This window comes from Micromonospora sp. NPDC048935 (assembly GCF_043197875.1).
Classification (GTDB): domain Bacteria; phylum Actinomycetota; class Actinomycetes; order Mycobacteriales; family Micromonosporaceae; genus Micromonospora.
This window is the reverse complement of record NZ_JBICTZ010000010.1, coordinates 230,316-286,572: the sequence shown is the minus strand read 5'-3', so window position 1 is coordinate 286,572 and position 56,257 is coordinate 230,316. Positions and strand designations below refer to the sequence as shown.

54 protein-coding genes (2 of these 54 only partly in view) are annotated in these 56,257 nt (G+C 70.8%); 25 read left to right on the top strand and 29 right to left on the bottom strand.

The genetic code is table 11. The annotated features are described in order from the left end of the window. A protein-coding gene (locus ACGFIW_RS26040; protein ID WP_393320748.1) for a S8 family serine peptidase crosses the window boundary here: on the bottom strand, positions 1-986 show its 5' end (the start). The gene continues 2,368 nt to the left of window position 1, outside the view; 986 of the gene's 3,354 nt are visible here — the first part of the coding sequence; the start codon lies at positions 984-986; its stop codon lies off the left edge, out of view. Positions 987-1,316: 330 nt separating this feature from the next. Here ACGFIW_RS26040 and ACGFIW_RS26035 point away from each other — a divergent pair, with 330 nt between their 5' ends. From ACGFIW_RS26035 to ACGFIW_RS26020, 4 genes are all read left to right on the top strand, one after another. After that, the gene (locus tag ACGFIW_RS26035; RefSeq protein ID WP_393320746.1) at positions 1,317-3,200 is read left to right on the top strand and encodes a Xaa-Pro dipeptidyl-peptidase; all 1,884 of its coding nucleotides are present in this window, start codon (positions 1,317-1,319) and stop codon (positions 3,198-3,200) included. 166 nt (positions 3,201-3,366) lie between these two features. Further along, complete coding sequence (locus ACGFIW_RS26030) at positions 3,367-3,504, top strand: hypothetical protein (protein ID WP_393320743.1); 138 nt, start codon at positions 3,367-3,369, stop codon at positions 3,502-3,504. Between the two features lie 249 nt (positions 3,505-3,753). Then, positions 3,754-4,647: a DUF1996 domain-containing protein gene (locus ACGFIW_RS26025; RefSeq protein ID WP_393320740.1), complete on the top strand. Its 894-nt coding sequence runs from the start codon at positions 3,754-3,756 to the stop codon at positions 4,645-4,647. 60 nt (positions 4,648-4,707) lie between these two features. Then, positions 4,708-5,352 carry a DUF305 domain-containing protein gene (locus ACGFIW_RS26020; protein ID WP_393320738.1) on the top strand — a complete coding sequence of 215 codons (645 nt, stop codon included), beginning with the start codon at positions 4,708-4,710 and terminating at the stop codon, positions 5,350-5,352. 55 nt (positions 5,353-5,407) lie between these two features. On the opposite strand, the gene ACGFIW_RS26015 is transcribed toward ACGFIW_RS26020, so the two are convergent. Continuing rightward, a complete protein-coding gene (locus tag ACGFIW_RS26015) occupies positions 5,408-6,181 on the bottom strand; it encodes an alpha/beta fold hydrolase (RefSeq protein WP_393320735.1) in 774 nt (257 codons plus the stop codon). A gap of 12 nt (positions 6,182-6,193) precedes the next feature. After that, positions 6,194-6,796, bottom strand: coding sequence for a TetR/AcrR family transcriptional regulator (locus tag ACGFIW_RS26010; RefSeq protein ID WP_393320732.1), 603 nt, complete (start codon positions 6,794-6,796; stop codon positions 6,194-6,196). A 142-nt stretch (positions 6,797-6,938) separates the two neighbouring features. Here ACGFIW_RS26010 and ACGFIW_RS26005 point away from each other — a divergent pair, with 142 nt between their 5' ends. Continuing rightward, positions 6,939-8,042 carry an aldo/keto reductase gene (locus tag ACGFIW_RS26005; protein ID WP_393320729.1) on the top strand — a complete coding sequence of 368 codons (1,104 nt, stop codon included), beginning with the start codon at positions 6,939-6,941 and terminating at the stop codon, positions 8,040-8,042. Between the two features lie 70 nt (positions 8,043-8,112). On the opposite strand, the gene araD is transcribed toward ACGFIW_RS26005, so the two are convergent. The 4 genes from araD to ACGFIW_RS25985 all read right to left on the bottom strand — a co-directional run bounded on the left by araD (position 8,113) and on the right by ACGFIW_RS25985 (position 12,837). Next, complete coding sequence (gene araD / locus ACGFIW_RS26000; protein ID WP_393320727.1) at positions 8,113-8,814, bottom strand: L-ribulose-5-phosphate 4-epimerase AraD; 702 nt, start codon at positions 8,812-8,814, stop codon at positions 8,113-8,115. A 260-nt stretch (positions 8,815-9,074) separates the two neighbouring features. Continuing rightward, positions 9,075-10,061, bottom strand: coding sequence for an alpha/beta hydrolase (locus ACGFIW_RS25995; RefSeq protein ID WP_393320724.1), 987 nt, complete (start codon positions 10,059-10,061; stop codon positions 9,075-9,077). A gap of 75 nt (positions 10,062-10,136) precedes the next feature. Continuing rightward, on the bottom strand, positions 10,137-11,033 hold the full coding sequence (locus tag ACGFIW_RS25990; RefSeq protein WP_393320722.1) for an acetyltransferase: 897 nt from the start codon (positions 11,031-11,033) through the stop codon (positions 10,137-10,139). Between the two features lie 229 nt (positions 11,034-11,262). After that, positions 11,263-12,837 carry a flavin-containing monooxygenase gene (locus ACGFIW_RS25985; RefSeq protein WP_393320719.1) on the bottom strand — a complete coding sequence of 525 codons (1,575 nt, stop codon included), beginning with the start codon at positions 12,835-12,837 and terminating at the stop codon, positions 11,263-11,265. A gap of 213 nt (positions 12,838-13,050) precedes the next feature. On the opposite strand from ACGFIW_RS25985, the gene ACGFIW_RS25980 reads away from it, so the two are divergent. The 3 genes from ACGFIW_RS25980 to ACGFIW_RS25970 all read left to right on the top strand — a co-directional run bounded on the left by ACGFIW_RS25980 (position 13,051) and on the right by ACGFIW_RS25970 (position 15,874). Next, entirely contained in the window at positions 13,051-14,004 is a 954-nt protein-coding gene (locus ACGFIW_RS25980; RefSeq protein ID WP_393320716.1) for an AraC family transcriptional regulator, read from the top strand. A 43-nt stretch (positions 14,005-14,047) separates the two neighbouring features. After that, positions 14,048-14,524: a hypothetical protein gene (locus ACGFIW_RS25975; protein WP_393320713.1), complete on the top strand. Its 477-nt coding sequence runs from the start codon at positions 14,048-14,050 to the stop codon at positions 14,522-14,524. Between the two features lie 240 nt (positions 14,525-14,764). Beyond that, complete coding sequence (locus ACGFIW_RS25970; protein ID WP_393320710.1) at positions 14,765-15,874, top strand: glycoside hydrolase family protein; 1,110 nt, start codon at positions 14,765-14,767, stop codon at positions 15,872-15,874. On the opposite strand, the gene ACGFIW_RS25965 is transcribed toward ACGFIW_RS25970, so the two are convergent. Together ACGFIW_RS25965 and ACGFIW_RS25960 are read right to left on the bottom strand one after the other, a co-directional pair. Further along, positions 15,856-16,764, bottom strand: coding sequence for an NAD-dependent epimerase/dehydratase family protein (locus ACGFIW_RS25965; RefSeq protein WP_393320707.1), 909 nt, complete (start codon positions 16,762-16,764; stop codon positions 15,856-15,858). The genes ACGFIW_RS25970 and ACGFIW_RS25965 overlap by 19 nt on opposite strands. Positions 16,765-17,175: 411 nt before the next feature. Beyond that, positions 17,176-18,306, bottom strand: coding sequence for a LacI family DNA-binding transcriptional regulator (locus ACGFIW_RS25960; protein ID WP_393320704.1), 1,131 nt, complete (start codon positions 18,304-18,306; stop codon positions 17,176-17,178). 567 nt (positions 18,307-18,873) lie between these two features. Here ACGFIW_RS25960 and ACGFIW_RS25955 point away from each other — a divergent pair. Further along, the gene (locus ACGFIW_RS25955; RefSeq protein ID WP_393320701.1) at positions 18,874-21,582 is read left to right on the top strand and encodes an RICIN domain-containing protein; all 2,709 of its coding nucleotides are present in this window, start codon (positions 18,874-18,876) and stop codon (positions 21,580-21,582) included. Between the two features lie 19 nt (positions 21,583-21,601). Here the strand turns inward: ACGFIW_RS25955 and ACGFIW_RS25950 are convergent, their stop codons facing one another. Continuing rightward, positions 21,602-21,889 carry a response regulator transcription factor gene (locus tag ACGFIW_RS25950; RefSeq protein WP_393320698.1) on the bottom strand — a complete coding sequence of 96 codons (288 nt, stop codon included), beginning with the start codon at positions 21,887-21,889 and terminating at the stop codon, positions 21,602-21,604. Positions 21,890-22,180: 291 nt separating this feature from the next. Between ACGFIW_RS25950 and ACGFIW_RS25945 the strand changes: the two genes are divergently transcribed. Then, positions 22,181-22,600 (top strand): PPOX class F420-dependent oxidoreductase, encoded by a 420-nt coding sequence (locus tag ACGFIW_RS25945; RefSeq protein WP_393320695.1) that lies wholly within the window; start codon positions 22,181-22,183, stop codon positions 22,598-22,600. 158 nt (positions 22,601-22,758) lie between these two features. After that, the gene (locus ACGFIW_RS25940) at positions 22,759-24,084 is read left to right on the top strand and encodes a glycoside hydrolase family 18 protein (RefSeq protein WP_393320692.1); all 1,326 of its coding nucleotides are present in this window, start codon (positions 22,759-22,761) and stop codon (positions 24,082-24,084) included. A 24-nt stretch (positions 24,085-24,108) separates the two neighbouring features. On the opposite strand, the gene ACGFIW_RS25935 is transcribed toward ACGFIW_RS25940, so the two are convergent. Next, positions 24,109-24,453, bottom strand: a complete 345-nt coding sequence (locus tag ACGFIW_RS25935; RefSeq protein ID WP_393320867.1) for a hypothetical protein — start codon at positions 24,451-24,453, stop codon at positions 24,109-24,111. 174 nt (positions 24,454-24,627) lie between these two features. Between ACGFIW_RS25935 and ACGFIW_RS25930 the strand changes: the two genes are divergently transcribed. Both ACGFIW_RS25930 and ACGFIW_RS25925 read left to right on the top strand, forming a co-directional pair. Then, positions 24,628-25,101: a hypothetical protein gene (locus ACGFIW_RS25930; RefSeq protein WP_393320689.1), complete on the top strand. Its 474-nt coding sequence runs from the start codon at positions 24,628-24,630 to the stop codon at positions 25,099-25,101. A gap of 105 nt (positions 25,102-25,206) precedes the next feature. Then, positions 25,207-25,440, top strand: a complete 234-nt coding sequence (locus ACGFIW_RS25925; RefSeq protein WP_393320686.1) for a hypothetical protein — start codon at positions 25,207-25,209, stop codon at positions 25,438-25,440. Between the two features lie 95 nt (positions 25,441-25,535). Here ACGFIW_RS25925 and ACGFIW_RS25920 read toward each other — a convergent pair whose 3' ends face one another. Beyond that, on the bottom strand, positions 25,536-25,685 hold the full coding sequence (locus ACGFIW_RS25920; RefSeq protein ID WP_393320683.1) for a hypothetical protein: 150 nt from the start codon (positions 25,683-25,685) through the stop codon (positions 25,536-25,538). A 401-nt stretch (positions 25,686-26,086) separates the two neighbouring features. Here ACGFIW_RS25920 and ACGFIW_RS25915 point away from each other — a divergent pair, with 401 nt between their 5' ends. Then, positions 26,087-27,442, top strand: a complete 1,356-nt coding sequence (locus ACGFIW_RS25915) for a PHB depolymerase family esterase (RefSeq protein WP_393320680.1) — start codon at positions 26,087-26,089, stop codon at positions 27,440-27,442. Positions 27,443-27,842: 400 nt separating this feature from the next. On the opposite strand, the gene ACGFIW_RS25910 is transcribed toward ACGFIW_RS25915, so the two are convergent. The 4 genes from ACGFIW_RS25910 to ACGFIW_RS25895 are packed head-to-tail and all read right to left on the bottom strand — an operon-like array spanning position 27,843 to position 32,112. Continuing rightward, entirely contained in the window at positions 27,843-28,880 is a 1,038-nt protein-coding gene (locus ACGFIW_RS25910; RefSeq protein ID WP_393320677.1) for a LacI family DNA-binding transcriptional regulator, read from the bottom strand. A gap of 52 nt (positions 28,881-28,932) precedes the next feature. Then, the gene (locus ACGFIW_RS25905; RefSeq protein ID WP_393320674.1) at positions 28,933-29,769 is read right to left on the bottom strand and encodes a carbohydrate ABC transporter permease; all 837 of its coding nucleotides are present in this window, start codon (positions 29,767-29,769) and stop codon (positions 28,933-28,935) included. Further along, positions 29,766-30,764, bottom strand: a complete 999-nt coding sequence (locus tag ACGFIW_RS25900) for a carbohydrate ABC transporter permease (RefSeq protein ID WP_393320671.1) — start codon at positions 30,762-30,764, stop codon at positions 29,766-29,768. Before ACGFIW_RS25900 ends, ACGFIW_RS25905 begins: the two co-directional genes overlap by 4 nt. Positions 30,765-30,816: 52 nt before the next feature. After that, positions 30,817-32,112: an extracellular solute-binding protein gene (locus ACGFIW_RS25895; protein WP_393320668.1), complete on the bottom strand. Its 1,296-nt coding sequence runs from the start codon at positions 32,110-32,112 to the stop codon at positions 30,817-30,819. A gap of 248 nt (positions 32,113-32,360) precedes the next feature. Here ACGFIW_RS25895 and ACGFIW_RS25890 point away from each other — a divergent pair, with 248 nt between their 5' ends. After that, positions 32,361-33,986 (top strand): glycoside hydrolase family 43 protein, encoded by a 1,626-nt coding sequence (locus ACGFIW_RS25890; RefSeq protein WP_393320665.1) that lies wholly within the window; start codon positions 32,361-32,363, stop codon positions 33,984-33,986. Between the two features lie 32 nt (positions 33,987-34,018). On the opposite strand, the gene ACGFIW_RS25885 is transcribed toward ACGFIW_RS25890, so the two are convergent. Further along, complete coding sequence (locus ACGFIW_RS25885; RefSeq protein WP_393320663.1) at positions 34,019-34,897, bottom strand: dihydrodipicolinate synthase family protein; 879 nt, start codon at positions 34,895-34,897, stop codon at positions 34,019-34,021. A gap of 71 nt (positions 34,898-34,968) precedes the next feature. Between ACGFIW_RS25885 and ACGFIW_RS25880 the strand changes: the two genes are divergently transcribed. The 3 genes from ACGFIW_RS25880 to ACGFIW_RS25870 all read left to right on the top strand — a co-directional run bounded on the left by ACGFIW_RS25880 (position 34,969) and on the right by ACGFIW_RS25870 (position 38,057). Beyond that, complete coding sequence (locus ACGFIW_RS25880; protein WP_393320660.1) at positions 34,969-35,883, top strand: LysR family transcriptional regulator; 915 nt, start codon at positions 34,969-34,971, stop codon at positions 35,881-35,883. Positions 35,884-36,010: 127 nt separating this feature from the next. Beyond that, positions 36,011-37,222, top strand: coding sequence for a chitosanase (locus ACGFIW_RS25875; protein WP_393320658.1), 1,212 nt, complete (start codon positions 36,011-36,013; stop codon positions 37,220-37,222). Positions 37,223-37,310: 88 nt separating this feature from the next. Continuing rightward, complete coding sequence (locus ACGFIW_RS25870) at positions 37,311-38,057, top strand: MBL fold metallo-hydrolase (RefSeq protein ID WP_393320655.1); 747 nt, start codon at positions 37,311-37,313, stop codon at positions 38,055-38,057. Positions 38,058-38,154: 97 nt separating this feature from the next. Here ACGFIW_RS25870 and ACGFIW_RS25865 read toward each other — a convergent pair whose 3' ends face one another. Then, positions 38,155-38,625, bottom strand: a complete 471-nt coding sequence (locus ACGFIW_RS25865; protein WP_393320652.1) for a cold-shock protein — start codon at positions 38,623-38,625, stop codon at positions 38,155-38,157. Positions 38,626-38,770: 145 nt separating this feature from the next. Between ACGFIW_RS25865 and ACGFIW_RS25860 the strand changes: the two genes are divergently transcribed. Genes ACGFIW_RS25860 through ACGFIW_RS25850 form a run of 3 tightly spaced genes read left to right on the top strand, consistent with a single transcriptional unit; the run spans position 38,771 to position 41,549 of the window. Then, entirely contained in the window at positions 38,771-39,355 is a 585-nt protein-coding gene (locus tag ACGFIW_RS25860) for a nitroreductase/quinone reductase family protein (protein WP_393320649.1), read from the top strand. Between the two features lie 32 nt (positions 39,356-39,387). After that, on the top strand, positions 39,388-39,642 hold the full coding sequence (locus ACGFIW_RS25855; RefSeq protein WP_393320646.1) for a hypothetical protein: 255 nt from the start codon (positions 39,388-39,390) through the stop codon (positions 39,640-39,642). Then, positions 39,639-41,549, top strand: coding sequence for an ABC transporter ATP-binding protein (locus ACGFIW_RS25850; protein ID WP_393320643.1), 1,911 nt, complete (start codon positions 39,639-39,641; stop codon positions 41,547-41,549). Before ACGFIW_RS25855 ends, ACGFIW_RS25850 begins: the two co-directional genes overlap by 4 nt. Before the next feature lie 84 nt (positions 41,550-41,633). On the opposite strand, the gene ACGFIW_RS25845 is transcribed toward ACGFIW_RS25850, so the two are convergent. Continuing rightward, positions 41,634-42,158 (bottom strand): PepSY domain-containing protein, encoded by a 525-nt coding sequence (locus ACGFIW_RS25845; protein ID WP_393320640.1) that lies wholly within the window; start codon positions 42,156-42,158, stop codon positions 41,634-41,636. 151 nt (positions 42,159-42,309) lie between these two features. Continuing rightward, entirely contained in the window at positions 42,310-42,789 is a 480-nt protein-coding gene (locus tag ACGFIW_RS25840; RefSeq protein ID WP_393320637.1) for a GNAT family N-acetyltransferase, read from the bottom strand. Between the two features lie 70 nt (positions 42,790-42,859). Here ACGFIW_RS25840 and ACGFIW_RS25835 point away from each other — a divergent pair, with 70 nt between their 5' ends. Then, positions 42,860-43,750: a LysR substrate-binding domain-containing protein gene (locus tag ACGFIW_RS25835; protein ID WP_393320634.1), complete on the top strand. Its 891-nt coding sequence runs from the start codon at positions 42,860-42,862 to the stop codon at positions 43,748-43,750. On the opposite strand, the gene ACGFIW_RS25830 is transcribed toward ACGFIW_RS25835, so the two are convergent. From ACGFIW_RS25830 to ACGFIW_RS25820, 3 genes are read right to left on the bottom strand one after another with little or no spacing between them, the layout of a single operon-like run. Next, positions 43,734-44,288 (bottom strand): DUF5872 domain-containing protein, encoded by a 555-nt coding sequence (locus ACGFIW_RS25830; protein WP_393320631.1) that lies wholly within the window; start codon positions 44,286-44,288, stop codon positions 43,734-43,736. The genes ACGFIW_RS25835 and ACGFIW_RS25830 overlap by 17 nt on opposite strands. A gap of 28 nt (positions 44,289-44,316) precedes the next feature. Then, positions 44,317-45,606: an ATP-binding protein gene (locus ACGFIW_RS25825; RefSeq protein ID WP_393320628.1), complete on the bottom strand. Its 1,290-nt coding sequence runs from the start codon at positions 45,604-45,606 to the stop codon at positions 44,317-44,319. Continuing rightward, a complete protein-coding gene (locus ACGFIW_RS25820) occupies positions 45,603-46,298 on the bottom strand; it encodes a response regulator transcription factor (RefSeq protein WP_393320625.1) in 696 nt (231 codons plus the stop codon). Before ACGFIW_RS25820 ends, ACGFIW_RS25825 begins: the two co-directional genes overlap by 4 nt. A 102-nt stretch (positions 46,299-46,400) precedes the next feature. Between ACGFIW_RS25820 and ACGFIW_RS25815 the strand changes: the two genes are divergently transcribed. Beyond that, positions 46,401-46,865: a septum formation initiator gene (locus tag ACGFIW_RS25815; RefSeq protein ID WP_393320622.1), complete on the top strand. Its 465-nt coding sequence runs from the start codon at positions 46,401-46,403 to the stop codon at positions 46,863-46,865. A 261-nt stretch (positions 46,866-47,126) separates the two neighbouring features. Here ACGFIW_RS25815 and ACGFIW_RS25810 read toward each other — a convergent pair whose 3' ends face one another. The 4 genes from ACGFIW_RS25810 to rpsD form a co-directional block, all read right to left on the bottom strand. Further along, positions 47,127-47,519 carry a hypothetical protein gene (locus ACGFIW_RS25810; RefSeq protein ID WP_393320619.1) on the bottom strand — a complete coding sequence of 131 codons (393 nt, stop codon included), beginning with the start codon at positions 47,517-47,519 and terminating at the stop codon, positions 47,127-47,129. 125 nt (positions 47,520-47,644) lie between these two features. After that, positions 47,645-47,836 carry a hypothetical protein gene (locus ACGFIW_RS25805; RefSeq protein WP_393320616.1) on the bottom strand — a complete coding sequence of 64 codons (192 nt, stop codon included), beginning with the start codon at positions 47,834-47,836 and terminating at the stop codon, positions 47,645-47,647. 831 nt (positions 47,837-48,667) lie between these two features. Then, positions 48,668-52,591 (bottom strand): ThuA domain-containing protein, encoded by a 3,924-nt coding sequence (locus tag ACGFIW_RS25800; RefSeq protein WP_393320614.1) that lies wholly within the window; start codon positions 52,589-52,591, stop codon positions 48,668-48,670. 239 nt (positions 52,592-52,830) lie between these two features. Further along, the gene (rpsD, locus tag ACGFIW_RS25795) at positions 52,831-53,439 is read right to left on the bottom strand and encodes a 30S ribosomal protein S4 (RefSeq protein WP_393320611.1); all 609 of its coding nucleotides are present in this window, start codon (positions 53,437-53,439) and stop codon (positions 52,831-52,833) included. 53 nt (positions 53,440-53,492) lie between these two features. Between rpsD and ACGFIW_RS25790 the strand changes: the two genes are divergently transcribed. After that, positions 53,493-54,209: a DUF2470 domain-containing protein gene (locus ACGFIW_RS25790; protein ID WP_393320608.1), complete on the top strand. Its 717-nt coding sequence runs from the start codon at positions 53,493-53,495 to the stop codon at positions 54,207-54,209. 137 nt (positions 54,210-54,346) lie between these two features. Then, the gene (locus ACGFIW_RS25785; protein ID WP_393320605.1) at positions 54,347-54,637 is read left to right on the top strand and encodes a DUF1540 domain-containing protein; all 291 of its coding nucleotides are present in this window, start codon (positions 54,347-54,349) and stop codon (positions 54,635-54,637) included. Between the two features lie 40 nt (positions 54,638-54,677). On the opposite strand, the gene ACGFIW_RS25780 is transcribed toward ACGFIW_RS25785, so the two are convergent. Next, positions 54,678-56,138, bottom strand: coding sequence for a hypothetical protein (locus tag ACGFIW_RS25780; protein ID WP_393320603.1), 1,461 nt, complete (start codon positions 56,136-56,138; stop codon positions 54,678-54,680). Further along, positions 56,135-56,257, bottom strand: partial view of a dynamin family protein gene (locus tag ACGFIW_RS25775; protein WP_393320865.1) — the end only. The gene runs 1,731 nt beyond the window's last position; only the last 123 of its 1,854 coding nucleotides appear in the window; the start codon falls outside the window, past its right edge — the gene reads right to left on this strand; the stop codon is at positions 56,135-56,137. The genes ACGFIW_RS25780 and ACGFIW_RS25775 overlap by 4 nt, the downstream gene beginning before the upstream one ends.

The following is a 56,257-nucleotide window of genomic DNA, read 5'->3' as shown; positions in this document are numbered from 1 at the left end:
CCGCCGAGGCTCATGTTGATGACGTCGGCTCGGGCGGCGGCCCACTCCATGCCGGCGATGATCCCGGAGTCCGCGCCGGAGCCGTGGTCGTCGAGGACCTTGCCGATCACCAGCTTGGCGTCGGGGGCGACACCGCGACGCTGGCCGTGCGCGGCCGCACCGGTGCCGGCGATGGTCGAGGCGACGTGCGTACCGTGGCCGTTGTGGTCGACGGCGTCACCGCCCTCGGCGGTGAAGTCGGACCGGTCGGCGACCCGGCCGACCAGGTCCGGGTGGGTGAAGTCGGCACCGGTGTCGAGCACCGCGACCCGGACGCCGGCACCGGTGTAGCCGGACTTCCAGGCCTGCGGTGCGGCGATCTGGCTGAGGTTGCGGTCGAGGTCACCGCGCGGTCCGCCGCCGGTCAGCGCGGTGGCGCGGACCTTGCGGTCGAGCCAGACCCTCTTCGCGCCGGCGGTCAGCGAGTTGGTCGCCAGCTTCGCGGTGGCCGGGCTCTTCTTGGGTACGCGGCCGGCCACCGCGCCGATGCTGGGCAACGGCAGGACGTCACCGAGTGCGGCGACCCGGGCGGACGCGGTGGCGGGCTGCACGATGAGCGGCAGCTCGGCGGACGTGTCGTCGTCGTACCCGTCGGCGATCAACGTGGTGACGTCGAAGAGGTCGGGGTCGAGGACCGAGCCGATCTGGGACGCGACGCGGGCGGGGATGACGTGCAGGTGGCCGTCGGGGCCACAGGTCTGGCGGATCACCGCGTTCTCGTCGGCCGGCCGGACCACGGCCTGCGGGCAGCCCGAGCCGGTGCCGCGTACGGTCACCACGTCGCCGGTCAGCAGGGTGACGGTGTGCGTCTTGCCGTCGGCCGAGGTCGCGGGTGTGCCGGTCCGGCCGATGCCGCTGGGTCCAGCGGCGGCAGTGCCGCCCGGTAGGGCGGTCAGTGTCGTGGCCGTGACGGCGACGGCCAACAGCCACCGTGTTTTCCTGAGCATGATGCTCCTCGTCTAATGTGGACGAAAGCGCCTCTTCGGGCGGCTTCCCGCAAGATCATATGCACGGATACGTGATCTTCGGAGGTCTTCGACGACAGGTTTTTCCGCTGGTGTGGCCCGGATTTCCGCAGCGTGTCACCGCCCGACCCGGTTCGATGACGTTTCGATTGCCGCTCGCCTCGCCCAGAACATCACATTGCCAACAAAGGGCACATCCCTGCCCGAAGGCATCGACGGGGCCCGAGCCCCGCCCTAGCATGGCCACGAATGGATCTTCGAGATTGGCCCCTGCCGAGACCCGGCGACCAGCCCAACCGAAGGGAGACGCGCGTGCGTCGACCCCGCCATCTGGCACTACTGACCGTCGGTGTGTCCGGCGCCCTGGTCCTGAGCGCTGCCCCAGCAGCGACCGCGGCCCCGCCCACGACCACGACGCCCACCGGCATCGTGGTCAGTGACGGTATGACCCAACCGGTGTTCTCGCTCGCCGACGCGATCGAGGAGCGGGTGTTCGTCCAGACCCCGGTCGACACCGATCACGACGGTCGACCCGACCGGGTGGCGATCGACATCTCCCGCCCCCGGGAGACCGCCACGCAGGGCTTCAAGGTGCCCGTCATCTTCGAGCACAGCCCGTACCGCAAGGGCACCTGGGGTGACGTGCCATACCCGAGCGTCCTGGTCGACGACCTGCCGCAGAACGGCCGGACCGACCGGGCCGGGCGCCTGGGGCTCGACGCGGGCGCCCAGCGGGCCCAGGGGAAGGCCAACCTGCCCGGCTCACTTGACGACTACTACGTGCCGCGCGGGTACGCGGTGGTGCTCGGTCAGAGCGTCGGCACCGGCGACTCGGACGGCTGCCCGACCAGCGGTGACCAGGCCGAGACGCTCGGCACCAAGGCGGTCATCGACTGGCTCAACGGCCGGGCGAAGGGGTACGACGCGAACGGCGCCCCGGTCACCGCCGGCTGGACCACCGGCGCGGTGGGCATGACAGGTGTCTCCTACAACGGGACGCTGCCCAACCAGGTGGCCACCACCGGGGTCAAGGGACTCAAGACCATCGTGCCGGTCTCCGCGATCAGCAGCTGGTACGACTACTACCGGGCCAACGGCCTGGTGGTGGCCCCCGGCACGTTCCAGGGCGAGGATCTCGACATCCTGGCCCAGTACACCGCCGGGCAGGCACGCGCCGAGGGGCAGTGCGCCGACGAGCTCGCCGAGATCACCGCGGAGCAGGACCGGGTCACCGGCGACTACTCGACGTTCTGGCAGGACCGCGACTACCTCGACGCCCGCGACGTCAGGGCCAGCGTCTTCGTCGTGCACGGCCTCAACGACTGGAACGTCAAGACCGAGCACTTCGCCGGCTGGTGGGACCAACTCGCCAAACGCGACGTCCCCCGCAAGATCTGGCTGCACCAGGGCGGCCACGGTGGCCCGGGCAGCAGCGCGGCGGTGACCCTGCCGGACGGCCGGACGTGGACCTACAAGCAGACCGAGAACCGCTGGTTCGACTTCTGGCTGTGGAACGTCCGCAACGGCATCATGGACGAGCCGACCGCGGTGCTCCAGCGCGAGGACCGCGCCTACACCACGTACGCCAACTGGCCCGACCCGGCGGCACGGGAGGTCGGCCTGCGCTTCGCGACCACCGACGCCACCGCACCCGGCGCGCTCACCACGGGCAAGCCACCGAAGGCCACTGTCGAGCAGAGCTTCGTCGACGAGGGCCGGACCATCCACCCGGACACCCTGGTCGCCAACCCGGACACCGCGAGCGCCAACCGACTCGCCTACCGCTCCCCCGAGCTGACGCAGAGCGTGCGCATCTCCGGGCGGCCGGAGATGCGGCTGCGGATGGCGATCGACAACAAGCCGGACGCGAACCTCACCGCGTACCTGGTCGACTACGGGCCCACCGGGTCGACCGCCGCGCCGACCGTGGTGACGCGGGGCTGGATGGACCCGCAGAACCGCAGGAGCGCCGCACGTACCGAGCCGGTCAGGCAGGGCAAAATGTACGACTACCGGTGGACCATGGAGCCGAAGGACTACGTGTTCCCCACCGGGCACCGGATCGGCGTGGTCGTCTTCTCCAGCGACCAGGAGTACACCCTGCTGCCGTTGGGCGGCACCACGCTGCGGGTCGCACCGAACGACAGTGAGCTGCGACTTCCGGTGGTCGGCGGGCGGGGCGTCCTCGGCTTCTAGGTCCGCCGCTGGTGCCCGGGTGGGGCGGCCGGATCCGCCGGACCGCCCCACCCGCACCGTTCACGCCCGGTAGGGTGCCCCGTCACGATGCGCCCAACCACGGGCTCGTGATCGACTCGGTTTCCTTGATGTCGGGGCATCCCCGGCACTGGGACACCGCGACTTCATGAAATCGGAGTTGATCAGCCGGCTTGTCTCCGCCTACCACAGCATGGAGATCAGCAAGCCCGACACCGCCTCCTACTGGATCAGCGTCGAGCACCTCGCCGACCGGATCGCCACCCGCAGCTACGCCACCAGCTGACCGCACCCCACACGCACCGAAGGGCCGGACCCCACCACGGGAGCCCGGCCCTTCGGCGTCGTCATTTCTCCACCACCTGCGGCACGTATTGACAAGTTTCGACAAGAGGGCGAGGCTTGGGCAACCGGTGAGAGCGCTCTCTCGCACCGTGCTCCGCCGGTCACCACCAGTCTGGTCAGGGCATTCTCCGCTGTCTTCGGCGGGGGCACCGGAGCTACCCCTGACCCGTCCCCCGACAGGAGTCACGAGATGGACAGGGCCGCACCCCTCTCCGGCATCCACCGCCGACTGCGCCTCGCCACGGCGATCGGCGCCCTGCTGGTGCTACTCGGCACGTACGTCGTCTCCACCACCGCGCGGGCCGACGCCGCCCCGGTCGCCAACGCCATCCGGGTGGCCGAGTTCCCCGCCGACTGCACCTACAGCCACCGGCTGCCGGACGACCCGATCATCTTCCCCGGGCTGCCCGGGGCCTCGCACATGCACAGCTTCTTCGGCAGCACGGTGACGAACGCCCACACCACACTGCCCGACCTGGTCAACTCCCCCACCACCTGCGACCCTCGGGTGGACGCCTCGTCGTACTGGGTGCCGACCCTCTACCGCGACAACGTGCCGGTGGAGCCGGCGATCTCCACGTTCTACTACCTGGGTGAGGGCGTACGCGCGGACGTGGTCGCGAACACCCAGCCGTTCCCGCTCGGTCTGCGCCTCGTCGCCGGCAACGCGAAGGCCGCCGGGCCGAACGACAGCATCGCCCGCTGGTCGTGCCTGCACGCGGGACAGGTGCCGCCGTCGAAGGACTTCGTCACCTGCCCGGCGGGCACGATGCTCGAGTCGTACCTGGACTTCCCCCAGTGCTGGAATGGCCGGGACCTGGACTCGCCGGACCACAAGAGCCACCTGGCGTACCCGGTGAACCAGGCCTGCCCGAGCACCCACCCGGTGCACGTGCCAAAGTTGCGCCAGGTGCTCCGGTACCCGGTCAACGGCGACCCGTCGCGTTTCCGGCTGGCCTCCGGGCCGGGCTACACCATGCACGGCGACTTCTTCAACGCTTGGCCGGTGACGGAGATGGCCCGGCGGGTCCAGGACTGCATCCGGCCGGTCATCAAGTGCGGTCACGACGGCCGACCGATCTGATTCGTACCCGAGGGCGGGCCCGGTCACCCCGGGCCCGCCACCAGGCGAAAGGCGACTCGGATGCGGATCGCCGGACCGACGGCTCTGCTCGCCGCGATGCTGCTCGCCGCCGGTTGCACCACCGGGCCACGGGAAGCCGCCGGCCCCACCCCGCCCGCGACGACGGTGCCGGCTGCGACGACGGTGCCGACACCCGGGGGTACGACGGGAGCGTTCAGCCCCACCGATATCGCCTGGCTCCAACTGACGGTGGCGATGGCTGATCGCCTGCTGCCCGTACTCGAACTGGTGCCGGCGCGGACCACCGACCCGGCCTGGCGGCGGCTGGCCGCCGAGGTCGGGACCGCCCAGCGCGACACCGCCGACCGGGGCCGCCGGCTGCTGGCGCAGTCCGGTGCGCCGACGACCAACCCGCACGAGGGCCACGACATGCCCGGCATGGTCACCGCCGACGAGGTGAACGTGCTGCGGTCGAGCACCGGGCAGCCGTTCCTCCGGCTGTTCGCCGGGCACCTGCGGGCACACCTGGGGCAGTCGGTCCGGATTGCCAGCGCGGAGCAGCGGGGTGGGGTAGACCCGACGACCACCGCCCTGGCCGGGGCAGTGATCCGGGGCGACACCGCCCGGCTCGCGGCGCTCGATCGACTCGACCGGCCGCCGTCGAATGTCCCGGCGACCCAACGGCCGTCCGGCGCGGCCGACTGACTCAGCCCGGCGTGCGGTGTGCCGACCGGATGGTGTGGTGCTGGCGCTTGGTTGGTCACTCGCCGGGCGACTCCTGCGCGAGGCCACCCTCGCAACCGCCCGCCAGCAGCCGGGCGATTGTCGCCGGCTCCGCCAGGTGCGGGAAGTGACTGCCGGGCAGCACGGTCACCATGATCCCCGGCAGGGCGCCCGTCAACCAGGTCAGGTACCTCGGCGGCGGCTCGGACGAGGTCACCCAGCGGTAGGGGATCCCCCGCTCGCCGATGGCCCGCAGGTCGCGCTGCCGTTCGGCGGCGATCCCCTCGTCGGACCCGCGCAGGATCTCACCCCAGTAGCCCAGCAGCAGGTCCGGGCGGGGATCTGTCGCGGTTCGCACGATCTCGCGCGCCTCGGCCGGCAACCCCTCGATGCCCATTCCGGCCAGCATGCCGTCCCACACCCGCCGCCAGTCCGGGCCGCGCAGGGTGGGCTCGGCCTGGCGTACGGCCACACCGAACGGGCCGGGCAGCAGGATCTGGTCCAGATTCACCACGCCGCGCACGGGGTGGCGGGCCGCGTACGTCGTGGCGACCACCGCGCCGACCGAGTGGCCCACCACGATCGGCTGGTCGACGCCCGCCTCGGTGACCTGCTCGTGCACGACGTCGGCCACCTCGGCCATCCCGTAGGACGCCCGCCGGGGTGCGTCGCCGTGCCCGGGCAGGTCGAGGGTGAGGACCTGCCGGGCGGGATCGATCTTCGCCAGCTCGCGCCGGACCGGGTCCCACTGTCGCCGGTCGAACGTGAGGCCGTGCAGCAGCACCAGGGGTGCGTGGTCGTCGTCCGTCATTGCCTCACCCTCCTACGTCCGGGCGCTCTCCCGCAGGGAGTCGATGGTGAGGTCGAGGACCGCCTCCAGGTGGTCGATCTTTCCGGTGGAGAGCAGCAACAGCACACCGCCCTGGATGCCGGCCAGCAGTGCCGCGGCGGCGCGGTCGGCGTCCACCCGCGCGGCGATGTCCCCGGTCGACTGCATGTGCCGGATGCCCTCGGTGATGGCCGCCTGCCAGCGCCACATGAGCGCGGTGACGATCGCCTGGGCGGCCGGTGCGCGTCGGCCGGTCTGACCGAGCAGACCGTTGAGCGGGCACTTCACGCCCTGGGCGAGGTAGCGCTCGACGAGCCGGTCGCGCCACGCCAACCAGGCCGGCCAGGACGTCAGGTTGCTCAGCATCGGCTCCTGGTCGACGAGCACCTGGTCGGCCTCGTGCTGGGCCACCGCGAGCAGCAGCTCCTCCTTGCCGTCGGGGAAGTAGTGGAAGAGCTGACCCTTGCTGGTGCCGGTGTGGGCCATCACGTCCTCGAGGCGTACCTCGTCGACGCCGCGTTCGCGGATCTCGGCGGCGGCACCGGCGACGATCCGCGCCCGGGTGGCCTCGCCCTTGCGGGTCAACGCCCGTGTCATGCGACCTCCGTCACCGCTGCCTGGCCCGTACCTGCTGCTCCGACCGTAGCGCGGATTTTGGACTTGCAGGTCCAGATTTGGCGAGCAAAGGTCTGCGACGCGGCCCGATCCGGGCCGACACCACGATCGGGAGGGCGCCACCATGAACCACTACTACCTGCTCGGGCGGTCCGGTCTGCGGGTGAGCCGACTGGCGTTGGGCACCATGAACTTCGGCGTCGACGGGTTCCACGCCGCGTACGGAAAGACCGAGGAGGAGGCGGAGCCGATCTTCCGCCAGTACCTGGAGGCGGGCGGGAACTTCGTCGACACGGCGGACTTCTACACCGCCGGGGAGAGCGAGAGGATCCTCGGCCGCCTGATCAGCAGTGCCGGTGTCCGCGAACGGCTCGTGCTCACCAGCAAGTTCACCAACACCGTCGACCCGAGCGACCCGAACGCCAGCGGCAACGGCCGCAAGCACATCGTGCGGGCCGTGGAGGCGTCGCTGAGTCGGCTCGGCACTGACTACATCGACCTGTACCTGCTGCACACCTGGGACCGGATCACCCCGGTCGAGGAGGTCGTGCACACCCTCGACGACCTGGTACGCGCCGGCAAGATCCGCTACGCCGGGCTGTCCGACGTGCCGGCCTGGTACGCGGCCCGCGCGCAGAGCTACGCCGAGGCGCACGGCCTGACCCCGATGATCAACCTACAGCTCCCGTACTCCCTGGTCGGTCGGGGCATCGAGGCGGAGTACGTGTCGATGGCCCAGACCGTGGGCATGGGGCTCACCGCGTGGAGCCCGATCGCCGGTGGCCTGCTCAGCGGAAAGTACCGGCGTACCGGCGACGGCCTGAGCGGGACCGGGCGGTTGACCAACCCCGACGCCGCGGGCCGGGAGATCAGCCCCAGCGACTGGCAGGTCATCGAGGCTCTGGAGGAGGTGGCCGCCGACCTGGGCCGCACCATGGCCCAGGTCGCGATCAACTGGGTGGCCACCCAGCCCGCCGTCGCCTCGGTCATCATCGGGGCGAGCAGCGCCGAGCAGGTCCGCAGCAACTTCGAGGCGCTGCGGTTCGAGATCCCGGCCGACGCGCGTCGCCGGCTTGAGGAGGCCAGCGCACCGAAGCTCGAAGCGCCCTACGTGATGTTCACCCCGCAGTACCAGTCCTGGGTGGTGAGCCCGGGGCTCGGCATCGGCGACAAGCCGGCCGGCTACGCGCCGCCGGTGTTCAACGGTGCCGCCCAACCCACGACGTGAGGCGCCGCCCGCCGGCCAGCGCGGCCAACGACAGCGGCACGGGCTCCGCTCGCGGAGCCCGTGCCGGTGGTCACGGCCGGCTCTGTTCGGGCAGTTGGTTGCCGTAGTAGGCGCCCGCGCCGTGCTTGCGGGTGAAGTGGCGGTCCAGCAACCACTGTGGCGCGGCCGCCGCGGGGTTCAGCGAGAGCGTCTTCATGGCCATCTCCGCGACCGCCTCGCAGACGATCGCGTTCTCCACCGACTTGAGTGGGTTCGCCGCCCAGGTGAACGGGCCGTGGTTGGCGGCGAGAGCGACGGGGTTGGCCAGTGCCTCGGCCTCTCCCCCGATCAGCTCGATGATCGCCAGGGCGGTGTTGAACTCGTAGTCGTGGGCGCACTCCTCGGCCGTCAGGTCCCGGGTGACCCGGATCGGGCCGGCGAAGGTGTCGGCATGCGTGGTGCCGAGCACCGGCACGTCCCGTCCGGCCTGGGCGAAGGCGACGGCGTTCGTCGAGTGGGTGTGGGTCACTCCGCCGATGGAGGGCCACCGCAGGTAGAACGCACGGTGCGTCTCGCTGTCGACGGAGGGCCGCAGGTCACCGGCGACGACCTGCCCGGTCTCCAGGTCCACCGGGACGAGGAGGTCGGCCGTGAGGTCCTGGTATGCCACGCCGGAGGGCTTGATCACATAGATGCCGGCCTCTCGGTCGACCCCGCTCACGTTGCCCCACGTCAGCGCGGCCAGGCCGGCGTCGGCGATGAGGCGGTTCGCGGCGAGGACTGCGGCACGCAAGTCGGTTGATCCGGCCGTACTCATTGCTGGTGTCGCCTTTCGGGGGTGGGATGGGAGCCGTCGCAGCGCGACCCTTCGATGCGGTAGCGCGGCAGGTTAGCGCTAACATTTCGTGCGGTCAATAGCGGGTGCGCCGGGTCGGATGGAGGTGACGCGCCCACACGGGGCACGGCACGGGCGCAGTTTAGACGCCGGCGCGGCAGCGCGCGGCCCACGTCCCGGATGGTCACCGGCGGGGCTGACCGCAGCGACGAGGCTGCTCACTCCTCGACGCGGGCCACCTGGGCCAGCCCGGGCGTCGGTGTCGGTTCTCCCTCGTAGAGCGCCACGTACCGCCGGCGCAGCTCGGCCCCCGCAGCGCCGAGCGCGGCGAGGCTGAGGATGTTGTGGCCGACGCCCCACGTCTCGGGCAGGGTGCAGACCCGCAGGGGGATCGCGTGCGCGTCGGCGATCCGGCGGGGCACGGTCACCGCCGCGGCGCGGTCCACCACGCCGTCGAGCGGGCTGATGGCGACCGCGACGGTCCACAGGCCGGTGCGTCGGGGCGGATTCGGCAGACCACGCGCGATCGTCAGGTACTGGGTGACGGCGGAGAGCGAGTAGCCGCGCGACGTGACACGGTCCGGCAGGATTCGTCGCCCGTACAGCGTGATGAGCGGTCGGACCGCGAAGGCCGGCGCCTGGCGCGGGTCCGGGCCGAAGAACGGCGACAGCAACAGCAGATGGCGGACGACGTCACCGGGCACCTGGGCCAGCCAGGCGGCCAGCACGCCGCCGCCGGAGATCCCCACGACGCCCACCTCGTCGCCGAGGCCCGCCACGACGGCCAACGCCCGTGCGGCGTACGTCGTCAGCTCCTCGGCCTCGACCCGGTGGTGGGCCCGCCCGTCGACGGTCCCGTGCCGGGGAGCCCGTGGGATCCACACGTTGTACCCGCTGTCGAAGAACTCCTCGGCCAGCCCGTCGTACTGCTCGGGCGCGAGGGTGTATCCGTGCAGCAGCAGAACGGCCCGGCCGGTACGGGAGCCGTGGCTCAGCAGGCGGCTGCGCGACTCCGGTCGCAGCGCCGGATCCGCCGCCTCGGCCGCGATGATGGCCTCGGCGGCGCGGGTGGCGGTGTCGAAGTCCAGCGGTTGCCCCGGTGCGACCCGTCGCCCAGGGCGGCGCACCGGCCAGAGATACAGCCCGGCGACAAGCGCCACGACCAGCGCCAACCCACCCACGAGAAGCGTGATGATCTCCGGCATGCTGCGATGCTGACAGGGGCGGGGGCCGGTGCCGGCCGAGGGGGTGCGCCCGGGTGACCGGGCGCACCCGATCAGCTATTCCGCGTGGTGCGGTGGCGCGAAGACGACCCGGGAGCGCAGTTGCCGGAAGCCGGTCCGTTCCAGTTCCGCGAGCACCGCCACCCGGCGGGCGTCCACGTCGGCGACGACCTCGCGGGCACCGCCGGCGGCCAGCACCCGGACCGCCTCGCCCAGCAGCTCGGGCCGGGCCGCCTCGTCGAGGAGGCCGAGATAGGCGAGCAGTGGGTAGCAGGCGTCCCCGAACGTTCCGGCCAGACCGACCGGCTGCCCGCCCTCCAGCGCGACGCGCCATTTCTCGGTGGCGTCTCCCAGCCAGGCCAGCGGGTCGCTGGCCAGGTCCACTCCGCTGACCGCACGCGCGATCTCGGCACCGGTCAGCACGTCCGGCTCGGCGATCCTGGCGACCAGGGCGTTGATCTCCGCCACGTCGGTGGGCGCCCGGAAGTCGTAGCGGCCGGAGGACGCCGGCAGCGGTGTGCCCGTCCAGGAGCACCGGAGCCGCTCCCCCCGCTCGACCAGGCCGGCGAGCCGGGCGGCCTCCATCGGTGCCCGCACCACGGCCAGCACCTCCGGTCGACGCCGCCAGTGCGCCGGCAGGGCCGCGTAGTAGCGGCCGGGGCCGCCCAGCGCCTCGTGGGCGGCGTGCAGCAACTCGGCGCCCGCCTCCGGCTCGGCGTCCAGATCGAACCGGTCGAGCCAGGGAGCGCCGAGAGCGCCCGGTGGGCGGAGCCAGGCCGCCCGGCCGACCACCCGGCCGGCGCGCAGGGCGACCCAGGTGGTCTCGGGCCGGTAGCCGCCGCCGGCGACCCCGTCGGCGTACGCGACCTGGCGCAGTTGGGGCAGCGGATCGGGCATGGAGTCGAACAGGTCTTCCTCGCCCGCGACGAGCGGACGAATGAGCAGATCAGTCATGGTTGTGGTCCTCCGGGTGGCGAACGCCCCGGGTCAGGCCCGCGCGGACGCCGGAGCGCGGAGGGGGCGCAGAACATCGGACATTGTTCTGACCTCCTTCCAGCTCGACGGCGTGCCAACGAACCATACGCGCGGCGGTCGACGACAGGCAACAGGTGCCCGCCGTCGAGTTCGTCCCGGACAACGGCGGGTGCCGGGCGACCATCAGGCAGTCCGGCACCCGCCCGCCTCATCCGGCGACGGGAGAGTCGTCGCGGTCGCGGCGGACACCGCCGCGCCCGGTGCGGACCGCCGCCGCCTCGTCCGTCCCGACCGCGTCGGCGGTACGCCGGATCATGCGTGCCGTCACTCCCCGGTAGGAGCGCGGGTCGACGGGGAGCAGCCACTGCCGGGCCCGGGTCAGCGGGCCGAGGTTGAGGCCCAGTTCGTCGAGCACCTCGTCGATGTTGTGCATCGAGAACGGGATGATGTTCGTGCCCCGGGCGTGCCGCCCGTTGGTGCGCGCCGCCATCCAGGTCAGGCGGGCGCGCACCTCGTCGCGCATCCGCGCCTCGGCGGGCAGGGTGAGCCCACCCCGCAGGTACGCGGCCGTCCACACCGCCGCCATCTCGGCGCTGAGCGGGCTGAAGAACGACGAGTTGTAGCCGGCGAAGGTCAGCCGGGGCACACCGATCGGCAGGATCTGGCGGTAGAGCTGGAAGTTGCCCGCGTCGTCCTGGAGCCGGGCGCGCAGCGCGTCGTCGAAGAACGGCACGTGCTGGCGGAAGCCGGTGCCGCAGATCACCAGGTCGGCGGGGAGCACCGTGCCGTCGGCCAGGCGGGCGGCGGGCCGACCGTCGTCGTCGACGAGCAGTTCGGTGATCACCTGGTCGCGGTGCACGACGATGCGGCCGTCGGCGACGCGCGCGAAGAAGCCCTCGGTGGCGAGGCTGACCGTGCTGCGGGCGATGTCCTCGAAGCTGCCGTTGGGCACCAGACCCAACTCGCGCAGTTTGAGCTGTCTGGTCGCGACCGAGCCGACGCTGTCGACCATCCGTTGGCGCAGGCCGTTGCCCGGACCGTGCAGGAACCGCTCGACGCCCTTCAGGTGGAGGTAGCGGAACAGCGCCTCACCCATCCGACTGAGCAACAGGTACTTGTAGTTGAGCACGCCGCCGAGCTTGCGGGGCATCTTCCAGAGCAGATCCCGGGCCACCACGTGGGTCCGGGCGGCGACCTCGCTCAGCGGGACCGCCACATCGCACGACGACTTGCCGTACCCGACGACGAGGACGTTGCGGCCTCGGGCCGCCTCGATGTCGTGGAACTCCCCCACGGCCAGGACGCGCCCGCCGGCGGCGGCGAAGCCCGCGTGACCGTCGAACGACGGGACGACCGGGTCGCAGAAGATGCCGTTGGCGACGATCAGGTGGTCGTACCGCTGCACCGTCACCGGGTCCTGGGCCCCCGTCGGCCGCGACGCGATCAGCCACCCGGTCTCGTCGTTGACGAGTTCGGCGGAGACGACCTCCGTGCCGAGGCGCAGCACGCCGGCGAGCCCGAACTTCTCCACGTAGGTCTCGAGGTACCGCTGGACCTGCTCACCCGAGGGCCACTGCGGATAGTCGGCGGGCATCGGCAGGTCGGACAGGTGATAGGTGCCCTTGTTGTTCTGGGTGTGCAGGCCGGGATAACGCCGGGTGCGGCTCCACACCCCACCGACGTCGGGCGCCTTCTCGAAGACGGTGACGTCGAACCCGCTCTGCCGCAGCACCTTCGCTGCGCTCAGTCCGGCGAATCCGGCACCGACGATGGCAATCCTCATGGCATCCTCCGAAGTGCGTGGACCACTGCGGCGGCGGTGGTGAGCGCACGCTGGCGAGCGGGGTGCGGCCGTCGCTATCCGTTGCGCGCGAGGTGTGTCCACCCCACGCGGCCGACCGGTCCGTGTCGGGTGCACGGCTTTGTGGCACCGCCCTTCCGGGTCGCGCCTTAGGGTCAGCGCACCAGGGCGACCGGGAGGGGTCGGATGGATGCGGTGACGGTCCGGACGGACGACGTCGACCAGGCCCGCGCCGAGGTCGGCCGGGTCTTCTGTCCGCATCGGCTCATCCCGCAGGCGGGGGTGCGCACCGTCCACCTGCGGATGGCGGCGCGCCGGGTGGGTGGGGTGGGTGTGATCGACCTCGACTACGGGCAGGCGGTGCGCATCCAGCCCCCCGCCCTGGAGAGCTTCTATCTCGTCCAGATCCCCCGGGCCGGCAGCACCGTGGTGCGGCACTCCGGAAACACGGTGACCTCGACACCGGACGTCGCCTCGGTCCTTTCCCCGTACGACTCCTCGGACATGCGGTGGTCCGCGGGGTCACCCCATCGGATCTTCTACGCCGACCGGCACGCCGTCGACCGCGAGCTCGCCCGCCTCCTGGGCCGCCCGGTGGACGACCCGGTCCGGTTGGACGTCGGCATGGCCATGACCACGCCGAGGGCACAGGCGTGGGCACGTGGGGTGGCGTTCCTCGCCGACGAGTTGGCCCAGCCGACGGACGCGTCCCTGTTCGACCATCCGCAGGTGGCCTCCCGATTCGAGCAGGGGCTCATCGGCCAACTGTTGCTGGCCCACCGGCACAGCCACTCCGACCTGCTCGCCGAGCGGGAGCATCAACCCAACCCCGGGCGGCTCGTCCGCCGCGCCTGCACGCTGATCGCCGACCACCACGGCGAGGCACTGACCGTCGGTGACGTCGCCGAGGCGCTGCGGGTGAGCGTACGCACGTTGCAGGACTGCTTCCGCCGGGAGCTGCGGACCACCCCGACCGCGTACCTGCGTGCCTGTCGCCTCGACGCGGCCCACCGATCGCTGCGGGCGGCCGAGCCGGGGGTCTCCGTGACGGCCGTCGCGCTGCGGCACGGGTTCGTGCACCTCGGCCGGTTCGCGACCGACTATCGGAGCCGGTTCGGAGAGTCGCCGTCGGCGACCCTCCGCCGCTGACCGGGACACCCCCGAGGTGGTGCTCTGACGGTACGGTGACACCGTGCCGGAGGTCAGCACCGCTCCTCGACGACCGATGATTCGCCTCAACCGCCACCCGCCCAACGCGCGGATGGCCCGCAACGGCGTCATCCTCGGCCTCTGCTACTACCTCGGCATCGGCGTCCTCAGCGCGATCCCGCTCTACCTGGTCCTCGACGAGCCGGGCAGCGATCTGAGCCATGAATCAACGTTCGCGGCCAGCCTGGTGGGCGTCCTCAGCTGCCTGCTGGTGGTCGTCGCCACCGCGACCGCGCTGCTCGACCACCGCTGGGCCACACCGGGCCTGATCGTGCTCGGCCTCTGCGGGTGGGTGGTCGGCGTGCTCGCCGTCGTCCTCGTTGCCGGTGGCGACGTCGAGCCCGAGACGTTCGGGATGGCCCTCCTTCTCCTCGCCGCACGCCCCCGGCTGCTGCTCAGGAACTACCTCGGCGGGCTCACCATGGCGGGCACCCACCCGGCGAGCCCGACCGCCCGCTGACGCGCCTGCCGGTCACCTCGGACCGTGCGGGTCGCCCAGATCCTGACGCCCGACCGTGGGCTTGCCCGGCCCCCGGCGCGGTCGCGATCCCCGCTCGCCCACGCCGGCCTAAAGGAGTGCGCCGCCGAGAAAATCGTTATTCCGCGGCGGCCGGTGAGTCTCCTCCAGGGGAGGCGATGGTAGCGGTCACGCGCCGCCCTTCGTCGAGCAGCGATGTCACCACACGGAGGAGTCGAGACGATGCGCGCAACCGGCCCGGGCGAGGCGGACACCCCGACGGGTCCCCGGGGTGTCCACGCGGAGCCCCGACGCCTGATGTTCCGTCGCCTCCCGATCGGTGTGTGGCGTCTGCGGTGGCCCCTCGCCGTGGCCGTCGTGGTGGCCGTCCTGGTGACCGGGGTGCTGGTCGTGGTGCGACCGACCGGGCCGACGCCAGTCCCCGCCGCGACGCGGGCGGCCGACGCGCCGCCGTCGACGAGCCCGGAGGTCGGCCCACCCACCGCGAGCACGCCCGCCGCCACGACGGGCCCGACGGCGACGACCCCGACACCGCAGGGCACGCCGACGGCGAAGCCCACGGCCCGGCGTCCGGTCGCCCCGGCGGCGACCGCCGTGACGTCGACGCGCAAGGGCGTCGGGGTGTGGACCTTCGACGGGGTCAGCCAGGCGCTGGCCACCTCCGGGGCGAGTTGGTACTACACCTGGGACGTGGCCCACCCGGGTGTCACCGGCCCGAAGACCGCCGAGTTCGTCCCGATGATCTGGGGGGCGAAGAGCGTCACCGCCGGCAACCTGCAGAAGGCCGCGCAGAACGGCCGCTACCTGCTCGGGTTCAACGAGCCGGACCTGAAGGGTCAGGCGGAGATGACAGTGGAGCAGGCGTTGGGGCTGTGGCCGCAGTTGCAGGCCACCGGCCTTCCGCTGGGCAGCCCGGCGGTGGCCTGGGGCGGTGACCGGCCGGGCGAGTGGCTGGACCGGTTCATGGCCGGGGCGAAACAGCGCGGCTACCGCGTCGACTTCATCGCCCTGCACTGGTACGGCGGCGACTTCACCACCGCGAACGCGGTCAACCAGCTCCGGTCGTACCTCCAGGCGGTGCACGACCGCTACCGGCTGTCGATCTGGCTCACCGAGTTCGCCCTGATCGACTTCGCCAGCGGCGTGCGCTTTCCGACCCAGGCGCAGCAGGCCGCGTTCCTCACGGCGGCGACCCGGATGCTGGGCGGCCTGTCCTGGCTGCACCGGTACGCGTGGTTCGGCCTGCCCGCCACCGACAAGGACCAGTCCGGGCTCTTCCGCACGGGCAGCGAGGCCACCGCCGTGGGCCGCGCCTACCAGGCCGCGCGCTGAACCGGGTTCACGTGGTCGCGCCAGGAGTGCCGTGGCTCGTACCCCAGTACCCGGCGTGCCTTGTCGATGCTGAGCAGCGTCTCGTGCTCGCCCAACTCCCTGCGGACCTCGACACCCGGGTAGACCTCGGCCAGCAGGCTGGCGCTGGACCTGCTCATGACGGTGTCGGCGTTGGCGATGATGAAGACATCGGCACCGGGCCGATCGTGCGCGAGCGCACGCTCGACCGCCTGTGCCCCGTCGCGGGCGTCGACGTAACCCCACAGGTTCCACCGGCGCAGCCGCGGGTCGGCGTCGAACGAGGGGAACGGCGCGTAGTCCTCGACATCCATCACGTTGGAGAAACGCAGGCCCACCATCACCAGCTCCGGGTCCCACCGGCAGAAGTGCCGGGCCATCTCCTCCTCCAGGACCTTGTTCAACGAGTACGTCGACTCCGGCCGCGGCGCGTACTCCTCGTCGACCGGCGCGTACGGCGGCGGGGTGTCGAAGGGCAGCCCGAGCACCGTCTCACTCGACGCCCACACCACCCGTTTGATCCCGGCCGCCCGGGCCGCGGCGAAGACGTTGTACGTGGCGGTGGAGTTGTTCGCGAACGTGGTCGCGTTCGACATCAGCCCCGGGGCCGGGACCGCCGCCAGGTGCACGACCGCGTCGACCCCACCGCCGTGCTCGTCGGCGCCCCCGCTGAACGCCTCCACCACCTGCCCGTAGTCGGTCAGGTCGACCAGAAGGAACTCGCCGTCCACGTCGCGCGGATCACGGCCGCCGGCACGGTCCACGGCCAGCACGTCGACGCCCACGGCGCGCAGGTGGGCGACCACGGCCCGGCCGAGCTTGCCGGTGGCACCGGTGACGACGACACGCCCGGGCAGTGCGGAGTTGCTCATGACCACATCCTCGCCCAAAGCGACCGCAGGCCCGCACGCGGCCCAAGGGCGTGTTCATAAGGGCGGTCGAGCCGAGGCGGAGTCCGGGCGGCGATCCGGCAAGGCGCGGTTTCGTCCGGATACCGGTGTGGTATCCGGACGAAACCGTAACGCCGCCGGTCGTCGTCCGGGCCCGCCGCAGGCCGGCCAGTTCTTATGAAACAGGCCCAAGGCGTGTTTCAGAAGTCGGGTGCCTGCCGCGTCGGTGAAGGGTCGGCCGCCGAAGTGGGACAGACGGCAGGATCAGGGAGTGCTGGGGACGGGGGGGTTCGGGAGAGGTGCGCGTCCGCGCGGGTGCTGCCGCCGCTCGTCGGCGACGGTTGGTGCGGGTCGCGGGTGACGTGCCGCCGTAGGTGGACGGATCGACGCTGATCAGGGCTGGGTGGATGGGACTTCGCTGCCGGCGGGCTGACCGTGCGGGCCACCGTGGGCATGGGGGATCGCTCGGCGGCCACGTCCCGGGATCGGCCGGGGCGGTGGTGGCGCCGTCGAGGCACGGACGACGAGCTCGACCGGTTGGTCGGCCGCCGGTGGAAGCTCGACGTCCGGCTTCTCGATGACCTGTACCAGCAGCGCGAGGCCCTGCCGCGTGACCTCGTCGAACGGCTGCCGCACGGTGGTGAGCGGCGGAGTGACGTAGGCGGCGACCGGGATGTCGTCGAACCCGACGACGCTGATGTCCTCGGGCACGCGGCGTCCGGCCTCGACCTGCGCGCGGATGAGACCGATCGCCATGTCGTCGTTCGCGGCGAACACCGCGGTCACGGTGCTGTCGCCGGCCAGTTCCCGGCCCGCGGCGTAGCCGGATGCGGCCGACCAGTCGCCCTCGACGACCGGCGGCTCGTCCGCGCCGTGGGCTCGCAGCGCCTCGCGCCAGCCGGCGAGACGGTCCCGTGCCGAATACCACCGCTGCGGGCCGGCCAGGTGATGGACGGTCGCGTGCCCCAACTCCAGCAGGTGCTCGGTCGCGGCCCGCGCGAGCCGGCCCGCGCCGACCCTGGCGGTCACCACCTGCGGCGCAATGAAGGTGGGCGGCGCGCCGAGGACCAAAACCGGCACGTCGACGCTGATGAGACCGACGCCCTCGTCGATCGGCTCGGAGATGATGACGCCGTCCACGCCCTGGTCCAGCAGCGACGCCAGGGCGCTCGCGGTGCCGCCCGGGTCGCCCTCGATCGTGGTGGCCACCCGCAGCGTGTAGCCCACCTTCCGGACCGCCCGCTCGATGCCCATGAGCCACGACGCCGGCCCGTACAAGGCGCTGCCGAGCGTCACCACGCCGATCGACCGGGTCCGCCCGGAGGCCAGCGCCCGGGCCGCCTGGTTGCGCCGGTAGCCGAGCTCCTCGGCGGCGTCCAGAACCCGCCGGCGCACGTCGGTCGAGACATACGGCTCGTCGTTGAGGACCCTGGACACCGTCTTCTGGGAGACGCCGGCCAGCCGCGCGACGTCCACGCTGCGCGGCGTCGGAGGGCTTCCATCCGGCCTCGCCAGTCGCGTCACGGCACCTCCCATCGTCGGCCATCGTCCTGTATGATTGCGTAGTCATGTCTACGCAGTCAGACACTCACCGTTAAGAGCCCGCAACCCGCCCGTGACGCTGGCGAAGCACGTTCCTTACCAGCACCCTAACTCCAGTTTCGAACCGAACAAATCAGGCCGGGCCGCCCGCCGACTTCACCGAAGACCACAGTGCTGCTGTCCGCGTCTTCAGCGTGTCACACGGCCGGGCGCCGCAGAGGCGAATCGGTTCGCTATTTGATCGACGCCGCATTGGTGGGGCGGCGACACGGAATGCCTGAGCGCGATGTCCTAGCACTCCGGAGTGGTCGTACTTATCGGCGGCCACTCGAAGCTTGTGAGGCGTCAGGAGCAGGAAGTAACCGTCTCGAAACCTTGACTTCACGCGCGATGCGCCCATTAATACATAGCTATGTATTTGGGTCGCAACCACCCTCCCCGGGTGGTCGGCGACGCCGCCAGATCTGTCGAATCGATTCGATTCTCGGCCTTGAGGCTGTGCCCTGAACCGGTGTCGCGGAGCTGGCGGATGAGTCACAGGAGGTTTCCGTGCATCGTACGAACGTCCGCTGGGGCGGCCGATTGTCGGCGTCGGCCAGAGGGCTGGCCGCGACAGTGGCGCTCGCCCTGCCCCTGACGCTGGGTGGTCTGACCCTGGCGACCCCCGGATCGGCCCTGGGCGCGCCGGTCGCGACGCAGGGTGTCGCGGCCGCCGGACTTGACGGTGTGGCGGCCGGCAACGCCGCGATCACCTCGGTCGACCTGAGCGGGACGTGGAACTTCACGCCCGCGGGTCGGGGGGCGACCACGATCACGGTGCCCGGTGGCGGCTGGTACAAGCAGGGCTTCACCACCGTGAACGAGGCGGTGTACTCGCGCAGCATCACGGTGCCGGACTCGGGGCAGCCGCAGTCGGCCTGGATCGAGTTCGGCGCCGTCAACCACCAGGCGACACTGTCGGTCGACGGCCGGGTGGTCGCCACCCAGACGACGGGGTTCACCCCGTCGAACTTCGACATCAGCGCATACGCGGCACCCGGCACCACCCACACGATCACGGTGAACGTGAAGGGCCGCGGCGCGTTGAAGGCATCCAACGGCCGGTACCTGGTGCCCGACGCCGCCACCTGGTCCGAGGCGGTACCGCAGGGGATCTTCGGGTCCGCGTTCCTGCGGGTGTACCCGGCGGTGTACATCAGCGACACATTCGTGCGTACGTCGGTGGCGAACAAGTCGCTGACCTACGACGTGACGGTGCGGAACACGTCGGGCAGTGCCCGGTCGGTGACGTTGACCGGGTCGCTGTCATCCAAGAACGGAACGGCTTTCAGCTACCCGGATCTGCCCAGCCGTACGGTCACCGTGGCGGCCCGCTCGACCGCGACCGTGACCGTCGGGCCGGTCGCGTGGAACCTCGACAGCACCTCGTACTGGTGGCCCAACGTGCCGTACCGGTCGGGGTACCGGGCGCAGCTGCACGGGCTGGCGGTGCATGCCGTCACCGACGACGGCCGGACGAGCGACGCCGAGTACCGGTTCGGGTTCCGGGAGGCCACCCAGAACGGGGACTACTACTACCTCAACGGCGTGCGCGTGAACTTCCGCGGCGACAACCTCCAGGGTGCCGACTACGACCGGATCAACAACGGCGGCAAGGGCGACGCGTACCACACGCTGCCCGGCTTCCTGCCCCCGTCGTCCGGCAACGGCGGCTGGCCGCAGGCGGTGGACAACTACCAGCGGCTGAACTACAACGTGGTGCGCATCCACCAGGAGCCCGGAAGCCCGTACATGTTGGATGTCGCCGACGAGATGGGCCTGATGATCATCGACGAGGTCGCGATTCGCGGCTCCCAGTCCTCGCAGGAGTGGCAGAACTCCGTCGGGCGCGAAAACATGATCAATCACGCCCGTGCGCTGGTCCTGCGCGACCGCAACCACCCCGCGATCATCCGCTGGAGTCAGAACAACGAGCCGAACCAGAGCGGCCAGGATTCCGAACAGTTCGAGAAGGACCTCTACGCGGCGATGAACGGCGCCGACGGCACCCGGCCGATCATTGTCGAGGTGGGCGTCGGCAACAATGTCAGCCTGTATCCCGGGATGACGTACGCCAACTTCGCGGTGATCCCGCACTACGTCGACGGCTTCGGCAGGTACGGGGAGGGCCTCGTCACCGTGAATGGGCGGCCCGACGGCGAGGGCGAGTTCATCTGGCCGGCATGCAACAACAAGCAGGGCTTCGAGTGGTTCGCCACGGCAACCCTGGCCAAGCGCGGCAAGGGCGCCACCGACCTGCGTCCGTACACGCTGCTGTCCGCCTGGGCCAGCGTCGTGCCCGGCGTGCGGAGCACCGACTTCACCCCGGAGGAGGGTGGTCACCCGATCTACGGAGTGGACAACCTGCCCGACCCGTGGAGCAACGCACAGATCCAGCGCGTGCAGGCGGCGTTCAACCCGGTGGCCGCGGTCGACCTGCCCTACTGGTCCGCCTCCGGCAACTCGGACTCGAACGGCACCTTCCCGCTGCCACAGGCGGTACCCACCTACGCCCGCAACGCCACGATCACCCGCAACATCACCGTGTTCAACGACGACCTCACCAACACCTCGGTGAACTTCACCTGGACCGCCCGACTCGACAGCCCAACCGGCGCGGTCGTCGCGTCCGGCAACAACACCCTGACCATCCCACTCGGCTCACGGGTCACCCAACCGGTGTCCTTCACCGCCCCCGCCACCGGCAGCCGCGTGTACCTCCAACTCTCGACCGCCAAGTCCGGCAGCACCGTCTTCACCGACTCGATCGAATACCTCAACCTCGGCGGAGGCGGCGGAACCGGGCCCGCAGCAGGCACCTACCGCATCGTCAACCGCAACAGCGGCAAGCCCCTCGCCATCGCCGGTAACTCCACCGCCGACGGTGCCAAGGCGGTCCAACAGAGCGGCACCCCCACCTGGACGATCAGCACCACCCAGGACACCTACACCCTGCGCTACACCGCCTCCGGAAAGATGCTCGACGTCAACGCCGGCAGCACCACACAGGGCCTGCAACTACAGCAGTGGTCAGCCAACGGCGGCGCCAACCAGTCGTGGTACCTGCGGCCCACCGGCGACGGCTACTACACAATCGTCAGCCGCAGCAGCGGACTGACAGCCGACGTCTCCGGCGCCTCGACCAGCGACGGAGCACAGGTCGTGCAGTGGACCGCCAACGGCGGGACCAACCAGCAGTGGCAGTTCGTACCCGCCTGACCAGTAACAGAGGTGAGTGTCAAGTTCGGCCGCCGGTAACGGGCTGCCGATTGTCGCGGCCGACTCGGGGGCACGGTTTGTGCGCCCGAGTCGGCCGCGACCGCGTCACGGCGAGGCCGTCCAGGTGCGGCATGCGGATGTCGAGGCGGGCGACGTCGGGTCGGGTCTGCCGGGCGAGCCGCAGCGCCTCCGCGCCGTCCGGCGCCTCCGCGACGACGGTGATGTCACCGTCGCGTTCGAGCAGACCCCGCAGACCGCTGCGGACCAGCGGCTGGTCGTCGGCGAGAAGCACACGCAACACGCTCACCGGTGGGTCACCGCCGCCGACTCCTCGGCCGGGGTGACCGGCAGTCTGGCGCGCACGCCGAAGCCACCGTCGGGTTGCGGTCCGGCGGTCAGGCCAGCCCGGCCCAGAGGCGGCGGCTGACGAGCAGCGGAGCAGGTCTGCCGTGCATGACACGGACCGTACGAACCACCGGGTGCGGCGCACATCCGCTGCACGAGGTACTCCCTGCGGTGTACCTGCCGGTCGGCACGTCCTCGGGGCCCGCGGGTGCGTAACGTGCAGGGGTAAACGCTGACGCGACGAGGAGACTGCATGTCCAAGCCACCGCTTCCCGAGGCCGCGATCGCCATGCTCCGCAAGCCCAACCCGGCCGTCATGACCACGCTTCGCAACGGTGGCCAGCCGGTGTCCGCCGCGACCTGGTACCTGTGGGAGGACGGCCGGATCCTGGTGAACCTGGACGAGAGCCGCCGCCGGTTGGACCACATCCGCAACGACCCACGGGTCTCCCTGACCGTGCTCGACGAGGCCGGCTGGTACACCCACGTCAGCATCGTCGGGCACGTCGCCGAGCTGCGCGCCGACGAGGACCTGGCGGACATCGACCGGTTGTCCCAGCACTACACGGGCAACGCGTACCCGCGGCGGGAGCGCGCCCGGGTCAGTGCCCTGATCGAGATCGACAGGTGGCACGGCTGGGGGTCGATGAAGGACAACGACCAGGTCGGCTGACGCCCACCGGCGGGGCGTGCGGGTGGCGGTGGTTCGGGTGCCGACGGCGACGTGCGGCACCCGGCCCGGCTCTTGACCGAGGACGGCGGTCGGCTTAACTTCATCAATCAGATAAGTGTCTTTACTGATTGTGCGCCACCCGACGTGGGAGTGTGCCGATGCGACAGTTCCGCCACCGCCGTCTCACCGCCGTCGTCGCCCTGGCGACCCTGCTGATCACGGCCACACCGCCCACCGCCGCCAGCGCCGGCGACCACCAGCAGCGCCGCGCCGGCTACCACCGGGTCGGGTACTTCACCCAGTGGGGCATCTACGGCCGCGCCTTCCCGGTCAAGAAGCTCGACACCTCCGGGGCGGCGAGCCGCCTCACCCACGTCAACTACGCCTTCGGCAACGTCAGTGAGGACGGCCGCTGCTACCTCGACGGCGGGCCGGGCGAGGGCGACGCCTGGGCCGACTACCAGCGGCCGGTCCCGGCGGAGGAGAGCGTCGACGGCGTCGCGGACGCCCCGGGTCAGGCGCTCAACGGCAACTTCGGTCAGCTCGCCAAGCTGAAGGCCAAGCACCCCAGGCTCCAGGTGCTGATCTCGCTGGGCGGCTGGAGCTGGTCGACGTACTTCTCCAACGCCGCCCGCACCGACGCCTCCCGCAGGGCGTTCGTCGCGTCCTGCGTCGACCTCTACCTCAGGGGCAACCTGCCGGGGGCCCCGGGTGCCGCCGCCGGCGTCTTCGACGGCATCGACCTCGACTGGGAGTGGCCCAACTGGGAGGGCGAGCCGGGCAACGTCATCCGCCCGGAGGACCGGGAGAACTTCACCAAGCTGCTCGCCGAGTTCCGCCGGCAGCTCGACGCGTACGGGCGCACGACCCGGACGCACCACCCGCTGACCGCGTTCCTACCGGCCAACCCGGCCACCATGGACGCCGGCTACGAGGGCCGCAAGATCTTCACGTACCTGGACTTCGCCACCGTGCAGGGGTACGACTTCCACGGCGGCTGGGACGCGGTGACCAACCAGCAGTCGGCACTGCGCGTACCGGCGGGCTCGCCGGACGACCCGGACTTCTCCGCCGAGGTCGCCATCGACGGGTGGATCGCCCGTGGCGCGCCACGGGACAAGCTCGTCCTCGGCATCCCGTACTACGGTCGCGGCTGGACCGGCGTCACCGGCGGCGGCGACGGCCTGTTCCAGCCGGCCGCCGGGCCCGCGCCGGCGACGTTCGAGGCCGGGTACGAGGACTACAAGTTGCTCAGGACCCTGGCCGGCAACGGCTACACCGTGCACCGCGACCTGCGCGCCGGGCACGCCTGGTTGTTCGACGGTACGACGTTCTGGACGTACGACGATCCGGCGGTCGTGTTGCAGAAGACGCTCTACATCCGCCGTGCCGGCCTGGCCGGCGCGATGATCTGGTCGCTCGATGGCGACGACGACAACGCCACGCTGACCAGGACCATCAACCTGGGCCTCACCACCGGGTAGGCGTATCCCCCGCGGTTCGGTTGATCAGGTGACCGCGCGCACCGCCGCCTCGATGAGCGCGGTCACCTGGTCCATGTCGCGCGCCTGGCGGACGTCCACATCGGCCGTCCACCCGTCGGGCCGGGCGAGCCGCACCGTCACGTCCTCACGGCGGTGGATGAGCCAGCCGGCAATCGCCTGCACCAGCACCATCGCGGCGCCCGCGTCGTCGACCGCCACCCGCAGCGGGTGCGTGCCGTCGGCAGACGTCGCACCGACCGGCGTCGAGGTCACCCCGTCGCGCAGCCGGTCCTCGGCGCGCAGCCAGGACGCCAGCGAGCGCCGCGCATCGGCGGACGGCAGATCCGGATGGACCGAGAGCGTGATCATCTCTGGCACGTGTCCTCCTCCTCGCACGACGACAGGCACGTGCCACCATCCTGCCAGTCCGCGTCCGAACCGGCACGCCATGTAGTCAGCGCTGTCGATCGGAGCTTGACCTCGTGTCGGTCGGTTCATAGGCTCCCGACACATGACCCCATCGATGCGCTCGTCGGTAGCCGGTTGACGAATCAGGTGGCGGCCACCCCTGCCCGACCGGAGCACTCGATCAACCTGCTGGTCAGCGACTGGTTGCTCATCGACGCGACGATGGACAACCACGTCAACTCGGCCATCGACGGCGCGGTGCCAAGCGGCTCGGAGTGGGAGTCGCCCGGGGATGCCCGAGCGGAGACGGGGGCGACGAGACCGCCGGCGGTGGCCCGGTTGGGCATCAGCATTCGCCAGGCGGGTTGGGACCAGATTCCCGGGTGGCCGCACGATGTCGAGGGCTTCCGAACGTGGCCGGCTCCGGGGCAGACGGCGACGGTGACCCTGACCGGCGTCCAGTGGAGGCTGGTCGTCGTCGCGCTGCGGCACTGGGCGGCCGTCGCCGAGAGCCTGTCCGACGCCGAGGTGGCGGCCCGTTCCCGGGCCATCGCCACCGCCCTCGTGCGGCGACTCACCGAACGGGGCCGGTCGCCGGAATCACCATGACACCCAGGCATCATCCACTCGACTTTCTGAAAGTCGGGGTGACTCAGGGCCGCCGACACCGCGACTTCCGGAAAGGCGAGTCGACCTTGCCGAGTCTGCGCGGCAGTGGAGCTGGCCGTTACCCTGGCCCGCGCGTTCCGGGTCCGGGCGGTGGTCGACGACGGCAGTCTCCACCCCGACAGGTGGCGGCTGGTCCGCACCGATGGCAGCAGTGGTCTGGTGCTCACGGACGAGGACGCCGCGGCCGACGGCAGTCTACGGATCGTGCACGCCCTCGAACCGATCGGCGGCGAGCCCGACCTGACCGTGGTGCGACCGTCGGACGGGGCCGACGACTGACGACCGGCAAGCGCCACCGGACGACATCGGCCCCGCGGGCGGCCTGTCATCGACGCACAAGGGTGTCACGGCCGGATCGGGGATCTCCAGACGCGCTACGCGTCCTCGTCGTCGCCCCGGTTACCGCGGCGTCGACGCACCGTGCCGGCGGCCAACAGGGTGACGACCGCGGCGGTCAGTTGGAGTGCGGCACCCAGCAGATCGACCAGGCTGGAGATGGCGTCAGCGTGCGGCACAAGATCCATGAACGGCCTCCGGGTTCGTGCCCACCGTCCGCTTCCTGCGGAAGGCCCTCCCCCGGGCCCGAGCGGTCAGCCGCCTGAGCACCACTGCCATTGTGGCACTCCCGCCCCACCGAAAAACAGCCTGCGACCAATCGACTGACGTCATACGTTACAACTTGACGAACGGCATGTTATCGCTCACAGTCGATGTCGAGGCGAACGGCGTTCGCGGCTCGCGGGAGAGCCCTCGCTGGTCGGCCTCGGCGTCACAGGCGTCCGGCCGGGCATCCGGGCGTCGCATCAGGACTCGACAGTGGCCGCCGACGCGCGGCGGACGACGCGCGTCCGCACCTCGTGCCGCCGCCGAGTTCCCCGACCCCGTACAAGCCGAGTTCCCCGACCCCGTACAAGAGGAAGCGCCGATGAGATCAAGGATCGCACTGCTGGCCGCCGCGCTCGCGACGGCCCTGGCGACGATGACGGCCGTGGTCACGGCCGCCACCCCGGCGTCGGCCGCGACGCTCACCCAGGTGACGAACTTCGGCACCAACCCGACGAACCTCCAGATGCACCTGTACGTGCCGGACCGGGTCGCGGCCCAGCCGGCCCTCCTGCTCGCGTTGCACTACTGCACCGGCAGTGGCCCGGCCGTGCACTCCGGGTTCGGGCTCAGCACCCTCGCCGACCGCTACGGCTTCATCGTGATCTACCCATCGGTGAGCCGCAGCAGCAAGTGTTGGGATGTCTCCTCCCCACAGGCGCTGCGGCGCGACGGCGGCAGTGACCCGATCGGCCTCAAGTCCATGGTCGACTACGTTCGGGGCCGCTACCCGGTCGATTCGAACCGGATCGCCGTGGGTGGTTTCTCCTCCGGGGCCATGATGACGAACGTCATGGTCGGCCTCTACCCGGACCTGTTCAGTGCCGGGTTCAGCTCGTCCGGGGTTCCGTTCGGCTGCTTCGCCACCACCAACGGCGCCGAGTGGAACAGCGAGTGCTCCGGCGGGCGCATCGTCCGGACCCCCCAGCAGTGGGGTGATCTGGTGCGCAACGCCTACCCCGGCTACACCGGCAAACGTCCCCGGGTCCAGATCTGGCACGGCACCACGGACACCACGCTGAGCTACGTCAACTTCGGCGAGCAGATCAAGCAGTGGACCAACGTCCAGGGCGTGTCCCAGACCCCCAGCTACACCGACTCCCCGCAGGCCAGCGCCACCCGTACCCGCTACGGGGGCAGCGGTGGCACGGCGCCCGTCGAGGCCATCAGTTTCCAGGGGTACGGCCACTCCATCCCGTTCGACGCCGCGCAGGCCATCCGGTTCCTCGGCTTCGACACCACGAGCCCCACCACGCCGCCGCCGAACCCGACCACCCCGCCACCGAGCGGCACGGCCGGGCCGCTGCGCAACGCCAACGCCGGTCGTTGCCTGGACGTCCCGTCGCGGTCGCAGACCAACGGCACCCAGGTCGCCTTGTGGGACTGCAACGGCGGCACCAACCAGCAGTGGACGCCGACCGCCGCCAAACAACTCCAGGTGTACGGCACGAAGTGCCTGGACGCCGAGCGCCAGGGCACCACGGCGGGCACCCGGGCCATCATCTGGGACTGCACCGGCGGCACCAACCAGCAGTGGAACGTCAACAGCGACGGCACAATCACCGGCGTGCAGTCCGGCCTGTGCCTCGCGCCGAACGCCGCCGGCACCGCCAACAGCACCCCGGTCGTTCTCGCGACCTGCAACGGTGCGAGCAGCCAGCGGTGGACCCGGAGCTGAGTCCGCACCGGTAGCGGTCGGCTTGCGTCACGCGTGTCCCGGCTCGGGGCGCGCCTGATCGGCACAGACCGGCGTGATCGACTCGGCTTTCATGGTCTCGGGGTGTCCCCTGCACCTGGACACCGCGATTTCCGTGCACCCGAGTCGATCACGCCGGCATGCGGTCGCCGGGTCAGGTCGGCGTTCGACGAAAGCCAGTCCAATGCGCTTGCGCTGCCGAAACCGCACGGTCGAGCGCTGACCGTGAGAACGGTGCCTTCCTGAAGACCGCGCTGGATCTCGGGACCCGGCGCACCTCGGCCGCCGCCCGCCGGCAGACGGCAGACGGCAGACGGCGGACGACGGACGACGGACGACGGACGACGGACGACGATGCCCTGCGGGTCGGCTGAGCGAGGCGTCACGAGCCCGAGGTCGCCGGCCGCCTCGGTGGTGCGGCACTGTCGCGGACGATGAGTTCGGTGGCGAGCTCGACGCGAGGGCTCTCGGTCCTCTCCCCACCGGCGAGGCGCAACACGGTCCGTGCGGCCAGCATGCCCATCTCGGCGAGTGGTTGACGCACGGTGGTCAGCGGCGGAGAGCACCAGCGGACCTCCGGCAGGTCGTCGAAGCCGACCACGCTGATGTCGTCGGGCACCCGCAGGCCACGTTTGCGGACCGCCTCGTAGACGCCGAGTGCCATCTGGTCGCTGGAGGCGAAGATAGCGGTGGGCGGGTCGGGTAGGGCCAGGAGCTGGGTGCCCGCGCTGAAGCCGGCCTCGTGGTAGAAGTTGCCGGGGCGGATGAGGCTGTCGTCGAGGGGGATGTCGGCGGCGCCGAGCGCGGCCCGGTAGCCGTCCATCCGGGCCCGGCTGCACATCAGGTGCGGTGGGCCGGCGATGAAGCCGATGCGGCGGTGCCCGAGGCTGATGAGGTACTGGTTGGCGCTCAGGCTGCCCGCCCAGTTGGTGGCGCCGATGGTGGGTGACTCCTGCGGGTCGACGCCGGCGGGGTCGATGATGACCACCGGCAGGTGCAGTCGGCGCAGTTCGGCCTGCAACGGCGGGTTCACCATCGAGGTCACGAAGATGACGCCCTCGGTCGAGCGGGTGCGCATGTTGTCGAGCCACTGCTTGGCCGAGGAGATGCGCCAGTGGATGGCCGAGACGACGGTGCCGACGCCGCTGGTCTGGCCGACGTCCTCCACCCCACGGATGATCTCCACGGCCCACGGGCTGTCCAGGTCGTTGAAGACCAGGTCGATAAGCGCGGCGTCGGTGCGCCGGGCCGGTGTCCGGCGGCGGTAGCCGTGTCGGTTGAGTAGCGCCTCGACCCGTTCCCGGGTGTCCGGGGCGACGTCGGAGCGTCCGTTGATGACCCGGGAGACCGTGGGCACGGAGACACCGGCCAGTCGCGCGATCATCGCGATGGTGACGTTTCGGCCGGTCTCCGCGCCCACGGTCGCTCCTTCGTCTGCCTGAGGCTTCAGGTCTGCTCGCGGTGGTGCGGTGTCATCCCTTGACGCTGCCGGTGAGGCCGCCGATGAGCTGTCGTTCGGCCACGGCGTAGAAGCCGAGGGCCGGGATCATGGACAGCACGACGTAGGCGAGCACCCGTGCGGTGTCGTCGGCGTACTGGCCCTGGAATGCCTGGACCCCGACGGGGAGCGTCCACCAGCTCTGGTCGCTGAAGACGACGAGCGGCAGCATGAAGTTGTTCCAGCTGGTGACGATCGCCAGCACCGAGACGGTGGCCAGGGCGGGACGGGCCATCGGCAGCAGGACCCGCCAGAAGAACCCGAAGGAGCTGCAACCGTCCAGGACGGCGGCCTCCTCCACCTCGGCCGGGATGGTGCGGAAGAACTGGCGCAGGATGATGATGGTGATCGGCAGCCCGAAGGCGGCCTGGGGCAGGATGACGCCGAGTGGGTTGTCCAGCAGACCCATGGCGCGCAGCAGGACGAACAGCGGCAGGATGGCCACCGCGAACGGGAACATCAGACCGATCGCGAAGAGGGTCACCAGGAACTCGCGGCCCCGGAACGCGTAGCGTGCGAAGACGAACGCGGCCATCGCCGCCGCGCCGACGACGATGACGGTGCTGCTGACGGCGATCAGCACACTGTTGCCGAGCTGCCGCCAGAACACGCTCTCACTGAGGATCTCGACGTAGTTCCACACCCAGGGATCGGGCCAGCCCAGCGGGTTGCTGGAGAGCTGGCCGTTGTCCTTGAAACCGCCGAGCACGCCGAAGTACACCGGCACGACGATAAGCGCGCCGACGGCGATGCAGACGAGGTGCAGCACGACGCTGCGGGTCCGCTGGGCGCGACTCGTCGTGGCGGTCATCGCTGGCCTCCCTGGGTGGTGACCGCGCCGGCGGTGTCGCGACGCAGCACGATGCGTTGGTAGAACAGGGCGAAGACGAGGCTCAGCAGGAACATCACGATGCTGATGGCGCTCGCGTAGCCGACCTCGAAACGTTTGAAGCCGAACTGGTACATCGTCACGGCCAGGGTTTCCGAGGAGTGGATCGGCCCACCACCGGTGAGCACCCAGACCATGTCGAACAACTGGACGGTGCCGATGACGGACAGGAAGATGCTGATCCGGATCGTCGGGCCGAGCAGGGGCAGGGTGACATGCCGGAAGGCCTGCCAGGCGCTGGCGCCGTCGGTGACCGCGGCCTCGGAGAGTTCCTTCGGGATGCCCTGCCGGGCGGCCAGGAAGAGCATCATGTAGAGGCCGAAGTACTTCCAGGACACCACGAGGAAGACGGCGTACAGCACGGTGTCCGGGTCGGCGAAGACGGTGCCCGCGTCGGCGCCCAGCCACTTGGCGACGCCCTCGCCCAACCCTCGGTTCGGTGAGAAGACCAGGGTGAACAGGACGGCCGTGGTGACCTCGGAGAGCACGTACGGGGCGAAGAAGATCAGCCGGTAGACGGCCCGCCCGCGCAGTGGCTGGTTGAGCAGCATGGCCAGGGCCAGCGCGGCCGGCAGCTGCACGACCAGGGACAGCACCACCAGCACGAGGCCGCGCCACAGGTCGCCGCGGAAGGTCGGGTCGCTGAAGGCGCGGGTGTAGTTGTCCAGCCCGATGAAGTTCTCGGGCAGCCCGAAGCCGTTCCACTTGTAGAGGCTGGCGTAGCCGGCCACCACGATGGGGGCGAGGACGAGGAGCACGAACAGCGCCAGGGCAGGCGCCAGGAACACGGCGAGGACGCCGCCCCGGCCCGGCCGGGGCTGGCGGCCACGCTTGCGCGCGGTGCCCGGCCCCGGTGCCGGCGGATCGGTCGCCGAGTCGCCGCGCCTCGTGTCCGACACGGTCGATGGCCTGGTCATGCCTGCTCCACTCGGGTTCTACGGCCGGCTACGGATGGATGACGGGTCACGATCAGACGGTCTTTGCCACCTGCGTGATGTCCTTGACGATCGCCGCCGGGGACTTCTTGCCGGCGATGATCTCCGCGACGCTGTCGTTGATCTGCTGCCCGAGTGCGGGCGCGTACGCCTGGTCGAGGTAGAGCTGGAAGCCGGTGTTCTTGGCCAGGGTCTCCGCGACGACCTTGTTGTTGGGGTCGCTGATCGCCGAGGTGGCGTCCTTCACCGTGGGCAGTACCGCGCCGGTCTGCGCGGACTTTTTCTGGTTGTCGACGCTGAGCAGGAACTTCAGGAAGTCGACGGTGGACGCGGGGGCGTCCTTGCCGATGGCGAAACCGTTGCCGCCGCCGAAGACCTCGGTCGCGGCGCCCTTTCCGCCCTCCACGGCGGGGAACGGGAAGAAGCCGAGCTTGTCGCCGAGGCCCTTCTTGCTGGTGGAGCTGGACGCCTGCACCGCCGGCGCCCACTGCCCCATCAGCTCCATGCCGGCGTTGCCGTTGCCCATGGTGGCGGCCTGCCCGTCGGGCGAGCCGAACTCCGCGCCGAGGAAGCCCTTCTGGAAGGGTTGCAGGTCGACGAGTTCCTTCAGCCGCTCACCCGCGGCGACCAGGTCGGGGGTGTCGAAGTTCTTGCTGTCCACGGCCTTCTGCAGCGCGTCGACACCACCGATGCGCATGGCGAGGTAGGACCAGTAGAAGTGGGCCGGCCACTTGTCCTTGCCAGCGAGGGCGACCGGGGTGATGCCGGCGGCCTTGAGCTTGCGGACCGCGTCGAGCAGGGCGGTCCAGGTGGCCGGCGACTCGGTGATGCCGGCGCGGGTGAAGAGATCCTTGTTGTACCAGAACCCGACCATGCCGATGTCGAACGGGATGCCGTAAATCTTGCCGTCGATCGTGTACGGCCCCATGGCGGCCGGCAGGATGCCGGCGACCAGGTCCTTCACGTCGTCGGTGAGGTCCTTGACCAGGCCCGCGTCGACCTGCTGCTTGAGCACGCCACCGCCCCAGGACTGGAAGAGGTCCGGCGGGTCGCCCGCCTGGGTGGCGGTGGTGAGCTTGGCCTTGAACGCCTCGTTCTCCAGGGGCTGGATGTCGATGGTGACGTTCGAGTGCGCGGTCTTGTACTCGTTGGCCAGCGCCGCCCAGACCGGGAGCATCGGCTCGGTGTTCTGGATGTGCCACCAGTTGATGGTCTGGGGCGCGTTCGGGTCGCTGGACTTGTCGTCACCGCTACAGGCGCTCAACAGGTATGCGCCGGCGCCGGCACCGGCAAGGCCGAGCAGCGTTCGGCGGGAAAGGTGCGCTGTCATGATCCATCCCTTCGGGGACTCACGGGGGTGCTCGGACGCCGGTCGAGCCGGCAGGAGGAACATGGATCTCCGGAACTTTCAATGCTTCGCCGGTATTACCGGTCGATGGCCGGCACGCTACGAGCTGTTGCCGCGACGGTCAAGACCTCTGTCCTATTGCGAAAAGACCGGCTAGCGTAGTCAGGACTTCCAGTGATCCTGGACCGCAAGTTTCCGGAAGTTCCAGACAGTCCCCCAGAGGAGTTCTCGTGTCGACCGACATCGCTGACGTGGTGACCGCTGCCCGGTCGATCCGCAATCCCGTCCTCGCCGGCTTCCATCCGGATCCGTCGATCCTGCGCGTCGATGACGACTACTACCTGGCCACCTCGACCTTCGAGTGGTATCCGGGTGTGCGTGTGCACCATTCGCGTGATCTCGTGAACTGGCGCACGCTGGGCGGGATCATCACCGACCGCCGCCTGCTCGACCTGCGCGGCTGCGGCGACTCCAACGGCGTGTGGGCGCCCGACCTGACGTACCACGACGGTCAGTTCCACCTCGTCTACAGCGACGTGGCCAGCTTCGCCAGCGGCTACTGGGATCCACAGAACTTCCTGGTCACCGCCGAGGACATCGCCGGCCCCTGGTCAGATCCGGTGAAGCTGCACGGGCGCGGTTTCGACGCCGCCCTGTTCCACGACGACGACGGCACCACCTGGCTGCTGAGCATGAGCGCCGACTGGCGACCCGGCCGGGACCGCTTCGGCGGCATCGAGATCCAACAGTACGACCGGGCCGCGCGTCGGCTGGTCGGCAGCCCCCGCATCCTGTTCACCGGCTCGCCGGCCGGGCTCACCGAGGGGCCGCACCTGTACCGCCACGACGGTTGGTACTGGCTCATCACCGCCGAGGGCGGCACCAGCTGGGAGCACCAGGTCACCGTTGCGCGGTCCCGGGAGCTGTTCGGGCCGTACGAGGTCGACCCGGACGGCCCGCTGCTCAGCTCCCTCGGCCGACCCGACCTGCGGTTGCAGAAGGCCGGGCACGGCAGCCTGGTGCGCACCCAGGGCGGCGAGTGGTATTTGGCCCACCTGGTGGCTCGCCCCTACTCCCCGCTGGGCAGTTGCGTGCTGGGCCGGGAGACCGCGATCCAGCGGGTCGAGTGGCCGTCGGACGGCTGGCCCCGCATCTCCGGAGGGGTGCCGGCGGACGAGGTCGTCGCACCGGACCTGCCCCCGCACCCGTGGCCGGCGGAGCCGGACACCGACCACTTCGACGCCCCCGAGCTGGGTCTGTGCTGGTCGACGCTGCGCCGGCCGGCCACCGACGACTGGATCGACCTGCGGTCCCGGCCGTCGCACCTGCGCGTGCACGGCGGGCAGTCACCTGTCGGTCGGCAGGCCCCCAGCCTGGTCGCGCGACGCGTCGAGGCGACGCACTGCTCCCTGGAGACGGTGGTGGAGTTCGACCCGGTCGACCACCGTCAGCTCGCCGGGATCACCGCGTACTACAACACCCTCAACTGGCATCACCTCTACCTGACCCGCGCCGACGACGGGCGGACGGTACTGGAGCTGCTCAGCTCCGACAACGGGCGGCGTACCCCGTACCCCGAGCTGACCGTCGATGCCAGCGGGGTCGCGCCGGTGGGTCTGCGGGTGGTGTTCGACGGGCCGGTGGTGCGCTTCGAGTACGACCTCGGCGCGGGTTGGCAGCGGCTGCCGGTGGACCTGGACGCGACGATCCTGTCCGACGAGCACGCGGCGCTGATCATCGACGGGGAGCCGGCGGCGTGGGGCTTCACCGGGGCGTTCGTCGGCCTGTGGGTGCAGGATCTGGGCGGCGACGGCGTGTACGCGGACTTCGACCGGGCCACCTACCGGGAGCACTGACATGCGGACGCCGCCCGGCGGGTGCCGTCCGGTCACCTCGGCGCGCTCGTCAGCTCGTCCAGGTGCCGGAGTGCCCGCCGCGCGGCGTCCGGCCCGGCGGGCAGCAGCGGCAGCCGTACGGCGGCCGTCGGGATGCGGCCCTGCGCGTGGAGGACCGACTTGATCACTGTCGGGTTGGGTTCGGCGAACAGCGCCGCGGACAGGCCCGCGAGCTGATGGCCGAGCGCCCGCGCACGGACGACGTCACCCGCGTGCCAGTGCGTGACCAACCGGACGAAGTCCGCGGCGGCGACCTGGGCCGAGGCCGCGATGGCACCGTGCGCGCCGAGGGCGAGCAGCGGCGAGATGAGCGGGTCCTCGCCACCGAGCACGGCGAAGCCGGGCCGGATGTCGGCGAGGAAGTCGACGGTGTCGCCGTCGATCCCCCCGGTGGCGTACTTGATGCCGATGACGCCGGGCAGGTCGGCGAGCTGCCGAAGGTCGTCCGGGCTGAGTTGCTGCCCCGTGCGGTACGGGACGTGGTAGACGACAAGCGGCACCGGGCTGGCCTGGGCGAGGTGGGCGAAGTGGGCGAGCACTCCCGCGCCGCCCGGCCGCAGGAACGGGGGCACCAGGCTGAGCGCCGCTGTCACCTCGGGCCGTTCGGACAGGGCGCGCAACGCCTCGACGCTGTTGGCGCCGACGAGCAGGTGCGCGCGGCGCGCACGGCATATCGCGGACAGGGCGTCGAGCACCGAGCCGCGCTCGTCGTCGCTGAGGGCGGCCGGCTCCCCCGTGGTGCCGAGAGCGACCACGCCGGCCGCGCCGGCGTCCAGGGCATCGGTCGCGAGGGTCGTCAGCGCGTCGATGGCGACGCGTCCCGCCGGGTCGAACGGCGTGATCAGCGGGACGTACAGGCCGGTCAGAGTCATGCCTCCCACTCTCGGCCGAGCGAACAGGAAGGTCCAGTTCCGATTGCTCAACCAATACGTAAGCTGAGCTGATGCTTGATGTTCGTCGCCTGATCCTGCTGCGGGATCTGGCCCGCCTCGGCACCATCGCCGCGGTCGCCCAGGCACACTCCTACACGCCGTCTGCCGTCTCGCAGCAACTGGCCGTCCTCCAGCGGGAGGCGGGCACCCGGTTGCTGGAGCGCACCGGCCGGCGGGTTGGTCTCACGTCGACCGCCGACGCGCTCGTGCGGCACACCGAGGTCATCCTCGCCGCGCTGGAGGCCGCCGACGCGACCCTGGCGGCCGCCCGAACCGGGGTGCGCGCAAGCGTACGTATCGGCGCCTTTCCCAGCGCCGTCCGCACCCTGCTCCCCGCGGCCCTGGTCAGCCTGGCCCGCGACCATCCCGCGCTCGACCTGATGATCACCGAGCTGGACCCGGTCGGCATGCCGACCGCCCTGCGGAACCGACGCCTCGACGTCGCGCTGCTGCATGACTACGACATCGCGCCGGTCCCACCCGATCCGGCACTGGACTCGATCGCGCTGCTGGAGGAGACCGTCTTCCTCGCCGTGCCCGGCAACGCCGAGTACGCCCGCCCCGACCCGATCAGTGCGGCACGCGACGCGCAGTGGATCGTCGGCAGCCCCGGCACGCTCTGCCACTCGGTGGCCCTGCACGCCTGCCGGATGGCGGGCTTCGCTCCGGCGGTGCGGCACCACGCCGACGACTTCGCCGCCATGCTCGCGCTTGTCGCCGCCGGTCAGGGCGTCGCCCTCATTCCACAGCTCGCCGTCACGCAGCCCTCGCCGCAGGTCCGGCTCCTGCCGCTGGCCATGCGCCGGCGCACCCGCGTCGCCTACCGCCGGGGTGCGGGCGGCCACCCGGCGGTGGTCGCGTGCGTCGCCGCGCTCCGCAGCGCCACCTCCGCCTTCCTCGGTCGATCCCCCGTCTTTCGCGATTGACGGTTGATCGACGTACCGCTATTTGTTAATAATGTTTCCTGATGCTCGCGGTGCCCGCCGGGGCCGATCGCCGCGCCGGGCACCGACCGGCCGGCGGCACGCCGCCCCTTCCCCGAGGAACACCATGGTGCGCAAGAGAACAGCCGCCTACGTCATGGGCACACTGCTGACCGGCGTCGCGGCGATCGGCTACGGCCTGCCGTCGGCCAGCGCCGCGACCGCCGGCCCGATCACCGGCCTCGGCGGCAAGTGCGTCGACGTCGCCGGGGCCGATACGGCGAACGGCACGCCGATCCAGCTCTACGACTGCAACGGCAGCGCGGCCCAGACGTGGACGGTCGGCAACACCGACACCTCGATCCGCGCGCTCGGCAAGTGCCTGGACGTCACCGCCGCGTCGACCGCCAACGGCGCCAAGGTGCAGCTCTACGACTGCAACAACACCGGCGCGCAGAAGTGGACGGCCAGCAACGGCGCCCTGGTCAACACCGCATCGGGCAAGTGCCTCGACGTGACCGACCGGAGCACCGCCAACGGCGCCCGGTTGCAGATCTGGACCTGCGGGGGCACCACCAACCAGCGGTGGACGCTGCCCGGCGGGGGCACACCCAGCCCGACGCCGACCGCCACCGTCCCGGCCGGCACCAACCTCGACGACCCGGCGAAGAAGGACGTCGCCATGCAACTCGTCTCGGCCGCGGAGAACTCCTCGCTCGACTGGCGCGCGCAGTTCTCCTACATCGAGGACATCGGCGACGGTCGCGGCTACACCGCCGGCATCATCGGCTTCTGCTCCGGCACCGGTGACATGCTCGAACTGGTCGAGGCGTACACGCGCACCAAGCCGGGCAACGTGCTGGCCGGCTACCTGCCGGCGCTGCGCGCCGTCAACGGCACCTCCTCGCACGCGGGCCTGGACCCCAACTTCCCCCGCGACTGGCGGGCCGCGGCCACCGACACCGTGTTCCGCGCCGCGCAGGAGGCCGAGCGGGACCGGGTCTACTTCAACCCGTCGGTACGCGACGGCAAGAACGACCAGGTGCGGGCACTCGGTCAGTTCGCCTACTACGACGCGGCGGTCATGCACGGGTACGAGGGCATGCGCCAGATCCGCAACCGCGCCCTCGCCCGCGCGAAGCCCCCGGCGCAGGGCGGCGACGAGCGGACCTGGCTCAACGCGTTCCTCGACGAGCGGGTCATCGAGATGAAGAAGGAGGAGGCCCACTCGGACACGTCCCGCGTCGACACCGCCCAGCGGGTGTTCCTCAACAACGGCAACTTCACCCTGAACACGCCGCTGGTGTTCGCCGTCTACGGCGAACAGTTCCGCATCGGCTAGCCAGCCGGCACCGGGGCGGTGGCGGGTGCCGGGCACACATCGTTGTCCGGGCCCGCCGCCGTCGCCGTGCGCTGACACACTGACCGCCATGACTGACTGGTTCACGCGGACCGAAGTGGAGACCGACGTCAGCCGGATCTCGGAGCCGCACGTCAACGAACTCCTGTCGGCGAACCTCTGGTGGCTGCGCGGCGACGACCGGGACATCGTGGTCGACGCCGGGCTCGGTGTCGTCGCCCTGCGGGAGGCGATCCCGGCCATGTTCGAGCGTGCTCCGATGGTCCTGCTCACCCACGCGCACCTGGATCATGTCGGTGGCGCAGCCGAGTTCACGGACCGGGCCGCCCATCCCGCCGAGGCGGGGCTCCTGGCGGCGGGCGTACCGGCGAGCCTGTACGGCGCGGAACTCTACGACAAACTCGGCATCGACGCGGCGGGACAAGCCGTCCCGGAGCTGATGATCGACAAGTTGCCCGGTCCCGACTACGACCCGGCCACCTACCGCGTCGAACCCATCACCCTGCACCGCCTGCTCGACGATGGCGACCGCGTCGACCTGGGCGGGCGGACACTGACCGTGCTGCACCTTCCCGGCCACACACCGGGCAGCATCGCACTGCTGGACGAGGTCAGCGGGGCCCTGTATTCCGGCGACGTCGTCTACGAGGGCTATCTGATCGACGACCTGCCGAACTCCGACGTGGCCGCCTACCGACGAAGCATGGAGTTCCTCGCCGACCTCGACGTGTCCGTCGTGCATCCCGGCCACGGGTCCAGCTTCGACCGGACACGCCTTCGCCAGTTGGCCGAGGCGTACCTGCGCAGGAGCGCCTAGGGCGAGTCGCGGACCGGCCCGGGGGCGTTCACCGGCGCGGTGACCCGCGCCGGTGAACCCTACTCCGCGGCGCGCTCCGGCGCGGCGACCAGCGAATTCAGCTCTCGACCCAGCCGTGCGACCGGGCGTGGTCGACCAGAGCCTGCCGGATCGAGGAGACCTGGGCCGCGGTCAGCGTCGGCACCCGCTCGATCAGCATCTCGGTCACCTCGTAGGTGAACTCGCGCGGTGACAGGACGTCGCACATCCCGTCGTCGTCACCGGTCTGGCCGGTACGCGTCGGCGTGGCGTCCGGAACCCGTTCCGGACGGGGGACCGCGACCGGATCGACGACCCGCAGGGACGCCACCTTCAGACCACGGTCCCCGGCCTCCACCTCGTACTCGACACGCATGCCGGGATGCACGAGATGCCGCAGCTCACCGAAATCGTTGGCGTGGACGAAGATGTCCTCCCCGCCCTTCGACGGCGCGATGAAGCCGTAGCCACGCGTCTCGTCGAACCTGATGACCTTACCTGCCGCCCACACAGACACCACCCACTCCACCAACTCAACAACACTGTCCACACATTGCCCGCCAACGGTAGCGGATTCCACCGCCCGATGGGGGGACGGCGGCCGGTCCACCGGCAATCGGCGCAACCGGCACCGGCAGAACTGCTCACACCCGCCCCGGGCAGGCAATCGTGACCCGATCGGAGGTGCCGGATGTATGGACGGCCACTGGTGTGCCCGACACCGTGGCTGGCATCCTGTTCGCACCATCGCCGGGCAGGTGTGGGAGGTCGTCGTGTCGATCGAGGGTCGAGCGGAGAAGCCGAAACTTCCGCCGCGCTGGTTCATCCGGACGGCCTGGTCCCTGCACCGGGGTCTCTATCGGGTCTTCCGCGGCCGAGTCGGGCTCTGGCGGCCCCGCCCGGACCGTTGGGGAACGTTACGGCTGACCACCACGGGTCGCCGCACCGGCCAGGAGCGCGGTGTCATCGTCGCGTATCTGGAGGATGGGCCGAACCTGTTCACGTTGGCGATGAACGGCTGGGGCGAGGGTGAGCCCGCCTGGTGGCTCAACCTACAGGCACATCCGGACGCGACAGTCGACCTGGTGGACGGGCAGCGGCAGATCCGTGGGCGCGCCGCCACCGGCGACGAACGGGCACGCCTGTGGGCCCGCTGGCGCGAGATCGACACGAAGCTGGACGCCTTCGCGGCGCTGCGTCCGTCCGAAACCGCCGTGGTGGTTCTCGAGCCCCGCTCCGGTGCCGAGGGCGTTGCCGGCCACCGGCAGCCCGACGCCTGACGGGGTCCCGCTCCCCCACCGCCGCTCGGCCAATGCGTCAAGCGATCGACCGTGACGGGAAAACTGTCGTACGCCTGTTCCAGTTTGTGGTCATGGTCGAGGAGTTGGCGCAGGCGGACGACGCGGTCGCCGGCTGCGTCGACGACGCCGCCCGGGCCCTCGCCGAGCATGAGCTGATCGCTGCTCTCGACGCCGCGCACCGCGTGGAGCAACGTCTCGCCGCCGGAAGTCACTTGACCTCAAGCTCGGGTGAGGTCCTAACCTCCGGTATCGGAGGTAGGGCATGAGTATGGAATTTACCGCGTGGAGGTCGATGCACCACGCGATGAACGCGCAGAAGGAACGACCGCTGTCCCGCGTCACCCTGAAGCGCATCGCGGGGTTCGCACGGCCGCACCGGGCCCTGATCATCAGGTTCCTGCTGTTGGCTGTGGTGACGGCAATCCTCACGGTGGCGGCACCCGTCCTCGCCGGGCGGGTGGTCGAGGCGATCGTCGACGGCGCCGACAGCGGCGTCGTGATCCGGTTGGCGGTGCTGATCGCCGTGATCGCCCTGGCCGAAGCCGGCCTGGGTCTGGTGACGCGGTTCCTGTCCGCCAGCATCGGTGAGGGGCTCATCGTCCAACTGCGGACGGCCGTCTTCGACCACGTCCAACGCATGCCGGTGGCGTTCTTCACCCGGACGCGCACCGGTGCGCTGGTCAGCCGCCTGAACAACGACGTGATCGGCGCGCAGCGGGCCTTCAGCGACACCCTGTCCGGGGTTGTCGGCAACGCTGTCACCCTGGCGCTGACGCTGGCGGTGATGCTCAGTTTCTCGTGGCAGATCACCGTGCTGGTGCTCGTGCTGCTACCCATCTTCGTCCTCCCGGCGCGTCGGATGGGTGCGAAGCTCGCCCAGTTGCAGCGTGAGGCGGCCGAGCACAACGCGGCCATGAGCACACGGATGACCGAACGTTTCTCCGCGCCCGGCGCGACCCTGGTCAAGCTGTACGGGCGGCCGGCCGAGGAGTCGGCCGAGTTCGCGGCGCGGGCGCGCCGAGTGCGCGACATCGGCATCCGGGCCGCCATGCTCCAGTGGGTCTTCATCACCGCGCTCACCGTCGTCGGCTCGCTGGCGCTGGCCCTGGTCTACGGGCTGGGTGGTCTCTACGCCCTGCGGGGCAGCCTCGACGCCGGGACCGTGGTCGCCCTCGCGCTGCTGCTGTCGCGCCTCTACGCGCCGTTGACCTCGCTGGCCAGTGCTCGGGTGGAGGTGATGAGCGCCCTGGTGAGCTTCGAGCGGGTGTTCGAGATCCTCGACCTCAAGCCGCTGATCGTCGACCGGCCCGACGCGCGCCCGCTTCCCGACGGGCCGGTCGCGGTGGAGTTCGACAGGGTGCGGTTCGGCTACCCCTCGGCGGACAAGGTGTCGCTCGCGTCCCTGGAGGACGTGGTGAAACTCGATGCCCGCGGCGGCGAGGAGGTGCTGCACGGGGTGTCGTTCCGCGCCGAGGCGGGGCAGATGGTCGCCCTCGTCGGCTCCTCCGGGGCGGGCAAGTCGACGATCGCGCAACTCGTCCCCCGCCTGTACGACGTCGAGGACGGCGCGGTGACGCTCGCCGACGTCGACGTACGCGAACTGTCGGCCGAGTCGATCCGGACGGCGCTGGGCGTGGTCACCCAGGACGGGCATCTCTTCCACGAGAGCATCCGCGCCAACCTGGCGTTCGCCCAGCCGGACGCCACGGAGGACGAGATGTGGGAGGTGCTCCGGCGGGCCCGCCTGGACGACCTGATCCGCTCCCTTCCCGACGGGCTCGACACCGTCGTCGGTGAACGCGGGTACCGGCTGTCGGGCGGGGAACGGCAACGGCTCACCATCGCGCGGCTGCTGCTGGCCCGTCCGCGTGTGGTCATCCTTGACGAGGCCACCGCGCACCTCGACTCCACCTCCGAGGCCGCGGTCCAGGAGGCTCTCGCCGAAGCCCTGACCGGCCGGACGAGTGTGGTCATCGCGCACCGGCTCTCCACCATCCGTGCGGCAGACCAGATCCTCGTCGTCGAAGACGGCCGGATCGTCGAGCGTGGGCGACACGGTGACCTGCTCGCCGCCGGTGGAAGGTATCAGGAGTTGTACCGCACCCAGTTCGACCAGGAGCAGTCGACGGTCCAGGAACAGCCGACAGTCCAGGAGCAGCGCGTCGCCATCTGAGGCCGCCACACCGGGCGCCTGCCGCACGACGCGGGCCGCCGCCCGCCCGGGGGGATCCCCGAGACGGGCGGCGGCAGCGGACGATCAGTCGTTGTCGTTGTCGTCGTCATCGTCGGCGTCGTTGTCGTTGTCGTCGGCGTCGTTGTCGGCGTCGACCGGTTCCTGCTCGGCCTTGACCACCGAGCCGTTGTCCCGGTCGACGTCCACCTCGTGCTCGGTGTCGCCCGCGACGATCTCGACGCTCCACACCGGCCGGCCGTCCTCCTGCTCGGCCTCGACCTCGACGATCTGACCGCCACCGGCCTTGGCGAGGGCGATCTCGCCGGCGCGCTTCTCGTCGACCGCGCTGCCCGCCGGAGCGGTGCCGGTGGACGGCGTACCGCTCGACGGCGTACCCGATCCGGTGCCGGTGGACGGCGTACCGCTGCTTGTCGCGGGAGCGGCGCTGCCCCCCGGCGCGTCCGTGGCCGTCGGTGCGACGGTGGCCGCGGCGAGTGCCGTGCCGCTGGTGCGCCTGTCGTTCGCTGCGTCGACGCCGAGTGCGACCCCGGCCACCGCCAGCACCGCCGACCCGCCGACCGTCGCCAGAAGCAGGTTGGTGCGCTTCATCGTGGTGTCCACCTTTCCTCGGATGTCAACTCCTGGGTTGTCGACTTCGAGGATCCGCTGAACGGGGATAGCGGCGCGCTGTCCGAACGCTAAGGCCGGGTTAAGCCGGTGGTGGCGTCGACGCCGCGGCCGGGCAGTCGGCCCGATCCGGTCAGAGCGCCATCTGCATGAAGACGTCGGCGCGGGCGTACGGCGGCAGTGGGATCTGATTCGGACTCACGTGCTGGAAACCGGTGGTCTCGTAGAGGTGCACCGCGTTCGCGAGCCTGGTGTTGCTGCCCAGGAACAGGGTGGTCGCGCCGAGCTCGCGGGCGCGCGTGATCGCCGCCTCGATGAGCTGGCGGCCGATGCCCCGACCGCGCACCGTCGGGAGCACAGTCATCTTCGACAGCTCGAAGACGTCGTCCGAGCTGCGGACCAGGGCGACACAGCCGATGATCTCCCCGCCGTCACGGACGATCAGCACGTCGCCACCCGGGTCGACGATGGCGGCGAACGGGTCGTTGAGCGTCTTGCGGTCCGACTCCTCGATGGTGAAGAAGTGGGCGATCCATTCTTCGTTCAGCGTCCGGAAGGCCTCGGCCTCGGCGGCGGTCGTCATGGACGTGATGGTCAGCGTGCTCGGCTTCATGGTGGGATTCTCCGGCCACCGCCATTCGAACGTCCAATATCCTGTTCGGGGTCATCCGTATTCTTGAGGTATGGAACCCGAGTTGCGCCACCTGCGCTACTTCGTCGCGGTCGCCGAGGAGCTCCACTTCGGCCGGGCCGCGGTGCGGCTGCGGATGGCCCAGCCCCCGCTGTCGCAGCAGATCCGCCAGCTTGAGGCGATGATCGGCACGCCGCTGTTCGTGCGCACCTCCCGGTCGGTGGCGCTGACGCCCGCGGGTGAGGCGTATCTGGACCGGTGCCGGCGGGTGCTGGCCACCGTGGCCGACGACGTGCACGAGGCGGGTCGGATCGGGCGCGGGGAGCAGGGGCGCTTCGACATCGGTTTCGTCAGTTCGGCGATCCAGCTCGGGCTGGCCGGACCGATCCGTCGATTCCGGGAGCGCTATCCGGCCGTGCACCTACGCCTGCACGAGGCGTACACGGCGGACATCGTCGACCGGTTGCGGAACGGCGAGGTCGATCTCGGCGTGGTGCGGGACCCGGACGACCACGACGACCTGGTCGGCACCCCGCTCGCCACCGAGTCCTTCGTCGCCGTCCTGCCGGCCGATCACCCGCACGCGGGAGACCTCGCGATCGACGCCGCGGTGCTGCGCGACGACCCGTTCGTCTTCTTCCCCCGGGTGGCCGGCGAGCGGGCCTACCAGCGCAATCTCCGGCCGTGCCTGGAAGCCGGCTACACACCCAACATCGTCCAGGACGCCACCAGTTGGGCCACTGTGGCGCACCTGGTCGCGGCCGGCCTCGGGGTGACGATCGCCCCGGCGAGCGTCTCCGCCGTGGTGCCCGCCTCGGTGGGAGTGCTGCCGTTGACCGGCACCGGGGCCACCACCGAGGTGCAGATCCTGCGCCGCCGGGACGACGACCGGATCACCGCGACGGGGTTCGAGGCCGCAGGTCTGGCTAGCCGCGCCGGTTGAGTTCGGCTTCCAGCCGTTGGACGAGCGTCTTGCGGTCCTTGCCGGCGTGCTCGTTGCGCAACGCGGTGCGGAGTTGCCGCGTGTCGAGCCCACGGACCAGCTTGGCGGCCTCGGCGACCGGCATCTCCGACATCCGCCCGGCGGTGGTGGCGTCTCGCCGTGCCCGTTTCGCCGGCCCGGTGTTGGCGACGTACTGCCTGCCGGATCGGGACGCCTCGCGCTTCTTGGTGTCGGTCGCGCGCTTCTGGCTGTCCGACATCTCGTCCCACGCCTTCTTGGGCAGGTAACGACTCGTCGTGTCGCCCTTGCGGGCGCGGGTGTCGCCCTCCTTCGTCTGCCACTTCTCGTTGCCCCAGCGCTGGAGCGACTTCTGCCGCTCGTCCTTTTCGCCCAGGAATCCCCCGCCGCGCTTCTTGTACTCCTGAGTGACAAGCTGGGACTTGCGCGCCGACCACTGCCCCGGCCGGCCGCCCTTGTCGGAAGCCTTGATCTCTTCCTTGATCTGCTCTCTGAGCTCGGGTTTCGTATACCGCGCCATAGCTGGCAGCTACCCGACGCCGCAGCGCCTATGCCTCCCGCCTCGACGTCGGTGGGCCGAGCCGCAGCAGCACCCGCGCCCCGCCCGTCGGGCCGGTGCCCAACTCCAGGCGACCGCCGCCGGCCTGCGCGGCGCGCCGGGCGATGTCCAGGCCGAGGCCCGTCGACCCGGCCGCGCTGGCGCCCCGCCGGACCGCCCCGACCGGCATCCCCGGCCCCTCGTCGGCGACGGTGAGGACCACCTCCCCCGCGTCGCGGCCTAGGTGGACGGCGAACGGCGTCCCGTCCGGGGTGTGCGCGAAGACGTTGCCGAGCAGGGCGTCCACGGCCGCCGCCAGGTCGTCGGCGGGCACACCCACCGGCAGTGGGCCGGGAACCAGGTCGAGAGTGACGGCCCGGCCGGTGTCCTCGGCCAGCACCGACCAGAACGCGACCCGGTCGGCGACGATCGCCGCCGCGTCCGAGGCGGCCGGCCGTGCCGTCGGCGAGTGCCGCCACCGGGCCTGCCGGATCAGCCCGGTGACCGCACGTTCGAGACCGTCGGCCGCGGCGGTGATCCGGGCGGCGTCCTCCGGGTCGCGCAACGACTCCGCCTCCAGCCGCAACGCCGTCAACGGGGTACGCAACCGGTGCGACAGGTCGGCGACCTGTTCGCGTTCCTGCACCAGGAGCACCTGGATGCGGGTGGCGAGGTGGTTGAGCGCACCGGCCACCTCGCGCAGCTCGGCCGGGCCGGCCGGGGTGACCCGGGCGTCCAGCTCGGCGTTGGCGAGCCGGTGCGACACGGCGGAGAGGTCGCTGATCGGCCGGACCAGGGTGCGGGCCAACCGGTCGGCGACCAACAGACCGATCAGCACCAGCAGCACACCGAGCAGGGCCAGCACCAACCAGGCCCGGGTGACCCCGGCGGTCAGCTCGTCGCGCGGCACCACGATCCGGATCACCCCGGTCCCGTCCGCCCGACCCTGCACGGCGATGACCACCTCCCGGCCGGCCGCCGACTCCCCGGTGAGGCTCTGCCCGCGCGCGGCCAGGGCCACCGCCGGAGTACGGGGGGTCTGCGCGCCGAGCACCGACCCGTCCGGCAGGAAGACACTCACCGGTCGTCCGGATTCCGCGGCGAGTTGCTCGACGGTGAGCCGGATCGTCGCCCCGTCGGCGGTGCCGACCACCGGCACCAGGCTCTGCGCGTCAGCGGTGGCCGCGACGGTCGCCCGGTCCTCCGCGACGGTGCGGACCAGCAACGCCAGCGGCACCAGGAAGGCGATGAGGGTGAGCACGCTGACCGCGGCGACGAGCAGCGCGAGCCGGACCCTCACGGTTGCGCCGCCGGTGCCTCGAGACGCACACCGACCCCGCGCACGGTGTGCAGGTAGCGCGGCTGTTGGGCGTTCTCCCCCAGCTTGCGGCGCAGCCAGGACAGGTGCACGTCGACGGTCTTGTCGGCGCCGCCGTACGGGATCTGCCAGACCTCGGTGAGCAGCTCCCGTTTGGTCACCACCTGGCCGGGGCGGCCGGCCAGGTGGTGCAGCAGGTCGAACTCGCGCGGCGTCAACTCGACGAGCGCCCCGTCGAGGGTGACCTGCCGGGACCGGGGATCGACGCGCAGCCCGCCCACGACGAGCGACGGGTCCTGCCCGTCCGCGCCGGCCGGGCCCCGCCGCAGCACCGCCCGGGCGCGGGCGTCGAGCTGCGCGGCGGTGAACGGCTTGACCAGGTAGTCGTCGGCGCCCGCGTCGAGCACCCGGACGATCTCCGCCTCGTCGTCGCGGGCGGTGGCCACGATGACGGGCACCGAGCTGACCGCGCGCAGCATCCGCAGCAGCTCGCGGCCGTCCAGGTCGGGCAGGCCCAGGTCCAGCACGACCAGGTCGGGCCGGTCCTCCAGGGCGTCCCGCAGACCGGCCATCGCGGTCGAGGCGGCGGCCACCGCGTGCCCGCGTTCGCGCAACGCCCGGATCAGCGGCGTACGGATCGTCAGGTCGTCCTCGATGAGCAGCAGGCGGGCCACAGCTGGCAGGTTAGCCGCTGGCGTCGGCGGCGAGGCGCACGTTAACCATGCCTTAGCGTCCGGATGTGCCAACGACAAGGACGGATCGGGGATAGTCAGCGGATGGGCCGTCGTTCGATTCTCGTCGCCGCCGGGTGGGTGGCCACGGTCGCCGTGGCCACCCTGATCGGGTTGGGCGCGATCCGACTCGTCGGGGAGAGCATCACCGGCACCCCGGGCGGGGTGCGCAGCGAGGCGGAGATCGAACGGGCGCTCGCCTCGCCCGAGCCGCTGCCGACCGCCGCGACGGGCACCGGCTCGGCCGCTCCGGGCACGACCGGCACCGCACCGAGCGCCAGCCCCGGCGCCCGTCGGGGGTTCGCCACCGACGGCGGCACGGCCGTGGCCGAGTGCGGCCCCGACGGGGTACGCCTCGTGTCCTGGGCGCCCGCGCAGGGCTACCGGGTCCGGGACGTGGACCGGGGCCCGGACGACGACGTCGAGGTCACGTTCGCGGGGCCGACCCGCGAGTACGAGTTGAAGGTGCGCTGCATCGGCTCGGAGCCAGTGGCCGTCGCCGACGACTAAGCCAGGTGTACGACGTGAGGGGTTTCTACGCCTACCACCGAGGCGCAGTAGGCCGTGACTGCGTCCGACTGCCCGCCGTGGAGGGACCTGTCCCGGGACCGCTTCGGGCTGCCGAAGGCGTGCCCGGACCTAGGTCCGGGCACGGTGCCGCCTCTTAACCCAGGTGCGGACAGCCCGATGCACGACGGATCTCATCGCCATCGGGACCGGCGTGTGCGACGACGCACCTTGCGTTGACCGCTGGCGGGCCGTCGAACGGAATCAGTCTCCGTACCAGTGGAGCATCAGGCCCGGCTCGTCGCGCCACCGCGCCAGCAGTGCCCGTAGCGCCGCCACCAGCTCACGTTCCATGCCGTCGTCTGCCGTCGCCTCGAGACGGTCGACTTCGACGTCGAGCTGCGGCAGATCCTCACGACTGAGTACGCCATCTGACCATGGGTCCAGCTGGCCCAAGATCGACAGTCGATTCCCCCCGGCCGCGTTCATCAACGGCAGTAGCTCCTCCACGGACACGTCGAGCAGCAAGCCGTATTCCTCCGCATTGGCCCACTCTCCGGCGTCAGCACGGTGGCGTTCACGCCGCTGCGTCCGGGTAGCACGACGCAGGCTCTTCGGACGCGGCTGCGGGGGGCGCAGCACCAACAGCAGACCCACCTCGGCGACGGTACGGCATCACTTTCACTGAGCCTGTCCTACATCTGCGACTGGCCCACGGACATGGTGGAGAAGGGGTCAGCGGCACAACAGAAGGCCGGACCCCTGCCAGGGTTCGGGCCGTTTCAGCTTTCGTCGCGCGCTTGGTGCGGCCGGTGCATCTTGATCCATTGTTCTACGTCAGCACGGTCCCAGACCCGCACCTTGCCGCTGGCCACCGTGTCGATGGGTGCAGGGAAGGTGGCACGGTTCGTGATCTCGGTGGCACGGGTACGCGACACGCCGCCGAGCATGTCCGCGATGTCGGAGAGCGCCACGAGTCTCACTCCATGACCGTATCGTGCCACCTGCACACGTTGCCACTTGCAAGCTTGACGGTGCCCACGTTGAAGCGACAACCGGATGCGGTTCGGTCACCTGATCGGGGATCGGTGGCCGGACCTGCCTGTTCCTCGAGGTGGAGCCGTGGCCATGGACGACGGACCCGTAACGCCAGCGCTGGTCATCTGGACTGCGCAACGGGTGATCAACCAGCATCACGAGTCACCGAGCCGCTGCGCGCAGTGCCGGGACGACGGGTGCGAGATGTTGACTTGGGCGCGGGACACACTCAGGGCGCACCGCGGGTGATCGAACGGGAGCTGCCCCGGTCAGTGTGGGTGCCGATGCTGGCCCGGCAGACCGTCGCGCAGCACCAGGCGCACGGATCGTGCCGGCGCTGCCGGCCGGACGGGTGCACGGAGCTGCGGTGGGCCAGCGACCGGTTGACGACCAGCCGCCTACCGGGGCCGACCACGCGCGGGGCCGCACCATGATCAGGTGATGAGAAGTAGTTCAACGCCGTTGCGATAGGTGGAACGGCTGTTCGTCAACCAGCACCTGCCTCGCCGATCATGGAGTTGTGGTGGGTAGCAGAATGCCCGTAAACCCTCAAAGTCGGCACCACAACTCCATGATCGCCAAGCCGGGCCCAACCCGCTCCCCGATCGGGCACTTCCTGTCCCGGGTTGACCCGCCGGCTACAGCCCTCACGCAACGGTGTTGAGAAGTAGTTGTCAGGAGGCCATCTGAACTACTGGGCAGCACGTGATCGAGGGGAGTCCGCCCCCACCGCGCGATCGGGGGTGGGGGCGGACTCAGGTGGTGGTTCAGCTGGTGTACGCCTCCACCTCCCAGAGCGAATGGCCGTATCCGGTGCCCCGGGCGGTGCCGTAGATCCGCAGGTAGCGACCGTTGACGCCGAGCCCGGTGTGCTCGTCCACGCCGCCGTCGCCCCCGGTCACCGTCTTCGCGGTGGTCCAGGTGGTGCCGTCGTTCGAGGTCTGGATCTGGTACGCGCTGCTGTAGGCCGCCTCCCAGCTCAGCTTGACCCGACCGATCGCGGTGGGGCTGCCGAGGTCCACCCGGATCCACTGCGGGTCGGAGAACGTGCTCGACCAGCGGGTGGTGAGGCTGCCGTCGACCGCCTGGGCACCGGACACGTCCGCGCCCTCGGTGCTGGACGTCGACGTGGGCTTGTTCAACAGCAGGTTGCCGCCGGTCGGGCTCCCGGTGCCGCCGTACACCTCGAACTCGAACAGCGAGTAGCCCCAGGCGGTGCCCCGGGTGGTGCCGAGCAGCCGGACGTACCGGCCGGAGCCGGTCAGCCCGGTCAGGTCGTCCACGCCGCCGTCGCCGCCGGTCACCGTCCGGATCGTGGTGAAGGTGACGCCGTCGGGTGACGTCTGGATCTGGTAGCCGCTGCCGTACGCCGCCTCCCAGGTCAGCTTGACCCGGTTGATGGCGTACGAGGCACCCAGGTCCACGTCGATCCACTGCGGATCGCCGAAAGCGCTGCCCCAGCGGGTGCCGCTCGCGCCGTCGAACGCGTTCGCCGGGGTGTAGGCCCCTTCGAAACTGGACGCCCGGGCCGGCTTGCCGCGCGCCAGGTTGGCACCCGGGTCCGGATCCGGGCCGGGTCCGCCGGGGCTGCCGGAGAGGGTGAACTCGTCGATGTCGAACCACGGCCCGGCGCCCTTGAAGACCAGGAACAGGGTCCGGGTGCCGGTCGGGGCGGTGACCCCGCCGGTGACCGTGGCGAAATTGGCGTACCCGCCGGTGGGCACGACGGTGGCCGAGCCGACGAGCGGCCCGGTGGGTGAGTCGACCCGCAGTTCGAGGGTGCCGCCCCCGCCGGCCGGTGCGCCGACCCGGGCGCTGAACGACTGGACGCCGGCCAGGTTGTACGGGCGGAACGAGATCCAGTCGTTGTTGTCGATGTAGCCGACCGCCGCACCGCCGTGCCCGGCCGCCCCGGCGACGATCTGGACGCCTGACGAGTCACCGAAGTGCTCGGCCTGGCGCACGCGCGGTTGCAGGACGGCCTGGGTGTGCGTGGTCAGCGCCGGTTGGCCGCCGCCGCCCAGGTCGGTGTACTCGGCGTCGATGATGCCGAAGATGTTCGCCGCCGTGTCGTGCTCACCGTCGGCCGAGGTCTGGATGACCCCGGTGCAGCCCTGCGCGCTGCCGAGCTGGTGGCCGTGCGAGTCGTGGCCGAGGACGTAGTTCACCTTCACCCGGGCGCAGTTGATCGCACCGTCCTGGGCGTCGGTGACGGTGACCGAGAATGGCACGGCGTCCCCGAAGCTGAAGGTCTGCCCGTTCAACGGGGTGTTCACGGTGACCACCGGGGCGCTGTTGCCGACGGTGACCACCACGCTCGCGGTGGCCGTCTTGCCGGTGGTGTCCCGCACCGTCAGCGTGGGGCTGCGGGTCCCGTTGGTGGTGTACGTGAAGCTCGGGTTCGCGGCGGTCGAGTCGGTGGTGCCGTTGTTGTCGAAGTCCCAGGCGTAGGTGAACGGGTCACCGTCCGGGTCGAGGGTGCCGGCCGAGGAGAAGGCCACGGTCAGTGGCGCGGTGCCACTTGTCGGGGTGGCGAACACCTTGGCGACGGGCGCTCGGCCCTCGCGGGCGTACTCGATGCGGTAGAGCGCCGAGTTGGCGTCGCCGTTGAACCAGCCGGTGCCGTAGTCGAGGACGTAGAGCGCGCCGTCCGGCCCGAACTCCATGTCCATGACCTGGGTGCCGGTCCACGGGAACGGATTGATCTTCAGTGGTTGGCCGGACGCGTCGAGTTTGATGTTCTTGATCCAGCGGCGACCGAACTCACCGGCGAAGTAGGTCCCGTCGTAGTACTCGGGGAACGCCACCGGCGAGGTGCTGTTCCGGTCGTACCGGTAGACCGGGCCGCCCATCGGCGACAGGCCGCCGCCGGTGAACTCCGGCGGCGAGCCGGAGCCGCCGTACGGCAACCAGGCCGGGATGGCCGGCGGCAGCTGGGTGATGCCTGTGTTGTTCGGCGAGCTGTTCACCGGTCCACCGGCGCAGTCGAACTTCGCCCCGGACGGCCCGGACGGGAAGGTGTAGTCGTTGTAGGCGTCGTTGCGGGCGGTGCAGTACGGCCAGCCGTAGAAGCCGGGTCGGTCGATGCGGGCGAACTCCACGTTGCCCGCCGGTCCCCGGTTCGGGTCGGCGGTGCCCGCGTCGGGGCCGTAGTCACCGAGGTAGACGACGCCGGTGGCCTTGTCCACGCTCATCCGGAAAGGGTTGCGGAAACCCATCGCGTAGACCTCCGGGCGGGTCCGCGCGGTGCCCGGCGCGAACATGTTGCCGGCTGGAATGGTGTACCCGCCGGCCGCGCTCGGCTTGATCCGGAGCACCTTGCCGCGCAGGTCGTTGCTGTTGGCCGAGGTGCGCTGCGCGTCGAACGCCGGGTTACGCCCGGCCCGCTCGTCGATCGGGGTGAAGCCGGCCGAGTCGAACGGGTTGGTGTCGTCACCGGTGGACAGGTAGAGGTTGCCCGCCGCGTCGAAGTCCATGTCACCGCCGACGTGGCAGCACATGCCCCGGCTGGTCGGCACGTTGAGGATCAGCGTCTCGCTGGCCAGGTTGATGGTGTTGTCCGCATTGACGGTGAACCGGGCCAGCCGGTTGACGCCGTCCCAGACGGCGAACTGGGCCGGTGTGCCCTCGGCTGGCGCACCGCCGCCGGGGGTGCTCAGTGGTGGGGCGTAGTAGGCGTACACCCAGCGGTTGGTGGCGAAGTTCGGATCGGCCTTGATGCCCTGTAGGCCCTCCTCGTCTCCGGTGTAGACCGGCAGGGTGGCGGCGACCTTGGTGTTGCCGGCGACGTCGGTGTGCCGGATCACGCCGTCGCGGGAGGTGTGCAGCACGCCCCGGTCCGGCAGGACGGTGAGGCTCATCGGCTCGCCGGTCTCGGCCGCGCCCCTGGCCAGCTCCACCTGTTGGAAGCTGCTGCTGACGGTGGGGCCGCAGTCGGCATCGACCGCCCCGGCGGCGGTCTGGATGCCGCCGAGCAGGTGTTGCCGGAAGGACGCCTCGCTGTACGACGCGTCGGTGTGCCCGAGGCCCGTGTACCAGGCTCGACCGCCGGAGTAGTTCTGGCACCAGGAGATCGGGTGGTCGGCGCCCATGCTTCCGCCGGTGTAGGTGCTCTCGTCCAGCGTGGCCAGCACGTGCGCGGTGCCCCGGGGGTTGGTGCGGTAGTTGTACAGCTCGTCGAACCGGCTCCACCGTTGCGGCAACGTCGCGGTGGACGGGTGCACCTGGTCGGCGACCTTGACGGTGGCGGTCTGCTCGGCCGGGTGCGAGGCGAAGTACGCCCCGACCAGCCCGCCGTACCAGGGCCAGTCGTACTCGGTGTCCGAGGCGGCGTGCACGCCCACGTACCCGCCCCCGCCGGTGATGTAGCGCTCGAACGCGGCCTGCTGGGCGGCGTTGAGCACGTCGCCGGTGGTGGACAGCCAGATCACCGCGGCGAACCGGTCCAGATTGGCGTCGGTGAACTGGGCGGCGTCCTCGGTGGCCTCGACGGTGAAGCCGTTGGCGGCACCGAGCTGCTGGATGGCGGCGATGCCCGGGGTGATGGACCCGTGCCGGAAGCCGGCGGTCTTGCTGAACACCAGCACGGTGAACGGGGCCGCGCTGGCCGTGGGTGGCACGGCGACGATGCCGCCGGCCACGAGGATCGCGCTCAGTGCGACGCCGAACCACGATCTCAGGGATCTGCGCACGATTGTCCTTTCGCGGTGCGAGGACGGCGTGCGCCGATCACGCCTGATGGTGGGGTGAGGTATGTGCATGCATCGTTGCGGGCCAGATCCCGGCGCGTCAAGCACTCTCCCACCATCCGTGAGAGCGTTATCTCCGCAGGTCAGGCGCGACTGCCCAAAGCAAGATCAGATAACCGTTTTCCGCCCCGCGGGTGGGGCCCCGCCGCGCCCGGGGCCCCACCGACGACCATCGCCCGACGTCAGCGTGAGTAGTACTCGACGACGAGTTGCTCGTCGCAGACGACCGGGACCTCCGACCGCTGCGGGAGCCGGGTCAGCCGCGCCGTCAGGCCCGACAGGCTGACCTCGAGATAGGGAGCCGGACGTTCCGAGACGTGCGCCCCCGCCGCCGCGACGACGAACGGCGCCTTGCCCCGGCTGCGTTCCGCCACGGCGATGACGTCGCCCGGCCGCAACCGCGCGGACGGTCGGTCCACGCGACTGCCGTTCACCGTGACGTGCTGGTGGGTGACGATCTGACGGGCCTGATAGATGGTGCGGGCGAACCCGGCGCGCAGCACCAGCGCGTCCAACCGGCTCTCCAGCTCGACGATCAACTCCTCGCCGGTCTTGCCCGACCGGCGCACGGCCCGGTCGAACGCGCGCCGGAGCTGCCCCTCGTGCAGGTCGTACTGCGCCTTGAGTCGCTGCTTCTCCAGCAGCCGGACCTTGTAGTCGCTTGTGGTCCGCCGATCCCGGCCGTGTTGGCCGGGCGGAAACGGTCGACGTTCGAAGTAGCGCACGCACTTCGGGGTCAGCGCGATGCCCAGAGCGCGGGAACGCTTGACCTTGGGACGGGTCTGATTCATCAGCCACCTCTCGACAGGTAAGGTAAGGCTAACCTTATTAGGAGATGATCGCCGTGAGCAACCCCTCGACCAGCACGGACACCGACGACGCCGGTGTCCGACTCCGCTCGATACTCGCCGCCGCCGACTCCCTCACCCTGCGCATCCCGGGGATCGAGGCGTATGTCGCCGGACGGCACGTGGTAACCGACGACGGGCGGCTGCGGATCGACCTGCCGGCCGGATGCCACCTGACCCACCACCTCGCGCACCAGCGGGAGACAGTGGCGATGGTCGAGGTGACCGACCTGGCACCCACCCCGGTCCGCAACCGGGTACGCGGGCGCGGCACACTCACCGGCTGGCTGGCGGTCGAGACCGTCCCGACCGATAGTGATCAGGAGCTGGTGACGATCCTCGACCTCGTCACCGCCGAGGTGACAGTTGACGGCCGCACCACCTCCGTCGAACCGGACGCCTTCGTGGCCGCCCGGCCCGACCCACTCGCCGCCGCCGAGGCCGATCTGCTGTGCCACCTCGACCACCATCACCCGCAGACCGTCGAACGGCTGTGCCGGCTCGTACCGACCCGCCACCTGCGGGGTGTCCGCCAGGTCCGGCCGGTCCGCCTGGACCGCCACGGCGTCGTGCTCCGGTTGGAGCTGGCCCGGGGTGACCGGGACGTCCGGCTGCGGTTCGGGGCGCCGGTGCGGCATCCCGACGAACTCGGCGACCAGATCGAGGCGCTGCTCCGCCAGACGCACGGCTGCCGAAGCCGACATGCTCGCTGACCGACCGACACCGATCAGCGCGGTAAGGGCAGGCTCGCCTCTGCAGAATCTCCCCGAAAGAGGCGGCTGACGGGGAGTCGTCCCGTCGAAGCCGGGTACTGAGCTTGCCAGGCACACCGACGGAAGCGAGTTCGCTGATGACCGACATGCTGGAGATGCCGCGGGTACACGAGTGCACCGTCACCGACTGCGGCTACAACCACGACGGCTGCCACGCGTTCGCCATCACCATCGGGCAGCAGAACGCCACCTGCGCGACGTTCATCGACACCTCGACCAAGGGCGGGCTGGACCGCGTCATCGCCCAGGTCGGCGCGTGCAAGCGCAGCGACTGCCACCACAACGCCGAGTTGGAGTGTCACGCACCGTCCATCCGGGTGGGCCCGGGGCAGGACATCGCCGACTGCCAGACGTACCAACCGCGCTGAGCCGGCGGGGGGCGGCCGTCCGGGTCTCCCCCACCCGGCGTCAACGTCCGCCCGCGACCAGCTCGGCGATCATTCCCTCGCAGCTGCGGACGACGACCTGGGCCCCGCGCCGCTGCGCCAGCGGAAGCAGGGGATCCTCGGCCCGGTCCCGCCACCGCCACTGCGCGTCGGCGGCGACCTCCCAGAGTCGCTGCACCGTCGCCTCGTGCTCGACGCCCAGTCGAGCCGCGAGACCCACCCCGTCACCCCCGACGAGCCGCTGCGCCTCGGCGGCCAACTCCGCGTCGAAGCCGAGCCGGGTGCCGCGCAGCGCGACCAGCAGGCGTAGCTCCCGGAACTCGTGAGCGCCGGCGAGGATCCGCTCGATGGCGCCGGCCAACTCCGCGGAACCACGGGCGGGCTCGGCCCGCAGCAACGCCTCGACCGCGCCCAGCGCGGACCGGGCCTTGAGGGCGTCGGCGCGATCGATGAAACAGCGGGTCACCGACTCGCGCAGCTCGGTGAGACCGCTACGCCGAATGAGTTCGGCGGAGAGTTTCACCCGGCTGTCGAACCCGCTGCGCACCAGTGTGGTCGCCAGCCGGACGCCGAAGACCCCGAACCGGTCCAGCAGCGCGGCGCGCACCTCGGTTTCCAGCCGTACCGGCAGCTCGCCGTGCAGGAAACGGTCGGCGGAGAGCAGGTGTGCGTCCAACTCCGCCCTGGGCACCTGGGCGATGGCCGCGAGCGCGGCGAAGTCCGACTCGCCGAGCATCCGGCCGGCCAGGCCGATCATCCCGCTGCACGCCACCACGTTCACGCTGAGCGCGCCGACCCGTGGATCGCGGTAGTGCCGACGCGCGAGCTGGCGGGCGGTGAGCAGGCCGTCGATCCGGCCTCCACCGATCTCGTCCGCCCGGGACAGCACCATGATCACATTGACCGGGGCGGTCTGCCCGACCACGCCGTCCCGGCCGGACTCCAGCACCCGCAGGTCACTGTCGCGCGCGTCGCGGGTGAGATACAACACCGCGTCCGCGTCGCGTAACACCCGCTCCAACACCGGCGCCCGACCCTGCTCGACGCCGCCGGTGACCGCCGGGGTGTCGATCAGCGTGACCTGCCGCAGCGCCCGCGTCGGCCACCGCACCACGATGTCGCGTACGTCCCCCGCGCCCCAGCCGAGATCCACCCGCAGGCCGGTCGCCGACTTGACCACCGTCAACTCCTGCGGCGGCTGACCGACCGGATAGGCGGTCGCGCGGGGCTCGGCGCCGTCCTCGTACCAGGTGAACGCCCCGTCCGCCCTCTCGACCGGCGCGACCTCCTCCCCCATCAGCGCGTTGAGCACCGTCGACTTGCCCGATCGCCAGGGACCCGCGACCGCGATCCGCAGCGGTTGCTCCAGGCGGGCGACCTGGTGTCGCAACTGCCCGACGGCCCGGGGGTTGTCCTGGTAGAGGTCGATGGCCTGGTGCAGCAACCCCCAGGCCGCCTCGTCGAGGCGCTGCCCCACGGTCATGCCTGCGGCTCCAACGGCAGCGGGGCGGAACGCGTTCCCGTCAACTGCTGGGCCTGCTCGTGGAGTGCCGCCAACCGGGTCATCTTCAGCCGGATCTCGCGCTGCCGCTGCTCGCGCAG

What these genes read in the sequence shown, in the direction of transcription:
- ACGFIW_RS25905 (WP_393320674.1), bottom strand. Translation starts at nt 29,769, where the DNA reads ATGACCGCCACGACGAGTCGCGCCCAGCGGACCCGCAGCGTCGTGCTG.
- ACGFIW_RS25860 (WP_393320649.1), top strand. Translation starts at nt 38,771, where the DNA reads ATGGACGGCCACTGGTGTGCCCGACACCGTGGCTGGCATCCTGTTCGC.
- ACGFIW_RS25920 (WP_393320683.1), bottom strand. Translation starts at nt 25,685, where the DNA reads ATGGATCTTGTGCCGCACGCTGACGCCATCTCCAGCCTGGTCGATCTG.
- rpsD (WP_393320611.1), bottom strand. Translation starts at nt 53,439, where the DNA reads ATGAATCAGACCCGTCCCAAGGTCAAGCGTTCCCGCGCTCTGGGCATC.
- ACGFIW_RS25915 (WP_393320680.1), top strand. Translation starts at nt 26,087, where the DNA reads ATGAGATCAAGGATCGCACTGCTGGCCGCCGCGCTCGCGACGGCCCTG.
- ACGFIW_RS25970 (WP_393320710.1), top strand. Translation starts at nt 14,765, where the DNA reads ATGCGCGCAACCGGCCCGGGCGAGGCGGACACCCCGACGGGTCCCCGG.
- ACGFIW_RS25785 (WP_393320605.1), top strand. Translation starts at nt 54,347, where the DNA reads ATGACCGACATGCTGGAGATGCCGCGGGTACACGAGTGCACCGTCACC.
- ACGFIW_RS25995 (WP_393320724.1), bottom strand. Translation starts at nt 10,061, where the DNA reads ATGCCGGAGATCATCACGCTTCTCGTGGGTGGGTTGGCGCTGGTCGTG.
- ACGFIW_RS25935 (WP_393320867.1), bottom strand. Translation starts at nt 24,453, where the DNA reads ATGATCACGCTCTCGGTCCATCCGGATCTGCCGTCCGCCGATGCGCGG.
- ACGFIW_RS25830 (WP_393320631.1), bottom strand. Translation starts at nt 44,288, where the DNA reads ATGGCGCGGTATACGAAACCCGAGCTCAGAGAGCAGATCAAGGAAGAG.
- ACGFIW_RS25900 (WP_393320671.1), bottom strand. Translation starts at nt 30,764, where the DNA reads ATGACCAGGCCATCGACCGTGTCGGACACGAGGCGCGGCGACTCGGCG.
- ACGFIW_RS26010 (WP_393320732.1), bottom strand. Translation starts at nt 6,796, where the DNA reads ATGACACGGGCGTTGACCCGCAAGGGCGAGGCCACCCGGGCGCGGATC.
- ACGFIW_RS25895 (WP_393320668.1), bottom strand. Translation starts at nt 32,112, where the DNA reads ATGACAGCGCACCTTTCCCGCCGAACGCTGCTCGGCCTTGCCGGTGCC.
- ACGFIW_RS25835 (WP_393320634.1), top strand. Translation starts at nt 42,860, where the DNA reads ATGGAACCCGAGTTGCGCCACCTGCGCTACTTCGTCGCGGTCGCCGAG.
- ACGFIW_RS26005 (WP_393320729.1), top strand. Translation starts at nt 6,939, where the DNA reads ATGAACCACTACTACCTGCTCGGGCGGTCCGGTCTGCGGGTGAGCCGA.
- ACGFIW_RS25985 (WP_393320719.1), bottom strand. Translation starts at nt 12,837, where the DNA reads ATGAGGATTGCCATCGTCGGTGCCGGATTCGCCGGACTGAGCGCAGCG.
- ACGFIW_RS26030 (WP_393320743.1), top strand. Translation starts at nt 3,367, where the DNA reads ATGAAATCGGAGTTGATCAGCCGGCTTGTCTCCGCCTACCACAGCATG.
- ACGFIW_RS25940 (WP_393320692.1), top strand. Translation starts at nt 22,759, where the DNA reads ATGCGACAGTTCCGCCACCGCCGTCTCACCGCCGTCGTCGCCCTGGCG.
- ACGFIW_RS25850 (WP_393320643.1), top strand. Translation starts at nt 39,639, where the DNA reads ATGAGTATGGAATTTACCGCGTGGAGGTCGATGCACCACGCGATGAAC.
- ACGFIW_RS25945 (WP_393320695.1), top strand. Translation starts at nt 22,181, where the DNA reads ATGTCCAAGCCACCGCTTCCCGAGGCCGCGATCGCCATGCTCCGCAAG.
- ACGFIW_RS25990 (WP_393320722.1), bottom strand. Translation starts at nt 11,033, where the DNA reads ATGACTGATCTGCTCATTCGTCCGCTCGTCGCGGGCGAGGAAGACCTG.
- ACGFIW_RS25870 (WP_393320655.1), top strand. Translation starts at nt 37,311, where the DNA reads ATGACTGACTGGTTCACGCGGACCGAAGTGGAGACCGACGTCAGCCGG.
- ACGFIW_RS26025 (WP_393320740.1), top strand. Translation starts at nt 3,754, where the DNA reads ATGGACAGGGCCGCACCCCTCTCCGGCATCCACCGCCGACTGCGCCTC.
- ACGFIW_RS25815 (WP_393320622.1), top strand. Translation starts at nt 46,401, where the DNA reads ATGGGCCGTCGTTCGATTCTCGTCGCCGCCGGGTGGGTGGCCACGGTC.
- ACGFIW_RS25840 (WP_393320637.1), bottom strand. Translation starts at nt 42,789, where the DNA reads ATGAAGCCGAGCACGCTGACCATCACGTCCATGACGACCGCCGCCGAG.
- ACGFIW_RS25845 (WP_393320640.1), bottom strand. Translation starts at nt 42,158, where the DNA reads ATGAAGCGCACCAACCTGCTTCTGGCGACGGTCGGCGGGTCGGCGGTG.
- ACGFIW_RS25780 (WP_393320603.1), bottom strand. Translation starts at nt 56,138, where the DNA reads ATGACCGTGGGGCAGCGCCTCGACGAGGCGGCCTGGGGGTTGCTGCAC.
- ACGFIW_RS25855 (WP_393320646.1), top strand. Translation starts at nt 39,388, where the DNA reads ATGCGTCAAGCGATCGACCGTGACGGGAAAACTGTCGTACGCCTGTTC.
- ACGFIW_RS26020 (WP_393320738.1), top strand. Translation starts at nt 4,708, where the DNA reads ATGCGGATCGCCGGACCGACGGCTCTGCTCGCCGCGATGCTGCTCGCC.
- ACGFIW_RS25965 (WP_393320707.1), bottom strand. Translation starts at nt 16,764, where the DNA reads ATGAGCAACTCCGCACTGCCCGGGCGTGTCGTCGTCACCGGTGCCACC.
- ACGFIW_RS26015 (WP_393320735.1), bottom strand. Translation starts at nt 6,181, where the DNA reads ATGACGGACGACGACCACGCACCCCTGGTGCTGCTGCACGGCCTCACG.
- ACGFIW_RS25885 (WP_393320663.1), bottom strand. Translation starts at nt 34,897, where the DNA reads ATGACTCTGACCGGCCTGTACGTCCCGCTGATCACGCCGTTCGACCCG.
- ACGFIW_RS25880 (WP_393320660.1), top strand. Translation starts at nt 34,969, where the DNA reads ATGCTTGATGTTCGTCGCCTGATCCTGCTGCGGGATCTGGCCCGCCTC.